The sequence below is a fragment of the Pseudomonas sp. FBCC-B35 genome, assembly GCF_059133755.1.
In genome coordinates, this window is the sequence record NZ_CP101439.1 from 4,302,501 (window position 1) to 4,360,171 (window position 57,671).

The window sequence follows — 57,671 nt, forward strand, 5'->3', positions numbered from 1 at the left end:
TGTCAGTATCAGTCCAGGTGGTCGCCTTCGCCACTGGTGTTCCTTCCTATATCTACGCATTTCACCGCTACACAGGAAATTCCACCACCCTCTACCGTACTCTAGCTTGCCAGTTTTGGATGCAGTTCCCAGGTTGAGCCCGGGGCTTTCACATCCAACTTAACAAACCACCTACGCGCGCTTTACGCCCAGTAATTCCGATTAACGCTTGCACCCTCTGTATTACCGCGGCTGCTGGCACAGAGTTAGCCGGTGCTTATTCTGTCGGTAACGTCAAAATTGCAGAGTATTAATCTACAACCCTTCCTCCCAACTTAAAGTGCTTTACAATCCGAAGACCTTCTTCACACACGCGGCATGGCTGGATCAGGCTTTCGCCCATTGTCCAATATTCCCCACTGCTGCCTCCCGTAGGAGTCTGGACCGTGTCTCAGTTCCAGTGTGACTGATCATCCTCTCAGACCAGTTACGGATCGTTGCCTTGGTGAGCCATTACCTCACCAACAAGCTAATCCGACCTAGGCTCATCTGATAGCGCAAGGCCCGAAGGTCCCCTGCTTTCTCCCGTAGGACGTATGCGGTATTAGCGTTCCTTTCGAAACGTTGTCCCCCACTACCAGGCAGATTCCTAGGCATTACTCACCCGTCCGCCGCTGAATCCAGGAGCAAGCTCCCGTCATCCGCTCGACTTGCATGTGTTAGGCCTGCCGCCAGCGTTCAATCTGAGCCATGATCAAACTCTTCAGTTCAATACTGCTTGGGTTTTTAAGAAACCCTAAACTTGGCTCAGCAATCTCAAATGACTATGTGATTTCTCGCATGGTCACTTGTGATGCTGATAATCTTTCTGACTATCAGTCCGTACTCACAAGCACCCACACGAATTGCTTGATTCGATTTGTTAAAGAGCGTTTGGCTGAGAGTGTTTCGTCTCAACCGAGGCGCGCATTCTACGCTTTCCTCATTGCCTGTCAAGCGTTTATTTTGAAGGTTGTTTCGAGAAACTCGTTCAACTTCAACCACTTGACTCGCTTCGATCTCTCGTAGCGGGAGGCGAATTCTACAGCGTTTCAACACGCTGTCAACCTTCTTCTCAACCGCCGCCGATCTATTCGATCGTAGCCCTTTCAGCACCACCCGAACTGGCTAACTCATTGAATCTCAAGGAGTTTCGCGTTCCGATGTCGCTGGAAGTGGGGCGCATTATAAGGGGATTCGAAACCGCGTCAACCTTTAATTTCATATAAATCAAAAGCAAAGCGGGGGAGGCCCTTCGGCCTCCCCCGCTTATATAGAGACGCACAACGAACGTCTTACTCTGCTTTGAGCGTTACGCGCGCAAACGACTTCTTACCCGCCTGGCAGACATGGGTCGCACCCAGTGCCACTACAAACTCACGGTCAACCACGACGCCATCGACCTTCACAGCCCCACTGCCCAGCAGGTCCCGCGCCTGCGCCGAGTTCTTGACCAGCCCGGCACGGTTGAGCACTGCAGCAATCGGCAGCGCCTCGGTTGCAGTCACTTCGATTTCGGGCAGGTCTTCCGGCAACTCGCCTTCCTTCATACGATTACCGGCGCCACGATGAGCGTTGGCTGCGGCTTCTTCCCCATGGAACCGCGCCACGATCTCCTCCGCCAGCTGGATCTTGATGTCCCGAGGGTTCGCCCCATTGGCCACATCCATACGCAGCTGGTCGATCTCCTCCATGGAGCGGAAGCTCAGCAGCTCGAAGTAACGCCACATCAAGGTGTCCGGAATCGACACGAGCTTGCTGTACATCACACCCGGCGCTTCCTGGATGCCGACATAATTACCCAGGGACTTGGACATCTTCTTGACGCCATCAAGCCCTTCAAGCAGGGGCATGGTCACGACGCTCTGAGCTTCCTGACCGTAGGCACGCTGCAATTCGCGCCCCATGAGCAGGTTGAACTTCTGGTCGGTACCGCCCAGCTCGACATCCGCCTTGAGCGCGACCGAGTCATAGCCCTGCACCAACGGATAGAGGAACTCATGAATGGCGATGGGTTGATTGGTGGTATAGCGCTTGTCGAAATCGTCACGCTCCAGCATACGGGCGACCGTGTACTGCGACGCCAGACGGATGAAGTCGGCGGGCGTCAGTGCATCCATCCAGGTGGAATTGAACGCGACCTCGGTCTTGGCCGGATCGAGAATCTTGAAGACCTGCTGTTTATAGGTCTCGGCATTGTCCAGCACCTGCTCACGGGTCAGTGGCGGACGCGTGGCACTCTTGCCACTGGGGTCGCCGATCATGCCGGTGAAGTCACCAATCAGGAACACCACGGTATGCCCCAATTCCTGGAACTGGCGCAGCTTGTTAATCAGTACCGTGTGACCGAGATGAAGGTCAGGTGCGGTAGGGTCGAAACCGGCCTTGATGCGCAAGGGCTGACCACGCTTGAGTTTTTCAACCAGCTCGGACTCCACCAGTACTTCTTCCGCACCGCGCTTGATAAGCGCCAGCTGCTCTTCAACCGACTTCATAGACAAACCCGTAAGGCTCAGATTCAGGGGGAGCCAACCATACAAGATCGGCCGTCAAATACAAGTTTTGCAAAGGAATGTGACCTGGGGACGTGCTCGCAGCGTCTACGCGCCCTTGCGTGAAAATGGTTTTGGTTATATTTTATACAGTTATTTCATCTTCATCATGTCATTCATCTATTCCATTTCACCTTTTTCAAAGTCTCCTTACCCATGACCAACGAACCGCCTAAAGCGCCTCCGCTTTATCCGAAAACACACCTGTTGGCCGCCAGCGGCATTGCCGCCCTGCTTAGCCTGGCATTGCTGGTATTCCCATCCAGCGACGTGGAAGCCAAAAAAACCACCCTCAACCTCGAGCTGGAAACCCCAGCCGAGCAACTGAAAGACGAATCCCGCGCCGCGCCGCTGGTGCAGGCATCCGGCGAGCAGGGCTCGCCGTTTGCGCAGATCGATGAGGCGGCCGCATCCACCCAGAAAGCCGAACAGCAAACCCCTCCGGCAGAAGCTGCCGCACAGCCCGCCAAGGACCCTGCCCACCGGGAAGTCACCGTCGCCAGCGGGGATACCTTGTCAACGCTGTTCGCCAAGGTCGGACTGCCGGCCAATGCCGTCCACGACATTCTTGCCAGCAGCAAGCAGGCCAAGCAGTTCAGCCAGCTCAAGCACGGCCAGGTCCTGCAGTTCGAATTGGACAAGCAAGGCCAGCTGGCCAGCTTGCACAGCAAGGTCGGCAACCTGGAAACCATCCGCCTGACCAAGACGGCCAAGGGCTACACCTTCAATCGTGAAATCAGCAAACCCGTGGTGCGCACTGCCTACGCCCATGGCGTCATCAAGAGCTCGCTCTCCGCATCGGCACAGCGCGCCGGGTTGTCCCACAGCCTGACCATGGACATGGCCAAGGTGCTGGGATACGACATCGATTTCGCCCAGGATATTCGCCAAGGTGACGAGTTCGACGTGGTCTATGAGCAGAAGGTGATGGACGGCAAAGTGGTCGGCACCGGCAATATCCTCTCGGCGCGCTTCACCAACCGCGGCAAAACCTACACGGCCGTGCGTTATACCAACAAGCAAGGCAACACCAGCTACTACACGGCCGATGGCAACAGCCTGCGCAAGGCCTTCATTCGCACACCCGTGGATTTTGCGCGCATCAGCTCTCGCTTCTCTGCCGGGCGCAAGCACCCGATTCTGAACAAGATCCGCGCCCACAAGGGGGTGGATTATGCAGCCCCGCGAGGCACGCCCATCAAGGCTGCGGGTGATGGCCGCATCGAGCTGGCCGGCCGGCGCGGCGGCTACGGCAATACGGTGATCATCCAGCACGGCAATCGGTACAAGACCTTGTACGGTCATATGCAGGGCTTTGCCAAGGGCATCAAGACCGGGGGTTCGGTCAAGCAGGGCCAGATCATCGGTTATATCGGGACCACGGGGCTTTCTACCGGGCCTCACCTGCACTACGAGTTCCAGGTCAACGGCGTGCACGTCGACCCGCTGAGCCAGAAAGTGCCGATGTCCGACCCGATCGCCAAGAACGAGCGCCAGCGCTTCCTGCAGCAAAGCCAGCCGCTGATCGCACGCATGGATCAGGAAAAAGCCACGCTACTTGCCATGAACAAACGGTGAGCCCATGGGCCTCTACCTAGGCGTCATGTCAGGGACCAGCCTGGATGGACTGGACATCGCCCTGATCGAGCAAGGCGAGCACGTCGAACTGCTCGCCACCCATTACCTGCCCATGCCAACGGAATTGCGGCAAGCGCTGCTTGACCTGTGCACGTCTGGGCCGGATGAAGTGGCGCGGGTCGCCCTCGCTGAAAACGCGTGGGCGGCGGTGGCAGCGCAAGGCATACTCGATTTGCTCGACCACCACGCCTTGCAGCCCACCGACATTCGCGCCATCGGCAGCCATGGCCAGACCATTCGCCATGAGCCTGCCCGAGGTTTCACCGTGCAGATCGGCAATCCGGCGCTCCTGGCGGAGCTGTCAGGCATCACGGTCGTGGCTGACTTTCGTCGCCGTGACGTAGCAGCCGGCGGTCAGGGCGCGCCGCTCGTCCCAGCGTTCCACGAAACGTTGTTCGGCCATCTCGAACAGCCGTTGGCCATCCTGAACGTAGGCGGTTTCAGCAACCTCAGCCTGATTGCCAAGGACAAACCGGTCCGAGGTTTCGATTGCGGCCCGGGCAATGTCCTGATGGACGCCTGGATCGAGCGCAAGCGCGGCCAGGCATACGATGCCGACGGCGCCTGGGCGGCCTGTGGGGCTGTGCAACCTGCCCTGCTGGCCTCTCTCATGGCCGACCCATTCTTCGCCGGCAGTGGGCCCAAGAGTACAGGCCGTGAAGTCTTCAACCTGCGCTGGCTGGACAGCCACCTCGCTGCCCTGCCTGCTTATCGCGACGAAGACGTCCAGGCAACGCTGCTGGAGGTCAGTGCACAAAGCATCATCGATTCGCTGAGCACCGCACAGCAGGGCACCAGGACGCTTTTGGTGTGTGGGGGCGGCGCGCACAATGGCGCCTTGATGGCTCGCCTTGCAACAGGCCTGCCTGGCGTGAAGGTGTCCAGCACCGTTGAACAGGGAGTAGACCCTGACTGGGTCGAGGCCATGGCGTTCGCCTGGCTGGCGCATTGCTGCCTCGAAGGCATACCTGCCAACCGTCCCAGCGTTACAGCGGCCAAAGGCCTGCGTGTTCTGGGCGCCATCTATCCGGCTTGAGCCATTGATCTGCCCAACGAAAAACGCCGCGCTTGAGCGCGGCGTCTTGACGAGGGCATGTCGTCAGATCGAGAACGAAGAGCCACAGCCACAGGTAGTGGCGGCGTTAGGGTTCTTGATGATGAAGCGTGAGCCTTCCAGGCCTTCCTGGTAATCCACTTCGGCACCGGCCAGGTACTGGAAGCTCATCGGGTCCACGACCAGCGAAACACCCTCGCGCTCAACGATGGTGTCGTCATCGGCCACTTCTTCATCGAACGTGAAGCCATACTGGAAACCCGAGCAACCGCCACCGGTGACGAATACACGCAGTTTCAGCCGGTCATTGCCCTCTTCGGACACCAGGTTCTTCACCTTCAGCGCAGCACCGTGGGTAAATTCCAAAACCGTAGGGGTGAAGGTTTCGACGCTCATGTTGATTCTCCCGGCGCGGTGGCCGTCATAAAACTCGATGACGGCCATTATCCGCTTTCCCGAGAAAATCGGTCAACAATAGGCGACGGGCAGGTCGCGAATCAGTGCAGCCTGCCGCAAGCCTTCTTCAGCTCACGGCAACAGGCCGGCATGGCTCAGCCCCATCCGCTCATCGAGCCCGAACACGATGTTCAGGTTCTGCACGGCCTGCCCTGAAGCGCCTTTGACCAGGTTGTCGATGACCGACAGCACCACGACCAGGTCACCGCCTTGCGGACGATGAACAGCGATGCGGCAGACGTTGGCGCCGCGCACGCTGCGGGTCTCGGGGTGGCTACCCGCGGGCATCACATCCACGAAGGGCTCGTTGGCGTAGCGCTTCTCGTACAGCGCCTGAAGATCGACCGATGTGTCGGCGACGGTCGCATACAAGGTGGCATGGATGCCGCGGATCATCGGCGTCAGGTGAGGGACGAAGGTCAGCCCAATGTCCTTGCCCGCAGCCAGACGCAGGCCCTGGCTGATTTCCGGAAGGTGACGATGCCCTTTGACCGCGTAGGCCTTCATGCTCTCACCGGCTTCACAGAACAGCGACCCCACGGCCGCACCACGTCCGGCACCGCTGACACCGGACTTGCAGTCGGCGATCAAGCGCGACGCATCGGCCAAGCCAGCTTCCAGCAACGGCAGGAAACCCAGTTGAGTGGCGGTTGGGTAGCAACCCGGAACCGCGATCAGTCGTGCCTGGCGGATCTTGTCGCGGTTGACCTCGGGCAAACCATACACGGCACCGTCGAGCAGATCAGGCGCGCCGTGAGGCTGGCCGTACCACTTGGCCCATTCAACTGCGTCCTGCAGGCGGAAGTCGGCCGACAGGTCGATGACCTTGGTGCCCGCGGCCAGAAGCTCGCCCGCCAAGGCATGAGCGACACCATGCGGGGTGGCGAAAAACACCACGTCACACGCGCCCAGCGCCTTGCTGTCGGGCACGCTGAATGCAAGGCCGTCGTAATGGCCGCGCAGGTTCGGGTACATGTCGGCCACTGCTACACCCGCTTCCGAGCGCGACGTGATGACCGCCACCTCGGCCTGTGGGTGCTGAGCCAGCAGACGCAACAGTTCGACGCCGGTGTAACCCGTGCCGCCGACGATACCGACCTTGATCATAACGCTTGCCCCTTATCAACGAGCCGTCTGGAAAACGCACGATGATAGGGGCGTGATGCGTCTGTCACAACACTTCAGGTGTCCCTGAGGGCGCCTGGGCACTACTATCTGACGACCGTGAATACCTGAAGGAATGCCCCGATGCTCTACCTATGGATCAAAGCGCTGCACATTGTCAGCGTCGTATGCTGGTTTGCCGGCCTGTTCTACTTGCCACGGCTGTTCGTCTACCATGCCCAGAGCCAGGACAGCATCAGCCAGGACCGGTTCGTGACCATGGAGCGCAAGTTGTACCGAGGCATCATGAACCCGGCGATGATCGCCACCTACGTATTCGGTGCCTGGATGCTCTACCTCACGCCTGGGTGGCTGAGCCAGGGTTGGCTGCACGCCAAACTCACCCTGGTGCTTCTGCTGACCGGCTACCACCACGTGTGTGGCGCCCAGCGCAAACGCTTCGCTGCCGGCACCAACACCCGCAGCCATGTCTACTATCGCTGGTTCAACGAGGTACCTGTGCTGATCCTGCTGGCGGTCGTCATCCTGGTGGTGGTCAAACCGTTCTGAGGGTGTTGCCCAGCACTGGGCGGTGCAGCGCTAACGGCCGATCGGCATAAGCGCCACTGACAGGCCCTGCAGCGGCTCATTCCCAGGCTTGGGCGGCCCAGCAAAACGCAGCATCCACCACTGCCAAGCTGTACACTAGATGCCCTCTTCGGCCCCAGGAGCCCTGCATGACCCGTTACGCCATGATCACCGGCGCTTCCACCGGCCTGGGCCTGGCCCTGGCGGAGGCCCTGGCACGGCGCGGGCGCAACCTGATCCTGGTCGCACGCCACCGTGAAACGCTGGAGCCGGTCGCCATCGAGCTTGCCCAGCGTTTCGGCGTCGAGGTGCTGTTGCGTGCGTGCGATCTGAGCCAACCGCTGAGGCTGTCGGGGTTCGTTCTCGAGCTCGAAGAAGGCGAGCGACGCATCGATTTGCTGGTCAACTGCGCCGGTCACCGCACCTACGGGCCATTCCTGGCCCATGAGTGGGCCGACGAACAGGACCTGCTCGAAGTCAATGTGCTGGCGCTGAGCCGCTTGTGTCATGCCATCGGCAATCTGATGGCGGTACAGGGCGGCGGCCAGATCCTCAACGTTGCCGGGCTGGCCGGTGTGGCCCCTGGGCCCTGGATGGCCACCTATGCCGCCAGCAAGGCCTACGTGATGAATTTCTCCCAGGCCCTGCGCGAAGAACTCAAACCCACAGGCATCAAGGTCTCCGTGCTGTGCCCGGGACCGGTACGTTCCTCACGGCGCCGCATAGCCCGGCTCGAAGGCAAAAGCCGCTGCCTCAGCCCCGAGGAAGTGGCGCTGTACACCGTTCGCGCGCTCGCCCGCAACCGCGCCCTGATCCTGCCGGGGCGACGCAATCGCTGGCTGGCGATCGCCCCGCGGCTGCTGCCGAACTGGCTGGTGCGCAAGCTGGCAGGTGTGATTCACCGGCGTTATTGCCCAGCCGGTATGGAATAGTCGCTGGGCGAGCGGCTCCGGCCTGAGTACACTCGGCCCGGACCCTCACCATGGAGCAAGTGCTGTGGACGATTTATTCCTCAAGATCATCAACCGAGAGATCCCGGCGAAGATCATCTACGAAGATGACCAGGTTCTGGCATTTCACGACATCGCCCCCCAGGCCCCGGTGCATTTTCTGGTCATTCCGAAAAAGCACATCCGCACCCTCAACGACCTGACCGAAGAAGACAAGGGCCTGGCTGGGCACATTCTGTTCACGGCCCAGCGCCTGGCCAAGGAGCTGGGCTGCGAGGAAGGCTTTCGCGTGGTCATGAACTGCAATGAACAAGGTGGCCAGACGGTCTACCACATTCACATGCACGTGCTCGGCCAGCGCCAGATGAACTGGCCACCGGGCTGATCCACCGCAAGCGACTCGAGCGCGATTGGGTTAAACTGTCGGGCACATTCTTGCGGAGGTGCCCGATGGCTACCGAACGTCACTATTCCCCGCTCGACCGCTTGTTGCTGCAGGCCGACACCGCCATGCGCACCTTGCTGCCGTTCAGCGGCCAACCCTCTCGCCCGTCCCCGGCTATCGTCAAACCCGCCGTCGAACTCGAAGATCGGCAGGCACGCCACGTGGCAGGGCTGATGCGCATCAACCACACCGGCGAAGTCTGCGCCCAGGCGCTTTATCAAGGCCAGGCCTTGACGGCCAAGCTGCCGTCAGTGCGCAAGGCCATGGAGCGCGCTGCGGATGAGGAAATCGATCATCTGGCCTGGTGCGAACAACGGATCCGTCAACTCAACAGCCACCCCAGCGTCCTGAACCCGCTGTTCTACGGCATGTCATTCGGCATTGGCGCTTTTGCCGGGCTGGTGAGTGACAAGGTGAGCCTGGGCTTCGTGGCAGCCACCGAGCACCAGGTCTGCAAGCACCTGGATGAGCACCTGGTGCAGATCCCTGCCGAAGATGAAAAATCCCGGGCCATCCTTGAGCAGATGCGCGTCGACGAAGAACAGCACGCCGATGCGGCACTGCAAGCCGGTGGCTACCGCTTCCCTGCGCCTGTGCGTTTTGGCATGAGCCTGCTGGCCAAGGTCATGACAAAGAGCACCTATCGCATCTGAAGGCTCGCCATGACAACACGTTTCGACGCCAAGGACCTGGCGCGAGCGGTCGAGGCGGGGATTCTCCAGCCAGACCAGGAACAGGCCCTGCAAGCCTTTCTCAGCCAGCGGCATAGTGCGACGGGCAGCCTGCAGCTGGCCCATGGCGCGTTCTACTTCGGCGCACTGCTGGTCATGGGGGCCATGGGCTGGCTGCTCAATGAAGCATGGCTACGCATCGGCGACACCGCGTTGCTGGCCGTGGCCAGTGCCTACATCGGGTTGCTGACCCTGGTCGCACTCAGCCTTCAGAAGCGTAAACAACCCGTTGCGGCCGGCGTACTGGCCGCAGCCGCGGTCAGTATCGTGCCACTGGCCGTTTTCGCACTGGAGCGATTGCTCGGTTGGTGGCCGCTCGATGACGTGCAAGCCGATTACCACCAGTACTACACCCAGGTACAAGGCGGTTGGCTGGCCATGGAGGCCGCTACCGTTCTTGCAGGTGTGATGATGCTCCGCCTAGTTCCCTACCCGTTTATCGTCATGCCCATTGCCGTTGCCCTGTGGTTCATGTCGATGGACCTTACCGAGTGGGTAGTCGGCGCGCCATTCAGTTGGGAACAACGCCGGGAGGTATCCCTGTGGTTCGGATTGGCGACCTTGCTGGTGTTTCTGCTGGTCGATGGCAGAACACGGCATGATTATGCCCACTGGGGCTATCTTGCCGGTCTGGCGGCCTTCTGGGGTGGGCTGACCATGCTCGACAGCGGCAGTGAATGGGGAAAAGCCACCTACTGCCTGATAAACCTTGTGCTCATGGGGGTGGCAGTGCTGCTGCGAAGGCCCGTTTTCATGGTGTTCGGCGCACTTGGCGTTGCCGCCTACCTGGGGTACCTGGCGTATGACGTATTTGCCGAATCATTGCTGTTCCCGGTGTTGGTCAGCTTGATCGGCCTGGGCGTCATAGGGCTGGGCCTGCTTTACCAGAAACACCGGGAGCCGTTGAGCCAGTCGGTCAGAAGCGCACTGCCAGGCTGGCTATACGCAACGCTGCCAGCACTGCGCCATTGACGGTCGCCGGTACGCCACGCAGCTCGCGCCCTTTGCTCAACCCAGTTCCACGATCTCGTAGCCATGGGTGATCTCGACCCCGGCACGCTCGAGCATGATCGACGCTGAACAGTATTTTTCGGCCGAAAGCTCGACGGCACGCTTGACCTGCGCCTCTTTCAATCCCCGGCCCTTTACCACGAAATTCATGTGGATCTTGGTGAATACCTTCGGGTCTTCACCTGCGCGCTCGGCCTCAAGAAACGCTTCGCAGCTCTCCACCGCTTGGCGCGATTTCTTCAGGATGCTGACCACATCGAAACTGCTGCATCCACCCAGGCCCAGCAACAGCATCTCCATCGGCCTGACGCCCAGGTTTCGGCCGCCGGCTTCGGGTGGGCCATCCATCACCACGACGTGACCGCTGCCGGATTCGCCAAGGAACATTGCCTCACCGGCCCACTGGATACGTGCCTTCATCACCCGAACTCCTGATTTCGCAAAAAGGGTGTCAGCTTAGTCGTTGTGCCGCTGTGGGAAAAGCATGTAAGGACTCGCTTTAATGCCGAAACATTTTGTAGTGTCTGATAAGCTGGCGCCAATCGAATGGCGTTTTTCCAGCCAGCTGCCATGGATGCCCATGGACTGCACAGAACAGGATTTCGCGATGGTAGCCTCTGCCCTACCCCCAAAGATCAAGAACATCGACAAATTGCTGGTGCACTGTCAACGCCGGCGCTACAGCGCCAAGAGCAACATCATCAGTGCAGGTGAACGCGCGCAGACGTTGTCGTTCATCATCAAGGGGTCGGTCACCATCCTCATCGAAGACGAAAACGGCCATGAGATGATCATCGCCTACCTCAACAGCGGTGACTTCTTCGGTGAGCTGGGGCTGTTCGAACCGGTTGAGTCGCAGCAGCATCGCAGCGCGTGGGTTCGGGCCAAGACCGAATGCGAAGTAGCCGAAATCAGCTACGACAAGTTCCGCGAACTGGTACGACATGAACCAGACATGCTCTATGCCGTCAGCAGCCAGATGGCCCAGCGCCTGCGCGACACTACCCGCAAAGTCGGTGACCTGGCTTTCTTCGATGTAACCGGCCGAGTTGCCCGGTGCTTGCTCGACTTGTGCAAGCAGCCCGACGCCATGACCCATCCAGACGGCATGCAGATCAAGATCACCCGCCAGGAAATCGGGCGAATCGTCGGTTGTTCACGGGAGATGGTCGGCCGCGTCCTGAAGGACCTGGAAGAACGCAGCCTGGTCCAGGTCAATGGCAAGACCATGGTGGTACACGGCACCCGCTAGCTGATGGGCACCTCAGCCAGCACCTGCGCGTACGCTTGCGACAGCTGTGCAAACCACGGCGCCGCCGGTACTACCTCATGCAGGGCGATGTGGGCATCGGGGCGGCATCGCTGTTCGAGGTTGCAGCACGTATTGAAGTGGTTGACGGCGGCTACCATCGCCTCGCGATCGTTGTCCAACAGCAATGCCCCATGTACCAGCACCACCGGGCCTTTGCCTGCGGCGCTCTGGCGCCAGCGCTGGGCGGTCCCCACCAACTTGCGGCCATTGAGGTTGACGTTGTAGCGGCCATCGCAGAAGGCGCCCTCGATCTCGCCAACCGAGGCGACACCCCCCCACGCCTGCAGCACCTCGCACAGCGGCAGGCACAAGCGCTGGTAGGCTTTTTCGATACGCCCCTGATCGCCCTCACTGCGCGGGGCCGCATAGACCAGGGCAATATTTACCGTCGAATGGGACTGCGGTACAGGCTCGCCGCCGGTCTCGCGCAGCAGCACTGGCCATCCAGTGCCAGCCAGTTGCGAACTCGCCGCTTCAAAGTGCTCCAGCCGGCTCATCCTGCGAGGCATCACCAGCGCCTGATCAATGGGGCGCCAGAACAACACACCGTTATCGCGCTCGCCCCGGCAAACGGCGGCCAGCAGGTCCTGTTCAGTAGACAGCCCTTGCTCGACGGTAAGGGCCAGAGGCTGGTCAGTCATTGCTTCACCTTCAATTGAGTTACGCAGGCTGCGGCCATCATCGTAAGCGTCACAGCCTCTGCACGACTGGCATTGGGGCGCCCATGAGCCAAATGGCAGCCATGAAAAAGCCGGCAACATGGCCGGCTTGGTTCATTCAGTCCAGTTGCTGGATGGTCTTTTTCACTTGATCAGGGAAGAACAAGCGCTGGAGCTCAATCCCCGGGTTCTCAGCCCGCATGAACGCTTCACCCACCAGGAATGAATAGACGCGGTTGATTTTCATCAGCTGCACATCGGCCTGATTGAGGATGCCGCTTTCGGTAATGGCGAGCCGATCCGCGGGGATACGTGGCAGCAGGTCCAGCGTGGCCTCCAGGCTCACTTCGAAAGTGTGAAGGTTACGGTTGTTGACCCCCACCAACGGCGTGTCCAGCGTCTTGAGCGCGCGCTCCAGTTCATCACCATCATGCACTTCCACCAGCACATCGAGCCCGACCGACTTGGCCGTGGCCGCCAGCTCGGCCATTTTCACATCGTCGAGCGCCGACACGATCAGCAGCACGCAATCTGCACCCAAGGCACGGGCCTCGACGATCTGATAAGGGTCGACCATGAAGTCCTTGCGGATCACCGGCAGTGATACGGCTGCTCGCGCCTGCTGGAGGTAGTCGTCCGCCCCTTGAAAATAATCGACGTCCGTTAACACCGACAGGCAGGTTGCGCCGCCTTTCTCGTAGCTGACGGCAATGTCTGCAGGGACGAAATGCTCCCGGATCACACCTTTGCTAGGAGAGGCCTTCTTGATTTCAGCGATCACCGCTGGTTGCTTGCGCTCAGCCTGACGCAGCATGGCGTTGGCAAAACCACGGGGCGCGTCGGCCGCCTTGGCCAACTGCTCAAGTTCGCCAAGGCTTACGCGGGCACTGCGTTCAGCCACTTCTTCGAACTTGCGGGCGATGATCTTTTCCAGCACCGTTGGCACGCTCATGCTTCGTTCTCCACCTTGAATACGGCTGTAAACGCACCCAGCTCTTGCAGTTTTTCCCAGGCCAACCCGGTGTGCAGCACGTCGTGGGCAAGTTCAACGCCGGCCTTCAGGCTCATGGCGTGATCTGCGGCGTAAAGGGCTGTACCGGCATTGAGCACGATCATCTCGGCGGCCTTCTGGCCGTTCTCGGTCTTGCGTCGACCCAGCGCATCACGAATCAGCGCCAGAGACGCCTGCGAGTCCTCGACCGCCAGGCCATGAAGGCTCTGGCTCTTCATGCCCAAGTTTTCCGGTTCAACCCAGTACTCGGAAATCTCGCCATTTTTCAATTCAGCCACGAAGGTGGGCGCAGCCAGGCTGAACTCGTCCAGCCCATCCTTGGAATGCACCACCAGCACATGCTTGCTGCCCATGCGGTGCAGCACCTCGGCCAGAGGACGGCAGAGCGCCTGGGTGAAGACGCCAACCACCTGATGCTTCACACCTGCCGGATTCGTAAGCGGGCCAAGCATGTTGAACAAGGTCCTGAGCCCCAGATCGCGACGTGGCCCAGCGGCATGTTTCATGGCGCTGTGGTGACTCTGGGCGAACATGAAGCCGATACCCAGGCTGTCGATGCAGCGAGCCACTTGAACGGGTGTCAGGTTCAGGTAGATGCCAGCAGCTTCCAGCAGGTCTGCGCTGCCACTTTTGCCGGACACCGCCCGGTTGCCATGCTTGGCGACGGTGCAGCCGGCAGCGGCCAGGACGAAAGCCGATGCCGTAGACACGTTGAAGATATTGGCGCCATCGCCGCCGGTACCCACAATGTCGACCACCCCATCCAGGGTTTTGAGTTCGACCTTGTCAGCCAACTCCCGCATGACCGACACCGCGCCAACGATTTCGTCGATGCTTTCACTTTTCATGCGCATGCCCATTAGAAATGCGCCAATCTGCGCATCACTGCATTGGCCGGTCATGATCTGGCGCATCACACCGCGCATTTCCTCGGTGGAAAGGTCCAGATGGCCGACGATGCGACCCAGCGCGCTCTTGATATCCATATTCGTTCCTTAGCGGTGGCCGCCGGTCTGCTGGAGGAAATTGGCGAACAGTTCATGGCCCTGCTCGGTGAGTATCGACTCGGGGTGAAATTGCACGCCCTCGATATTCAACGTCTTGTGCCGTACCCCCATGATCTCGTCGACCGAGCCATCTTCGTGTGCGGTCCAGGCCGTCACTTCCAGGCACTCAGGCAGCGTCTCACGCTTGATCACAAGCGAATGGTAGCGGGTCACGGTCACGGGGTTGTTCAGGCCGCTGAATACGCCAAGGTCGCGATGGTGGACCGGGCTCGTCTTACCGTGCATCACCTGGCGTGCCCGCACGACATCGCCACCGAACGCCTGGCCAATGGACTGATGCCCAAGGCACACGCCCAGAATCGGCAATTTACCGGCGAAATGAAGAATGGCTTCGATGGACACACCGGCTTCGCTCGGCGTACAGGGCCCAGGCGAGACGACGATGCGCTCCGGCGCCAGGGCTTCGATCTGGGCGATGGTCATTTCGTCATTGCGAATGACCCGTACATCAGCCCCTAACTCGCCCAGGTACTGGACGACGTTGTAAGTGAATGAGTCGTAATTGTCGATCATCAGTAACATCGAATGAAACCTCTTGAACCTACTGACTTCATGATTCGAACCTTCCTGCACCTGTCGCAGGCGCAACTTAGCCGCTAATGACGTTGAGACAGGAAGGCAAACAAGGGCGGGCCGGACGAACCGGCAGAGGATAAAGTCAGGCGCGCCAACGCCAACGGGCGTGGGCCTTGATAACGCGCATCAAGAGTTTGCTGACGATCAACACAGGGTAGGTCTCGCTCATACGTCTCGGCACAGTAGCCTACCGGGGCGACGGGCGCAATATGCCCGTAAACACTGGGAAACGAATGGCATCAGGTGCGATGCACGCCGTTTTGCTAAGGTCGATGAGGTTGTCCTGATAAAAACAAAGAAAAGGATGTTTATCGATGCTCAACGTACCGTTATTGCGCGTCACCGCCGCCTCCCTGGCATTGGCCTGCGGCCAGGCATTCGCATCCCCTGACCCATACGCTTCATTGATCGTGTTCGGTGACAGCCTGAGCGACGCCGGCCAGTTCGCAGGCCTTCGCTTCACCAACCGCAACGCCGATGGCAGCTATGCACCGGTGTCGCCGATGATCCTGGGCGCTCGCCTGGGCCTGGACGCCAATGCGCTTGGGCCTTCCACATCGCCAGTCAATGCGGCGCTGGGCCTGCCCGATGGTAACAACTGGGCGGTTGGGGGCTATACCACTCGGCAGATCCTGGACTCCATCACCACCACCTCCAGCACGGTCATCCCACCCGGGCGCCCGGGCGCAGGCCTGGTGCTTCGGGAAAAGCCTGGCTATCTGGCCACCGGCCTTCGCGCCGATCCCAATGCACTGTATTACGTGACAGGCGGCGGCAACGACTTCCTGCAGGGCCTGGTCAACAGCCCAGCCGACGCCGTGGCTGCCGGCGCACGCCTGGCCGCCAGTGCTCAGGCCCTGCAACAGGGTGGTGCCCGCTACATCATGGTCTGGCTGTTGCCCGATCTTGGCCAGACGCCCAACTTCAGCGGTACGCCACAGCAAAATCCTCTGTCATTGCTGTCCGGTGCCTTCAACCAGGCACTGGTCAGCCAGCTCAGGCAAATCGACGCTCAGGTCATCCCCTTGAATGTCCCACTGTTGCTGAGCGAGGCCCTCACCAATCCCGCTCAGTTCGGGCTGGGCAGCGACCAGAACCTGATCGGTACGTGCTACAGCGGCGAAAGCTGCGTCGGCAACCCGGTGTACGGCGCCAATGGCAGCACGCCAGACCCTACGAAGTTATTGTTCAACGACGCCGTGCACCCGACCATTGCTGGCCAGCAACTGATCGCCGATTACGCCTACTCCGTTCTGGCCGCCCCTTGGGAGCTCACCCTGCTGCCCGAAATGGCCCACGCCAGCGTCAGAGCTCATCAGGATGAGCTGCGCAACCAATGGCAAGCCCCGTGGCAAGCTGTTGGTCAATGGCAGCCTTTCATCGCCGCTGGTGCCCAAGACCTGGACTTCGGCGGGCAACGCAGCGCCGCCAGTGGTGACGGCCACGGTTACAACTTGACCGTCGGCGGTAGCTACCGGGTTGACGATGCCTGGCGGCTGGGGCTGGCTGGCGGCGTGTACCGGCAGAAGCTGGAAGTGGGCAGCCATGATTCGGACTACACACTCGACAGCTACCTGGCCAGTGCCTTCGCGCAGTACCGTCAGAACCGCTGGTGGGCAGATGCGGCATTGACCGTCGGGCACCTGGATTATGACGATCTGAAACGCACCTTCGCGCTGGGGGTGAGCGAGCGTAGTGAAAAAGGCGATACCCAGGGCGAGACATGGGCCGTGTCTGGCCGACTGGGCTATAACCTGGCGCCGGACAGTGCCCGCTGGCAGCTGGCGCCATTCCTGAGCGCCGACTATGCCAGGGTCAAGGTCGATGGCTATGACGAAAGAAGTGATCGTGCGACCGCGCTGGGGTTCGATGACCAGGAGCGCACGTCACGGCGGCTGGGCCTGGGCCTGCTGGGTAGCGTGCAGGTATTGCCTGCTACCCGTGTATTTGGCGAGGTGGCCCGTGAGCACGAGTTCGAGCATGACCAGCAGGACGTACGCCTGAACTTCACCGCTCTGCCGGACAATGATTTCACGCTCGACGGGTATACCCCCCACAGCAACCTGACCCGAGCCAGCGTTGGGGTCAGTCATGAAGTGGTGGCAGGCGTGAATGTGCGTGCCGGGTACAACTGGCGCAAGAGCGATGAGCTCAAGCAACAAGGCGTGAGCCTCGGCATTAGCGTGGACTTCTAGCAGAGGACCAGCCCTGATCAACACTTGACGCTTATCGAAATCCTGAGGCTGCTGTGGCGCCTGTCGAGGCCACTCATGGACCGTTCTGTAGAAGCGGTCTTGTCGGGGCGACTGACCGGCCGCGACGGGCTGCGCAGCAGACCCAGCATGTCAGCTTCGCAGCACAACTTGTCGGGGCCGGTCCGGCGCCCCGACAAGGCCGCGCCTACAAGGGCATGGGCTGCGATATCTCAAGCGACTGCCACCTACCGCGAAGTGGTCTGTTCGGCCAATGCCACCGCGCGGAACATGGCCCGACGCTTGTTGATGGTTTCTTCCCACTCCAGCGCTGGCACCGAGTCGGCGACAATGCCACCGCCGGCCTGTACGTGCAGCTCTCCATCCTTGATCACAGCGGTACGGATGGCGATTGCCGTGTCCATGTTGCCGTTCCAGGCGAAATACCCCACTGCACCGCCATAAACCCCGCGTTTGACCGGCTCCAGCTCATCGATGATCTCCATCGCACGGATCTTGGGCGCGCCGGACAGCGTACCGGCAGGCAAAATGGCACGCAGTGCATCCATCGCCGTCAACCCTTCGCGCAACTGGCCGGTGACGTTGGAAACGATGTGCATGACGTTGGAATAACGCTCGATCACCATCTTCTCGGTCAGGCGCACGCTGCCTGTCGACGATACGCGGCCGACATCGTTGCGCCCCAGGTCGATGAGCATCAGGTGCTCTGCAATTTCCTTGTCATCCGACAGCAAGTCGTCTTCCAGCGCGCGGTCGGCCTCCTCCGTTGCTCCGCGTGGGCGAGTACCGGCAATGGGGCGCACCGTGACCAGGTTGTCCTCGACCCGCACCAGCACTTCAGGGGAGCTGCCGACGACATGAAAGTCCCCAAAGTTGAAGAAATACATGTACGGCGTCGGGTTGAAGCAACGCAAGGCGCGATAAAGGTCGATGGGTGCTGCCTTGAAGTCGATGGACATGCGCTGCGACGGCACCACCTGCATGCAATCCCCGGCCAGGATGTATTCCTTGATACGGCCGACGGCATGCTCATAGTCATCGCGCGTATAGCTTGACCGGAATGCAGGCTCGGCGGCCTGAGGCCCGCTCAGGTCCAGCCCGCGGCGTGGCGTAATGGGCTGGCGAAGCGTTTCGAGCAGGCTTTGCAGGCGCGCCTGGCCCTGCTCGTAAGCGTGTTCCTGAGCAGGGTCCACCAGCACGATGGCGTGCATCTTGCCAGCCAGGTTGTCGAACACCACCACGGCGTCCGAGACCATCAGGAGGATGTCCGGCACCCCTAGCGGGTCCGGATTGGGGCTCGCGCCCAGACGCTTCTCCACGTAGCGCACGCAGTCATAACCGAAATAGCCGACCAGTCCACCGTTGAAGCGCGGCAGCCCGGGAACGTCGGCCACGTTGTAGCGCTGCTTGAAGGTTTCGACGAACGCCAGGGGGTCCTCGACGTCATGGCTTTCGACCTCGACACCATCCTGCAGGATGGTCACGTGGTAGCCATGGACGCGCAGCACGGTCCGCGACGGCAAACCAATCATCGAATACCGCCCCCATTTCTCGCCGCCCTGCACCGACTCGAGCAGGTAGGAGTTGGGCTGGTCAGCCAGTTTCAGGTAAATCGACAGGGGCGTATCGAAGTCGGCCAGGGTCTCGCAGGCCAGGGGGATGCGGTTATAGCCGGCAGCGGCCAGGCGCAGGAATTCTTCGCGGATCATGAGTAGCCTCGTGGCAAACAGCGTTGGTTCGGGCAAACGGATGGGCCGGCATGCGCCGGCAGGCAGGCGTCAGGCGCGCCAACGCCATCGGGCCAGGGCCTTGATGACTTTCATCCAGAATTTGCCGGTAACCGCCACGTTGGACCCTTTTTGGTCTGAGGCTTGAAGGTCCGCCAACGTTATCCCAGTGGCAGGGTCTACGCAACCGGGCAACAAAGCCCGCAGGTCATCGATCACGAGGCTGGGCGACTCTTCTTCGATAGGCCGCCCATGATTGTAGCCATAGGTCAGCCCAACGCATTGCACGCCAGCTGCCTTGGCTGCCAGCACATCGCTACGCGAATCGCCGACGAACAACGCTTGCTGCGGCGTCACGCCGGCCATCTGCATCACGAACAGCAACGCTGCTGGGTCCGGTTTCTTCTGCGCCAGGGTGTCTCCGCCGATGATCCAGCGGAAATAGCTGCCCAGCTTCATCTGGTCCAGCAAAGGCCCCACGAAGCGCTCCGGCTTGTTGGTGATCAAGGCCATTTCCACGCCCCGCTTGCGCAGCCAGCGCAAGGTGTCCTGCACACCTGGGTACACGACCGTCAGGTCGTGGCTTTCGGCGTAGGCGTCCATGAACAGCGCCAAGGCCTGCTCGGCCAGGGCATCGTCCACTCCAGCGTGGTCGATGTCACCCGCCAGCGCACGACGTACCAGCACCTGCGCGCCATTGCCTACCCACTGGCGCACGGCATCGAGGCCCGCGGCGGGTCGGCCGAGTTCGAGCAGCATGCGGTCCACCGCTGCGGCCAGGTCCGGGACGGAGTCGACCAAGGTGCCATCCAGGTCGAACATCACCAGCCTGGGCAGCGCTCCTGGGAACAGCTGCTCGAAGCCGCTCATGGGCGGGCCTGTGCCAGTTCGCTGCGCATCTGGGCAATGACCTGCTGGTAGTCAGGGGCGTTGAAGATCGCCGACCCGGCCACGAACGTATCGGCACCGGCGGCGGCGATCTCGCGGATGTTGTTCACGTTGACGCCACCGTCGATTTCCAGACGAATGTCGCGGCCGCTGGCGTCGATCAGCGCGCGCGCTTCACGTAGCTTGTCGAGCGTGCCCGGAATGAACTTCTGACCACCGAAGCCTGGGTTGACGCTCATCAGCAGCACCATGTCGACCTTGTCCATCACGTATTTCAGGACGTCCAGACTGGTGGCCGGGTTGAACACCAGGCCGGCCTTGCAGCCGCCGTCCTTGATCAGTTGCAACGAACGGTCGATGTGCTGGGTCGCTTCGGGATGGAAGGTGATGTAGGTGGCGCCGGCCTCGATGAAGTCGCCGATGATACGGTCAACAGGGCTGACCATCAGGTGCACGTCGATCGGTGCGGTCACGCCGTACTTGCGCAGTGCGGAGCAGACCATGGGACCAATGGTCAGATTGGGTACGTAGTGGTTGTCCATCACGTCGAAGTGGACGATATCGGCGCCTGCGGCCAGGACATTATCGACTTCCTCGCCCAGACGGGCGAAGTCGGCGGAAAGAATGGAGGGAGCAATAGCGTAGGGCTGCATGGCGCACCTGTTGGGCAGAATCACAGTGGCGCGCATTGTAACTCAGGCAACGGGGTGAAGGCTGATTGGTATCAACGCGTGGCGAGCAGCGGTTGCAACAGGCGCTGGCTTGTCTGCCGCCACAAGGGCTGACAAGCCAGCGCAGACAGCGCTGTCAGGCCGGTTGCTGGGTCCGCAGCTTCTCGCTGCGCCCCCGCAGCCATTCCAAGGTCAGCAGCAGCACCACCGAAAAACCGATCAGCAGGGTTGCCGCAGCCGCGATGGTCGGGCTCAGGTTCTCGCGAATGCCACTGAACATCTGCCGTGGCAGGGTCGCCTGCTCTGGCCCGGCCAGGAACAAGGTCACCACCACCTCGTCGAAGGATGTGGCGAACGCAAACAAGGCCCCGGAAATCACCCCTGGTGCGATCAGCGGCAAGGTCACCCTGCGAAACGCCAGCAGCGGCGAAGCACCCAGGCTGGCAGCCGCGCGCACCAGGTTGTAGTTGAAGCCTTGCAGCGTCGCCGACACGGTGATGATGACAAACGGGACACCCAACACCGCGTGCACCAGAATCAACGAGGTGAAACTGTTGCCAAGGCCCAGAGGCGCGAAGAACAGGTAGCTGGCCACGCCAATGATCACCACCGGCACCACCATCGGTGATATCACCAGGGCCATTACCAGGGACTTACCGGGGAAGTCACCGCGGGTCAGCCCGATGGCCGCCAGCGTTCCGAAGACCATGGCCAGCACGGTCGCCGCCGGAGCTACGATGATGCTGTTCTTCAAGGCCCGCATCCACTCGGCCGAGCCGAAGAAGTCCTGGTACCACTGCAGCGAGAAGCCTTGCAGGGGGTAGACCAGGAAGCTGCCGCTGTTGAACGACAGGGGCACGATCACCAGCACCGGCAAGATCAGAAACAGCAATATCAGGCCGCAGAGAATGCGCAGGCTGTAGAACCAGACCCGCTCGATGGGCGACATGTAAGGGCTCAGCATGACAAGGCTCCTCAGCTCAGACGCAGGCGGCTGGCGCCGACCAGCCAGCTATAGATCAGGTACAGCAGCACGGTGGCCAGCAGCAGTAGACCGCCCAGCGCGGTGGCCATGCCCCAGTTGATGCTGGTATTGGTGTAGAACGCCACGAAATAACTGACCATCTGGTCGTTCGGGCTGCCAAGCAGCGCCGGGGTGATGTAGTAGCCGATGGCCAGAATGAACACCAGCAAGCACCCTGCCCCTACCCCGGCATAGGTCTGCGGGAAGTACACCCGCCAGAAGCTCGCGAAGGGATGGCAGCCCAGCGAGATGGCCGCGCGCATGTAGCTCGGGGAGATGCCTTTCATCACGCTGTACAACGGCAGGATCATGAACGGCAGCAGGATGTGCACCATCGAGATGTACACGCCGGTACGGTTGAAGACCAGCTCCAGCGGCTGATCGATGATGCCCATGGCCATCAGCGCGCTGTTGATCAGCCCGCCTGACTGCAGCAGCACGATCCAGGCTGCCACCCGTACCAGAATCGAGGTCCAGAACGGCAGCAAAACCAGGATCATCAACAGGTTGCTCTGGCGTGTCGGCAGGTTGGCCAGCAGGTAAGCCAGCGGATAGGCCAGCACCAGGCAGATGGCGGTGATCACCACGCCCATCCACAGGGTGCGGGTGAAAATGTCCAGGTAGATAGCCTGGTCCGGCGTGGCCTTGGCCAACTCGCCCAGGTCGTCGATGCGGTGGTCCAGCGACGCCAGCAGGTAGAAGGGTGTCAGGGTACTGGTATTGCGGCGAATCGCCTGCCAATAGGCGGGGTCGCCCCAGCGCTCGTCCAGCGCCTGCAAGCCGTCCTTGTAGGAGGCAGGCTCGGTCTTGAAGGGCAGCGCCCGCGCGGTCTTGGCCAACAGGCTGCGGTAGCCGGCCAGCTCCATGTTCAAGCGCTTGGACAGGTCACCCAGGGTCTGGTTCTTGCGCGATTCGGCCAAGTCCTGGCTCAACGCCCTGTAGACGTCCTCGCCAGGCAAGCCCTTGCCATCCCACTGAGTGATGATATCGACCGTGCGCGGCAAGCCGGCGACCACTTCCGGGTTACCGACGCTCTTGTACAACAAGGCTGCGATCGGCACCAGAAACACCAGCAGCAAAAACAGCGCCAGGGGCGCGATCAGCGCCTGGGCCTTCCAGCGGTTGACCCGCTCGGCGTGTTTAAGGCGCTGTTTGAGATTGGGACCGGCGCCTTCGTTGAGGGGCACTGCAATGGCCATGGCGAACTCCACGATACACACTGAAAGAGGGGCCGCAGCGCAGCCCCTTGCACTGGACGTTTACTTCTTCGCCGCCCAGGCGTTGAAACGTTGCTCCAGCTGCTCGCTGTTGTCCGCCCAGAACGCCACGTCGATCTGCACCTGGTTGGCGATGTTCTCAGGCGTGGTCGGCATGTCTTTCTTGACCTCTTCGGACAGCAGGTCGACCGCCTTGCTGTTGGCCGGGCCATAGGCGATGTTTTCGGAATAGATCTTCTGCTGTTCAGGCTGCACGCTGAAGGCGATGAATTTTTTCGCCTCGTCGCTGTTCTTGGCGCCCTTGGGAATGGCCCAGGCATCGAAGTCATAGATGCCGCCGTTCCACACCACCTTCAGGTTGCTCTCCTTCTGCACCGCAGCGATGCGCCCGTTGTAGGCCGAACTCATGACCACGTCGCCCGAGGCAAGGTACTGCGGCGGCTGGGCGCCGGCTTCCCACCACTGGATGCTCGGCTTGAGCTGGTCGAGCTTCTTGAAGGCGCGGTCCACGCCCTCTTTGGTGCCCAGCACCTTGTACACGTCCTTGGGCGCCACACCATCGGCCATCAAAGCGAATTCCAGGGTGTACTTGGCACCTTTGCGCAGGCCGCGTTTGCCTGGGAATTTCTCGGTGTCCCAGAAATCAGCCCAGCTGCTCGGGGCGGTCTTGAGCTTGTCGGCGTTGTAGGCCAGCACCGTCGACCAGACGAAGAAGCCAACACCACAAGGCTGGATCGCGCCTGGCACGTAGTCGGCCTCATTGCCAAACAGCGCAGGGTCGAGCTCTTCGAACATGCCCTCGTCGCAGCCTCGGGCCAGTTCGGGTGATTCCACCTCGACCAGGTTCCAGGAGACGCTCTTGGTGTCGACCATGGCCTTGACCTTGGCCATTTCACCGTTGTACTCACCGGCGACGATCTTGCCCTTGCCGCCCTTTTCCCACGGCTCGTAGAACGCCTTGACCTGGGCGGCCTTGTTGGCGCCGCCGAACGAGACCACGGTCAGGTCCGCAGCCATGCTCTGGCCAGCGGCGAACAGCCCCAGGGCCAGGGCGGTCAGTTTCAACTGCTTGCGCATTATTATTCTCTCCACAGTTCAGGGTTGGTGCTGCAAACCATCAATGGGCTTCGGTGATCGGATCCAGTGCACGGGCGTGCTCCACTTCCCAACCCAGTGGCACCACATCGCCTACGGCCAAGGCCGGGTCGAGTTCGGCGATGGGCTGCTTCACGAAGAAGTCGGCCTTGCCACACACCTCCAGGCGGACGCGCACGTGGTCGCCCAGGTAGATGAATTCGGCCACACGGCCGGAAAAGCGGTTGGCGCAGTGCTCACTGTGGCCGTTGAGCCGTACCCGCTCCGGGCGGATCGACAGAGTCACCGCTTCGCCTGGCTGGCCCACGTTGACCGCCAAGGCTTCGACCCGCTCGCCACGCGCCAGCTGCACCTGGCAGCGGTTACCGTCATGGCTCAGCAAGGTGCCGTTGAGGCGGTTGTTCTCACCGATGAAGTTGGCGACGAACGTGTTGCTGGGCGCCTCATACAAGGTGCGAGGATCGGCAATCTGCTGAATTTCCCCTTGGTGGAACACCGCCACCCGATCGGACATGGTCAGCGCTTCGCCCTGATCGTGGGTCACGTACACCACGGTCACGCCCAGGCGCTGGTGGATGTGCTTGATCTCCATCTGCATGTGTTCGCGCAGTTGCTTGTCCAGCGCGCCCAGTGGCTCGTCCATCAACACCAACTGCGGCTCGAACACCAGCGCCCGCGCCAGGGCCACGCGCTGTTGCTGCCCACCGGACAATTGGCCCGGATATCGCTTGGCGAAGCTGTCGAGCTGAACCATGTTCAATACCCGTTTGACTCGCTCGGTGATATCGGTCTTGCTCAGGTTGCGCACGGTCAGCGGAAAGGCGAGGTTCTCGGCCACGGTCATGTGCGGGAACAAGGCGTAGTTCTGGAACACCATGCCGATATCGCGCTTGTGCGGGGGCACATTGTTGATGGAGCGACCGGCCAGCTGAATCTCCCCGGCTGTGGGGGTTTCGAAGCCGGCCAGCATCATCAGGCTGGTGGTCTTGCCGGACCCGGAAGGCCCTAGCAGGGTGAGGAACTCGCCCTTGCGGATGTCGAGGTTGAGGTTCTTGACGATCAGCGACTCGCCGTCGTAGCTCTTCTGCACACCACGGAAGCTGACCAGCGTTTCGCCGGTGGCAGCGTTCGACTTCGCCTCGCTCATGCCTGCACCTTATTGTTGGATGACTGCGTGAGGCAAAGCGTAGAAGAGCCGCATCCCACCGGAAATCGGGCGCCCAGAGAGAATGCCATCGTCCGGATGGAAGATTTGTTGTAGGGAACGCCCTACAAGCATGGCGCTTTCAGAACACAAGCCCACACAGTTTGAGGCGTTCGACCGTCAGTCCTTGAGCGCACGACCGCGCCCATGCAAGCGCCGGCGCTGCGTGCGTGCCGGCAGCCTTGGTCTACGCACCGGCTCACGACAGCGATGGCACGGCCCTGAATGTCGCAATCAGATCAGCTTGTGCTCCATCGCATACTTGACCAGCTCGGCCAGCGAATTCACTTTCAGCTTCTGCATCAAGCGCGCCTTGTGGGTGCTGATGGTCTTGCTCGATAACGCCAGTTGCTGGGCGATGTCATTGACGTTGGCGCCTTGGGCCAGGCGTTCGAACACCGAAAATTCTCGTTCCGACAGCAAGGTGTGCAACGGCCTGGATTCGGTCAGGCCCACTTCGAAGACCATGCGGTCGGCCAGCGCCGGATCGATGTAACGCCCGCCCCCAGCTACCCGACGTATCGCCGCCAGCAACAAGGCCGGGTCGCTGTCCTTGGTCGCGTACCCAGCCGCGCCGGCCTTCAGGGCGCGGGCCGCCATCTGCGCCTCATCGTGCATCGACAGCATCAGGATCGCAGGCGCATCGTGCAGGGCACGGATGCGCGGGATCGCTTCCAGGCCACTCACGCCCGGCATCGAAATATCCAGCAGCACCACGTCACACCGGGTGTGCCGCAGGCTATCGAGCAACTGCTCGCCGTTTGCGGCTTCCCCTACCACCTGCATGTCCTTCGCCAGCCCGATCAACTGCTTGATCCCCTCCCGGACAATGGTGTGGTCCTCGGCCACCAGCACTCGAATCACGTTCGCTCCTCCTGCTCCAGGGCAATGGCTACGCTCAAGCGCGTGCCGTCGCCGGGCTCACTGTGCAGCACCATGCTGCCGCCCATCATCAATACCCGCTCGCGCATCCCGACCAGGCCAAAGGAGCTGGGGCGCGGCTGGTCGGGGCAGAAACCCTGCCCGTCATCACTGACCGTCATGCGCAAATGCCCGGCCTCGCGCACCAGCTCGATTTCCACGCTGTGCGCCTGGGCGTGGCGCATCACATTGGTGAGCGCTTCCTGAAGGATACGGAAAAGGCCCGTTGCCCGGGCGTCGCTCAATGCCGGCAGCTGGTCAGGAACCTGCACCAGGCAAGGAATCTGGGTGCGCGCCTCGAAGCGTCGGGCTTGCCACTCGATGGCCGAGGCAATCCCCGCATCCAGAATGGGCGGGCGCAGCGCGGTGGCGACATCGCGTACCAGCTGAAACAGCTGGCTGATCAGACGCTTCATGGTCGTCAGCCGCTCATTGAGGCCGGGGTCCAGTTCGGCAAAGGCCAGTTCGCACATGGACACTTCGAGTTTGAGCACGGTCAGCATCTGGCCCAACTCATCGTGCACCTCGCGGGCGATTCGGGCTTTTTCCTCCTCGCGCACGCTTTCCAGGTGCGCCGAAAGTTCGCGCAGTTGCTCCTGGGAACGGGCCAGGGCCTGCTCGGCGCGCTTGCCCTGGGTGATGTCCCAGACCACCCCATCCCAGACCAGTTGGCCATTACCCAGGCGCCGGGTGCTGGCCTTGATGTCGGCCCAGCGTTGCTCGCCCTGACGCGTCAGGATGCGCCCCTGCCAGGCCCAGTCCTGCTCATTGGCCAGCGCCAGGTCCTGCACCCGGTGATAATCGGCGCGGTCGTCGGGGTGCACCAGGTTGCGCAGCCCCATCTGTGGGTGCTGGATCTCGCCAGGCGTATAACCCACCAATGCCTCACTCCCCTCGCTGACATAGGGAAATTCAAGCCCCTTTTCAGCCGGGTCCCGCTCCAGGCGAAACACCAACCCTGGCACGTTGCCAGCGATCCCCTTGAGGCGTGCCTCGCTTTCGCGCAAGGCAGCCGTGGCGCGATGGCGCTCGGTGACATCAGCCATGTACACCACCAGGTATTCGGCATCGCGAAATCGCAGGAAACTCAATGACAGCTCCACCGGCAGCAGGCAACCGTCAGCACGCAGGCATCGGGTTTCGAACTGCCCGGCACCGCTGTCGCCTGAACGCGCGCCTTTCCACAGGTCCAGCCAGCGTTCCATGCTCAGCGAGGGTTCGAAGTCTCCCAAAGGCCTTTCCAGCAAGGCGCCTTCGCCATAGCCCAGCATGCGCTCAGCGGCCGGGTTGGCATAGCGCACATGGCTGTCCCAATTGACCCACAGAATACCCACGGTGCTCTGATCGATGGCGAACTGACTCAGGCGCGAGGCTTCATCGCGCGCATGCCGCTCTACCAGTCGCTCACGGGTGGCCAACAGGCTGCGCTCCAGCTGACTCTGCTGGCGGCGCTGCCATACCAAGGTGATCAATGCGCAGATCAGCAACAGCCCCAGCAACAAGGCCAGGTTTTGCCAGAACCCTGGCGACTCGCTGATCCTGGAGTACCTGGGCTGCAACCAGCGCTGATGCAGCTGTTCCAGTTCCTTGGCCGGCAATGCCTGCAAGCCACGCTCCAACACCTCGGCCAACCGTGGCCAGTCTGGCCGAGAACCCATGCGCAGCAGTTGCGGCAGGCCGATATCCCCCACGACCGCCAGTTCGCTGAACTCGCTTTCACGGGACAGGCGACTCAGTTGGGCCTCGTCCAGGACGGCATAGCTGGCCTGCCCTCCGACCACCAGTTGCAAGGCTTCACGGTCGTTCGGCACTCCCTGCAGGTTCAGGTTGCCGTAGTTGGCACGCAGGTAGTTGGCCAGTGCCCCTGGCATGCGCACGGCCACGCGCTGGGCTGCGTCCAGTTTCTCCAGCTCAACGCCCAGCGCCGCGTTGCGTGGCCCAACGATCAGCTGCGGCACGCGCATGTAGGGGTCGCTGAACAACCACAGGCGCAACGTGGCCGGTGTCTGAGTCAAGCCTGGTGCGAAGTCGATCTCCCCTGCCTGCAAGGCCCGTTCGAGACTGGCCTGGTCTGGATAGTGGCGCCACGTGAGGTCCAGATGCAGCACTTTGGCCAGGCTGCTTACCAGCTCCACGTTAGCGCCGTACAGTTGCTGCAGGCGGCGGTCGAACTGGGCATAGGGGGCTTGCAGTACCAACCCAACGCGCAGGCTGCGGTGGGTGTCGAGCCACTGTTGCTGCGTCGGCTCCAGCGCGACCTCTGGCACCGCCTCAGGCCTTGCCACGGCCATCAGCGGCAGCCACAGGCAGCCGATCATCAACAGGCGATGCAATCGCTTCATCTACACGTTCGTCCACACAGGGGCGGCCATCGACCGTGGCCGTAACGGGCAAATACCATTACGCTGCCGGTATCATTCTTGCCTTGGGTTGAGACATGTTCACACTCTATCGCACGACGCTGGCAATGTGCTGCCTGGTCTCGCTCCTTCCTGTGGCTGCGCTGGCTGACGACGCACCGGCGACCCCGCCTGAGAAAGCGCCGGCAGCCACCGAAGCTGCGCCCTCGCGCCCGCCCCTGATCGAGCGCAGCCAGGAGGACGCCCAGGCACTCGAACGCCGCGTGCCCAAGGCCGAGCAGCAAACCCTGCAAGCCGGTACTGACAGTTTCCTTGCGTTGTGGAAGGCCGCCAACGACAGCGACCCACAGGGCGCGGTGATCATCGTGCCGGGTGCTGGCGAAACGGCAGACTGGCCCAACGCCGTGGGCCCGCTGCGCCAGAAATTTCCGGATGTGGGCTGGCACAGCCTGAGCGTGAGCCTGCCTGACCTGCTGCTCGACAGCCCATTGGCACGTGTGGAAACCAAGCCTGCCACCGCGCCTGCTCAGGCCGATGGGCAAACGGCGCCTGCCAAGGACGAACCTGCCGACGCCAACGCCAACGTGGCGCAAGCCACCGCTGCCGAGCCCGAAGCGGCTCAAGGCACCGACGCCGAAGCTGCCAGCCAGCAGGCCGACCCTGCCGATGCCGAGCGCATTTTCGCCCGCCTGGACGCCGCCGTCGCGTTCGCCCAGCAACACAATGCTCGCAGTATCGTGTTGATCGGTCATGGCAGCGGCGCCTACTGGGCAGCCCGTTACCTGAGCGAAAAGCAGCCGCCAGAGGTGCAGAAGCTGGTCATGGTGGCCGCCCAGACCCCTGCCCGCGTCGAGCATGACCTGGAAAGCCTGACGCCTACCCTGAAAGTGCCCACGGCCGACATCTACTACGTGACCCGCAGCGCAGACCGTAACGCTGCGATGCAGCGCCTGCAGACCAGCAAGCGGCAGAAAGACAGTCAATACCGCCAGTTGTCCCTGATCGCCATGCCGGGCAATCAGGCCGCCGACCAGGAACAGTTGTTTCGTCGCGTGCGGGGCTGGATGCAGCCCTGATTTCGCAGGCAGGGCAGGATCACTGCCGGCGCTCGGTGCCGGCTAGAGATCCCGGCGCTTACGGATCAGCGCGTAGGCCTGGTGCAGCTCGCGAGTTCGCTCGGTGGCTTCGCGCAGCTGCGCCTCGCTGGCGCCAGTGCCGGCCAGCTTGTCCGGGTGATGACGACTGACCAGTCGGCGATAAGCCTGTTTGACAAGTGCGCCGTCGGTATCGGTGTCCACGCCAAGCAGGCGCATCGCTGCCGCATAGGTCATGCCGACCCCTGCCATGCCAGCCGTTCGACGAGGTTCGTACTCCTGGGACATGGCCTGCACCTGGCGCCGGCTCATGCCCAGTTTGTGTCCCCAGTCCAGCAGCAGCTCACGCTCCTTGTTGCCCATCTTGCCGTCGGCCCAGACCATGCGCCAGCTGGCGCGCAAGGTGCCTTCGGCCGCATGAGGCTGCTGGCGGATCCGGCGCAGATAGCTGCCCAACCGTTCCTTGCCACCCTTGCCCCGATTGAAAGCATCGATCGCCCGCAACCTGGCCGCTTCATCCAGGTTCAGCCGGGCCATTTCCTGCCGAGCCTGCTGGATATGCTGCTCGACCACACGCCCATCGCTTTTGGCCAGGCGCCCCAGCAGCACAAACAGCAATTCTTCGTCCCTTGGCGCCGGACGCCCGCCTAACCGCTCGCGCACATCGTCCCAGCCTTGCAGGCGCAGGTGACGGTCCATCATCTGCCCCAGCAGTGCACCGAGCAGGGCACCCGGAATGCTGGCGATGGCAAACCCTGCCCCAGCCCCGATCAACGTGCCTGGCCACCACATCTCAGCGCTGCTCGCCCAGCAGACGCTCGGCCTCGGCCAGGCGCTCGACGGTACCCACATCGACCCAGTGCCCGGCAAAATGCTCACCGCTCACCTGGCCGCTGGCCATGGCCTGGCGCAGCAAGGGCGCCAACTTGAAGGCGCCAGGTGTGCAGCCTTCGAACAACGCCGGATGCAACACCGAGATACCGCTGAAGGTCAACGTGCCGGGTGCACCGTCCCCATCGACCACCTGAGTGCCGGCCAGGCGAAAATCGCCTAGGCCGTGATGCCCGGGGTTGTCCACCAGCACCAGGTGAGCCAACCCTTGCAGCGGCGCCTGTAGATGGGAGAAATCGTACTCGGTCCAGATATCACCGTTGATCAGCAGGAACGGCGCATCTCCCAGCAAGGGCAAGGCCTTGAAAATACCGCCTCCGGTCTCCAGCGGCTCGCCTTCCGGGGAATAGGCGATACGCAGGCCGTAACGGCTGCCATCGCCCAGGTGGTCCTCGATCTGCTGACCCAGCCAGGCGTGGTTGATCACCACGTCGGTGACCCCTGTCGCCGCAAGCGCCATCAGGTGGTATTCGATCAGCGGGCGCCCCGCCAGCGGTATCAGCGGCTTGGGCGTGTGCAGGGTCAGCGGGCGCATGCGCTCGCCTTTGCCTGCTGCCAGAATCATCGCCTTCATGCACGCGCTCCTGCTTGCAGGCCAGCGATCAGCTCGCCCAGCTCGGCAAGCTCCGGCCGCCGGCCGATCACTTCTTCTATATAGGCGAAGAAGCGCGGTACGTCGGCCAGATAACGCGGTTTGCCATCACGGTGGCAGATACGGGCGAAGATACCGATCACCTTCAGGTGGCGCTGTACCCCCATCAAGTCGCTGGCACGCTGGAAGGCTTCGAACGTGGCCTGCACTGGAACACCGGCGGCCTTGGCCTTGTGCCAATAGTCGTGCAGCCAACCTTCGACCCTCGCTTGCGGCCAACTGAGGAACGCATCCTTGAACAGGCAGGTGATGTCGTAGGTGACCGGGCCGTAAACGGCATCCTGGAAATCCAGCACGCCGGGGTTAGGGTCGCTCTGCATCAGGTTGCGCGGCATGAAGTCGCGGTGTACCAGCACCTGCGGCTGGGCCAGGGCGCTGTCGATCAGCAACTGGCTGCATCGCTGCCACGCCGCTGCCTGCGCCTCGTCGAACGCCAGGCCAAGCGCATGCTTCACGTACCACTGGGGGAACAGTTCCACCTCCCGGCGCAGCAGTGCTTCGTCATAGCGGGGCAACGGTGCATCCATGGGCAGCGCCTGCAAGGCCAGCAGGGCATCGATGGCATCGGCGAACAGGGCATCGGCATTGTCGGCGTCGATGACATCCAGGTAGGTCTGGCGGCCCAGGTCGCCCAGCAACAGGAAACCGCGTTCAAGGTCCTGGCCATGGATCAGCGGCACATGCACACCACCACCGGCAAGCAGGTGATCGATGGCGACGAACGGTCGGCAATCTTCCTGTGGCGGCGGTGCATCCATGATCACGAAACTGTGCCCTGCGCCTTCCCAGCGAAAATAACGGCGAAAGCTCGCATCGCTGCTGGCAGGCGTCAGGCCGCCGGCCGGCACCGGGCCCCAAGCCTGGCGCAGGAAAAGGTCTTGGAGTTGCTGGTCGAGCCACGCGGACAGTTGCTGCAGGCGTACATCGTGTTCAGGCATTACAAGGGTCTCCGACGGCCCTAGCCGTCAAGCGGGTCATGCTTTATTATCCAGCATCTTTTTCAGACCATCGAGAGGCGTGCGGCCCCACACGCGGGCAGATGGCACGCAGGAAGCCCGGACTAATAAGATGGCATTGAAATCCCCCGCGTTTCGTAGAAAGTTTCCGTTGCTCGTCACCGGCAGTCTGCTGGCCCTGCAACCTCTGGCCATGTCGCACGTCATGGCAGCCGAACAATTCGACTGCCAAGTGTCCGCCTCCGGTGGTTGGGACTGCAAGCCCAAAACCGCCGTCACCAACCTGCCACCGCGCCCGGTGCACGAGGGTGCCGCCGCTGCTGGCGGTACCGGCACCGAAGCGACGGGTGAAGCCGAGGCCGACCGGCCGATGCTGGTCACCGAGGCCAAGGGCCGTGGGCTGAAGTCGCGCAGCGAGGACTACAGCCACCTGGACTGGGTCCCGCGTGACAAGCTGACCGCCGCGCAGCTGGCCGAAACCGGCCCGTACTGCGGCGGTGCCTATGTCGAGCCGCTGCGCCCCGGCATGGCGGACACCACGCCCAAGGACGAGTCGCCGACCTACATCAACGCCAAGGTATCCAAGTACCAACAGGAGCAGCAGATTGCGACCCTGGCCGGTGACGTGGTCATGCGCCAGGGCAGCATGCAGGCCCAGGCCGACGAGGCCAACCTGTATCAGGCCGAGAACCGTGGCGAGCTCAAGGGCAACGTCAAGATCCGTGACAACGGCTCGCTGGTCGTCGGTGACCAGGCGCAGATCCAGCTCGACACCGGCGAAGCCCAGGTCGACAACGCCGAATACGTGATGCACAAGTCGCACATTCGCGGCAGTGCCCTGTACGCCAAGCGCGGTGAGAACGCCATCATCCGCCTCAAGGACGGTACGTACACCACCTGCGAACCGGGCAGCAACGCCTGGCAGCTCAAGGGCAACAACATCACCCTCAACCCGGCCACCGGGTTCGGCACTGCCACCAACGTCACGCTGCGGGTCAAGGATTTCCCGGTGTTCTACACACCGTACATCTACTTCCCGATCGACGACCGCCGCCAGTCCGGCTTCCTGCCGCCGTCGTTCAGCACCAGCAGCGACACTGGCTTCATGCTGGTCACCCCGTACTACTTCAACCTGGCGCCCAACTACGACGCCACGTTGTACCCGCGCTACATGACCAAGCGTGGCCTGTTGATGGAAGGCGAGTTCCGCTACCTGACGCCTTCGAGCGAAGGCCAGTTCGGCGGCGCCTACCTCAACGACAAGAGCGACGAGCGCAAGGACCAGACCGACTACAAAGACCAGCGCTACATGGTCAACTGGCAGCACAAGGGTGGCCTGAACGAGCGCCTGATGACCGAGGTGAACTACACCGACATCAGCGACCCGTTCTACTTCCAGGACCTTGAGTCGGACCAGATCGGCGTCGAGAACAAGGACTTCCTCGATCAGCAGGGCGCCCTGACCTATCGCGGCGACAGCTACACCGCGCGGTTGAACGTGCATGCCTACGAGGCAGCGACCATCTCGCAGATCACGCCTTACGACCGCCTGCCGCAGATCACCCTCAACGGTGTGCTGCCGTACCAGCCGGGCGGCCTGACCATGGCCTACGAAACCGAAGCGGCGCGCTTCGATCGTGACCTGAAGAACGGCCCGGTGTTCGACAAGGACGGTAATCTGGATCTCACCGCTGGCGCCGACGGTCGTCGTCTGGACCAGAACATCCAGGGTATCGAACGGGCCAACGGCACGCGCCTCAACGTAGCGCCATCGATCAGCTACCCCATGCAGGCCAGCTATGGCTACCTGACGCCGAAGCTGAAGTATGCCTACACCCAGTACGATCTTGACCTCGATAGCCAAGGCAAGGCTGACGCTGTTCGCCTTGCCAACGCCAACCCTGGTGCCTATGGCAGCTACAGCAGCTCGGTCAACCGCAGCGTCCCGATCTTCAGCGTGGACAGCGGCCTGTACTTCGACCGCAACACCTCGCTGTTCGGCAACAACTACAAGCAGACCCTCGAGCCGCGCCTGTACTACCTGAACGTTCCCTACAAGGATCAGAAGGACATCCCGCTGTTCGACACCGGTGAGACGCTGTTCAGCTATGACTCGCTGTTCCGTGACAACCGCTTCAGCGGTAGCGACCGCATCGGCGACGAGAACAAGCTCTCGCTGGGCGTGACCACCCGCTGGATCGAAGACAATGGCTTCGAGCGCCAGAACTTCAGCATCGGCCAGGCCTACTACTTCAAGGACCGCAAGGTCCAGTTGCCGGGCCTCGACTACCGTGACCGCCAGGACTCGCAGTCGGACGTCTCGCCGTACGCGCTGGTGTACAACTACTACTTCAACCGCGACTGGCGCTTCAATTCGGACTTCAACTGGGACCCGGACAGTCACAGCACCCGCTCGGGCAGTGCAATGTTCCACTACCAGCCTGAAGACAACCCGAACAAGATCGTCAACCTCGGTTATCGCTACCGTAACGACACCATCGCCTACGACTCGGCCACCGGTACGTGGAAAGTGGGTGGTGGCGACTACGGCACCCCGGGTAGCCCGAACTACATCAAGGACTACTACAAGATCCAGCAGCACGACTTCTCGGTCATCTGGCCGATCGTCCCGCAGTGGAGCGTCATCGCTCGCTGGCAGCATGACTACAACCGTAACCGCACCCTGGAAGCCATGGGCGGTTTCGAGTACGACAACTGCTGCTGGAAGCTGCGCTTGATCAACCGTTACTGGCTCGACTTCGACGACTTCAGCCAGGCACTGCCGCAGAACGAAAAAGGCGACCATGGTGTATTCCTGCAGGTCGTTCTCAAGGGCCTCGGCGGCGTCGTTGGCAACAAGGTCGAATCCTTCCTCGGCCAAGGCATTCAAGGTTACCGTGAACGTGAAGAACAAGCTTATTGATCGACTGCGCCCAGTGCTGCTGGGCGTCGCTTTGCTGAGTGGCGCGGTGCATGCCGCGGTGCAACCGCTTGATCGGGTGGTGGCCATCGTCGACAACGACGTGGTCATGCAAAGCCAACTGGACCAGCGCGTGCGGGAAGTTCAGCAGACCATCGCCAAGCGCGGCGGCAGCGTGCCGCCCAGCGGCGCCCTGCAGCAGCAGGTGCTGGAACGCCTGATCGTCGAAAACCTGCAGCTGCAGATCGGCGAGCGCTCGGGCATCCGCATCACCGACGAGGAGCTGAACCAGGCGATCGGCACCATTGCCCAGCGCAACGGCATGTCCATCGACCAGTTCCGCGCGGCCCTGGCCCATGACGGCCTGTCGTTCGACGATGCTCGCGAGCAGGTCAAGCGCGAGATGATCATCAGCCGCGTGCGTCAACGCCGGGTGGCCGAGCGCATCCAGGTGTCGGAGCAGGAAGTGAAGAACTTCCTGAATTCGGACATGGGCAAGATGCAGATGTCCGAAGAATACCGCCTGGCCAACATCCTGATCCCAACCCCGGAAGCGGCCAACTCCAGCGACATCCAGAAGGCTGCGCGCAAAGTGGGCGATGTCTACCAGCAGCTCAAGCAAGGTGCGGACTTCGGTCAGATGGCAATCGCCAACTCGGCCAGTGAGAACGCGCTCGAAGGCGGCGAGATGGGCTGGCGCAAAGCTGGTCAACTGCCTCCGGACTTTGCCAAGATGCTGAGCAGCATGCCGGTGGGTGAAATTACCCAGCCCATTCGCATCCCCAACGGCTTCATCATCCTCAAGCTTGAGGAAAAGCGTGGTGGCAGCGAGAACGTGCTGCGCGATGAGGTGCACGTGCGCCACATCCTGATCAAGCCAAGTGAAGTGCGCAGCGAAGCCGCCACTCAGCAACTGGCTGAAAAGATCTACGAGCGCATCGAAAACGGTGAAGACTTTGCCACCCTGGCCAAGAGCTTCTCGGAAGATCCGGGCTCGGCGCTCAACGGCGGTGACCTCAACTGGGTAGACCCGAACACCCTGGTGCCGGAGTTCCGCGAGCAGATGGCCAACGCCCAGCAAGGCGTGGTGACCAAGCCGTTCAAGACCCAATATGGCTGGCACGTGATGGAAGTGCTGGGCCGCCGCGCTACCGACAGCACCGAACAGGCCCGTGAACAGCAAGCCCTGAGTGTGCTGCGCAACCGCAAGTACGACGAAGAGCTGCAGACCTGGCTGCGCCAGATCCGCGACGAAGCCTACGTTGAAATCAAGCTGCCTGGCGCTGACCAGGCTGCTCAGTGAAGCCCCTGCGCTTCGCCGTCACACCCGGCGAGCCGGCGGGGATAGGGCCTGACCTATGCCTGCTGCTCGCTGCCGACGCCCAGCCCCACCCTCTGATTGCCATCTCCAGCCGTGACCTGCTCGCCGAGCGGGCCACCCAGCTGGGGCTGGACGTTAGCTTGCTGTCTGTCATGCCAGGGCAATGGCCGAGCCAACCGGCACCCGCCGGCAGCCTGTATGTGTGGGACACGCCGCTGTCTGCCCCAGTGGTGGCTGGTCAGCTGGACCAGGCCAATGCGCCATTCGTGTTGCAGACCTTGACCCGTGCCGGACAAGGCTGCCTGGACGGCCATTTCGACGGCATGATCACAGCGCCCGTGCACAAGGGCGTCATCAACGAAAGCGGTATTCCTTTTTCGGGGCATACCGAATTTCTGGCTGAGCTGACCCATACCGCCCAAGTGGTAATGATGCTGGCCACCCACGGCCTGCGCGTCGCCCTGGTCACCACCCACCTGCCGCTGCGTGACATCGCCGAGGCCATTACTGCCGAGCGCATCGAGCGCGTGACACGCATTCTGCATGCCGACATGCGCGACAAATTCGGCATCGCCAACCCTCGCATCCTGGTATGCGGCCTGAACCCCCATGCGGGCGAAGGTGGCCACCTGGGCCGCGAGGAAATCGACATCATCGAGCCTACCCTGACCCGTCTACGTGCCGAAGGCATGGACCTGCGCGGGCCACTGCCGGCCGATACCCTGTTTACCCCCAAATATCTGGAGCACTGCGACGCGGTGCTGGCGATGTACCACGACCAAGGGCTCCCCGTCCTCAAGTACAAGGGCTTCGGCGCTGCGGTCAACGTCACGCTGGGCCTGCCGATCATCCGTACCTCGGTTGATCATGGCACGGCCCTGGACCTGGCCGGCACCGGCAAGGTCGATACCGGCAGCCTGCGCGTTGCCCTGGACACCGCCTACCAGATGGCCGAGAACCGACCATGAACGAGCAATACCAACACCGGGCGCGCAAGCGTTTCGGGCAGAACTTCCTGCACGATGCAGGCATCATCGACCGCATCCTGCGTGCCATCAATGCCAAGCCAGGCGAGCATTTGCTTGAAATCGGCCCCGGCCAGGGCGCATTGACCGAAGGCCTGCTGGGCAGCGGCGCGCAACTGGATGTAGTGGAGCTGGACAAGGACCTGGTGCCGATCCTGCAGCACAAGTTTGCAGGCAGCGGCAATTTCCGCCTGCACCAAGGCGACGCCCTGAAGTTCGACTTCAACCAGCTGGGGGTACCGGCACGTAGCCTCAAGGTGGTGGGCAACCTGCCCTACAACATCTCCACCCCGCTGATCTTCCACCTGCTCAGCCACGCCGGCCTGATCCGCGACATGCACTTCATGCTGCAGAAGGAAGTGGTCGAGCGCATGGCCGCAGGGCCTGGGGGCGGTGATTGGGGTCGGCTGTCGATCATGGTCCAGTACCACTGCCGCGTCGAACACTTGTTCAACGTAGGCCCCGGCGCGTTCAACCCGCCGCCGAAAGTGGACTCGGCCATCGTCCGGCTGGTGCCGCACGACGTGCTGCCTCATCCGGCCAAGGACCCGCAGTTGCTTGAGCGGGTGGTGCGCGATGCGTTCAACCAACGTCGCAAGACCCTGCGCAATACCCTTAAAGGCTTGCTCGACAGCGCCGCCATCGAGGCCGCTGGGGTGGATGGTAGCCTGCGCCCCGAGCAACTGGACCTGGCGGCTTTCGTGCGCCTGGCCGACCAGTTGGCTGATCAGACGGCCTGACCGTCCCCCTGCCCCGCTGAACGCAGTCAGCACCTGCAAGCAGATCGCCGCCCCGATGCCCGGCGCCTGCTTGCGGGTCAGTCCGCCAGCGCACGTGCCCATCGCGCCGCTGGCCCTCTCCCCTCCCTATGGCCTAGACTGCATCATTGCGTCAGTTCCCAAGGCCCTTGCATGACCGACCCTCGCTATCAGATCGACGTCAGCGTCGTGACCCGTTACCTCAAAGAACAATCCGACCCCGAGAGCAGCCGTTTCGCTTTCGCCTATACCATCACCATCCATAACCATGGCTCGCTCAAAGCCAGGCTGCTGTCCCGGCACTGGCTGATCACCAACGGTGATGGTGAGGTCGAAGAGGTGCAAGGCTCTGGCGTGGTTGGTCAACAACCTACGATCGAGCCGGGCCAGAGCCACACCTACAGCAGTGGCGCCGTCATCACCACCCGCGTGGGAACCATGCAGGGGAGCTACGAGATGTTCGCCGAAGACGGCAAGCGCTTCGACGCACAGATCGCGCCGTTCCGCCTGGCAGTACCTGGGGCGCTGCACTGATGGCCACGTACGCCGTCGGTGACTTGCAAGGTTGCCTGCAGCCGCTCAAATGCCTGCTTGAACGTGTGCGCTTCGACCCGGCGGTGGATCAGCTGTGGCTGGTTGGCGACCTGGTGAACCGTGGGCCTGAGTCGCTCGAGACGCTGCGCTACCTGTATTCGATTCGCCAGTCGCTGACCTGCGTGCTGGGCAACCATGATCTGCACTTGCTTGCGGCCTGGCGCAACGTCGAACGCCTCAAGAAGAGCGACACGCTGCGTGAAATCATCGAGGCACCTGACGCCGACCAACTGCTCGACTGGCTGCGCCAGCAAAAGCTGCTGCATTACGATGAACCGCGCGGCATCGCCTTGGTACACGCGGGCATTCCGCCGCAATGGACACTGGGCAAAGCCCTGGAGCTGGCTGGCGAAGTCGAACAAGTACTGCGCGATGACAGCCGTCTGCCGCTGTACCTGGACGGCATGTATGGCAACGAGCCCGCCAAGTGGAGCAAGAACTTGGCGGGTGTCGCACGCCTGCGGGTCATTACCAATTACCTGACGCGCATGCGCTTCTGCACCGCAGAAGGCAAACTCGAATTCAAGAGCAAGGAAGGGCTGGACAGCGCACCCAAAGGGTACAAGCCCTGGTTCGCCCACAAAGGCCGGCGTTCTCGCCACGTGACGATCATATTCGGGCATTGGGCCGCCTTGCAGGGCCAGGTCAAGGAACCCGGCGTCATCGCGCTGGACACTGGCTGCGTATGGGGCGGGTCCATGACCTTGTACAACGTCGATAACGGCCAGTACCACCATTGCGATTGTGCCGATGACGGCACACTGCGCCCTGCGGCGCCAACTTCAACCCTCAACGATCAACCCGGAACAGAGCCAACCCCATGAGCGAATTCAAGCGCATCCCCCCCGAACAGGCCCTGGCCCTGCGTGCGCAAGGTGCCGTCGTGGTCGACATTCGTGACCCGCAGGCTTACGCAGCAGGTCACATCACCGGTGCCCGCCACCTGGACAACCATTCGGTCGCCGACTTCATTCGCAATGCCGACCTGGACGCACCGACGCTGGTCGTCTGCTACCACGGCAATTCGAGCCAAAGCGCGGCTGCCTACCTGGTAGGGCAAGGCTTTTCCGACGTCTACAGCGTCGATGGTGGCTTTGAGCTGTGGCGCTCCACCTACCCTGCCGAAACCGCCCAAGGCACTGAAGAATAAATTTTTCATCGTCACTGCAGCCCGCGCCATGTGCGGGCTTGAGACCGTTCTGACGAACGGTCGCTGGCAACTTCCGTCACCCACGCCCTTGACCTTGCCGATTACCAACTATCCTTAAGCGCAGGCCATCCGGAAAAAGGGGAGAGCCGGTACACCGGCGTGCGGGTCATCGGTAGCGCTATAGGGTGTTTGGGGGGTATATGGCAATCGGCAGTGCCGCTTGCATGCCAGCATCAGCTGACTGATCCGGCGTCGTCTCAACGTATCGAGCGAGGTGACGTCATGAGTATTTTTAGCCACTTCCAACAACGCTTCGAGTCCACGCGCCAGGAAGAACTCTCGCTGCAGGAGTACCTGGAACTGTGCAAGGAGGATCGTAGCGCCTACGCATCGGCATCCGAGCGCCTGTTGCTGGCCATCGGTGAGCCAGAGCTGATCGACACCTCTACCAACTCCAGGCTGTCGCGCATCTTTTCCAACAAGGTCATCCGGCGCTACCCGGCCTTTGCCGACTTCCATGGCATGGAAGAGTGCATCGACCAGATCGTGTCGTACTTCCGCCATGCCGCCCAAGGCCTGGAAGAGAAGAAACAGATTCTGTACCTGCTCGGCCCCGTGGGTGGCGGCAAATCCTCCCTGGCCGAAAAGCTCAAGCAACTCATGGAACGGGTGCCTTTCTACGCCATCAAGGGGTCGCCGGTCTTCGAATCACCGCTAGGGTTGTTCAACGCCACTGAAGACGGGGCCATCCTCGAGGAAGAATACGGCATCTCGCGGCGCTACCTGAACACCATCATGTCGCCGTGGGCCACCAAGCGCTTGCAGGAATTCGGCGGCGATATCAGCAAGTTCAAGGTGGTCAAGCTCTATCCGTCCATCCTCAACCAGATTGCCATCGCCAAGACCGAGCCTGGCGACGAGAACAACCAGGACATCTCTGCGCTCGTGGGCAAGGTGGATATCCGCAAGCTCGAAGAATTCCCGCAGAACGACGCCGACGCCTACAGCTATTCAGGCGCGCTTTGCCGCGCCAACCAGGGCCTGATGGAATTCGTCGAGATGTTCAAGGCGCCCATCAAGGTGCTCCACCCACTGCTGACCGCCACCCAGGAAGGCAACTACAACAGTACGGAAGGTTTGGGCGCCATCCCCTATTCCGGGATCCTGCTGGCGCACTCCAACGAATCCGAATGGCACACCTTCCGTAACAACAAGAACAACGAAGCCTTCATCGACCGTATCTACATCGTGAAGGTACCGTACTGCCTGCGGGTCAGCGACGAGATCCGTATCTACGACAAGTTGTTGGTCAACAGTTCGCTGTCCAAGGCCCACTGTGCCCCGGACACGTTGAAAATGCTGGCTCAGTTCACCGTCCTTTCGCGCCTCAAGGAGCCTGACAACTCCAACATCTATTCGAAGATGCGGGTGTATGACGGTGAAAACCTCAAGGACACCGATCCCAAAGCCAAGTCCATCCAGGAATACCGCGACTCGGCCGGCGTCGATGAAGGCATGAACGGCCTGTCGACCCGCTTCGCCTTCAAGATCCTGTCTAAGGTGTTCAACTTCGACCCCCATGAGGTGGCGGCCAACCCGGTGCACCTGCTGTACGTGCTTGAACAGCAGATCGAGCAGGAACAATTCCCGGCCGAGGTACGCGAACGCTACCTGCGCTACCTGAAAGAATACCTCGCCCCCCGGTACATCGAGTTCATCGGCAAGGAAATCCAGACGGCTTATCTGGAGTCCTACAGCGAGTACGGCCAGAACATCTTCGACCGTTATGTGCTGTATGCCGACTTCTGGATCCAGGACCAGGAATACCGCGACCCGGAAACCGGCGAGATTCTCAACCGCATCGCCCTGAACGAAGAGCTGGAGAAGATCGAGAAACCGGCGGGTATCAGCAACCCCAAAGATTTCCGCAACGAGATCGTCAACTTCGTACTGCGCGCCCGTGCCAACAACAATGGCAAGAACCCAAGCTGGCTCAGCTACGAGAAGCTGCGGGTGGTGATCGAGAAGAAAATGTTCTCCAACACCGAAGACTTGCTGCCCGTCATCAGCTTCAACGCCAAGGCCAGCAAAGAGGATCAACAGAAACACAACGACTTCGTCACGCGCATGGTGGAGCGTGGCTACACCGACAAGCAGGTGCGTCTGCTGTCGGAATGGTACCTGCGGGTCAGGAAATCGCAATAAAGCGGCAAGCGACAAGCCGCAGGCTTCACGCTGGCCGGCGCCGGGCACCCGTTCGGCGCCAGTGCCCGCAGCTGCGGCGGCTGCTCTTTCTTGCAGCTTGAAGCTTATGGCTTGCAGCTGCTCCCCGCAGGAGGAACCATGAGCTACGTTATCGACCGACGCCTGAATGGCAAGAACAAGAGCACGGTCAACCGCCAGCGCTTTTTGCGCAGGTACCGTGATCACATCAAGAAGGCCGTGGAAGAAGCGGTCAGTCGCCGTTCCATCACGGATATGGAGCACGGCGAACAGATCAGCATCCCTGGCCGTGATATCGACGAGCCGGTGCTGCACCATGGCCGTGGCGGCAAGCAGACCGTCGTACACCCGGGTAACAAGGAATTCACTGCAGGTGAGCATATTCCCCGTCCGCAGGGTGGCGGCGGCGGCAGTGGCCGTGGCAAGGCCGGCAACGCCGGTGACGGCATGGACGACTTCGTCTTCCAGATCACCCAGGAGGAGTTCCTCGAGTTCATGTTCGAGGACCTGGAGTTGCCAAACCTGGTCAAGCGTCACCTGACCGGTGCAGACACCTTCAAGAATGTGCGCGCAGGTATTGCAAGCGAGGGTAACCCGTCACGCATCAATATCGTACGTACGCTGCGCTCGGCCCATGCCCGGCGGATCGCATTGACCGGCAGCAGCCGTGCCCTGCTTCGCGAAGCCCAGAAAGAACTTGCCCGCCTGCGCGTCGAGGAGCCTGACAACTTCACCGACATCCAGGAAATCGAGCAGGAGATCGAGCGGCTGAAGGCGCGTATCAACCGTCTGCCCTTCCTCGACACCTTCGACCTCAAGTACAACTTGCTGGTGAAACAACCGAACCCCAGTTCAAAGGCGGTCATGTTCTGCCTGATGGACGTCTCGGGTTCGATGACCCAGGCCACCAAGGACATTGCCAAGCGCTTCTTCATCCTGCTGTATCTGTTCCTCAAGCGTAACTACGACCGGATCGAAGTCGTGTTCATACGGCACCACACCAGCGCGCGCGAAGTGGATGAGGAGGAGTTCTTCTACAGTCGCGAAACCGGCGGCACCATCGTTTCCAGTGCCTTGAAGCTGATGCAGGAAATCATGGCCGAACGCTACCCGGCCAGTGACTGGAACATCTACGCGGCCCAGGCCTCGGACGGCGACAACTGGAACGACGACTCACCCATCTGCCGCGACATCCTCACCCGGCAGATCATGCCGCACGTTCAGTACTACACTTACGTGGAAATCACCCCACGTGAACATCAGGCGCTCTGGTACGAGTACGAACGTATCGGCAATGCCTTCCCCGACACGTTCGCGCAGCAGCAATTGGTATCGGCCGGCGATATCTACCCGGTCTTCCGTGAACTCTTCCAGCGCAGGTTAGCCACATGACCGCCAGAGCACAGAGACGCCAGCCCATCTCCACCGGCTCAGAGTGGACGTTCGACCTGATCCGGACCTACGACCGGGAAATCGGCCGCCTGGCCGAACGTTACGCCCTGGACACCTACCCCAACCAGATCGAGGTGATCACCGCCGAGCAGATGATGGATGCCTACGCCTCGGTCGGAATGCCGCTGGGTTATCACCACTGGTCTTACGGCAAGCAGTTCCTCAGTACCGAGAAATCCTACAGCCGCGGGCAAATGGGGCTTGCCTACGAAATCGTCATCAACTCTGACCCCTGCATCGCCTACCTCATGGAAGAGAACACCATGTGCATGCAGGCCCTGGTGATCGCTCATGCCTGCTACGGGCACAACAGTTTCTTCAAGGGCAATTACCTGTTCCGCACCTGGACCGATGCCAGCTCCATCATCGATTACCTGGTGTTTGCCAAGCAGTACATCGCCCAGTGCGAGGAACGTCACGGGATCGATGCGGTGGAAGACCTCATCGACTCTTGCCACGCTCTGATGAACTACGGGGTGGACCGCTACAAGCGCCCCTACCCCATTTCCGCCGAGGAAGAACGTCGCCGCCAGAAGGACCGGGAGGAGCACCTCCAACGGCAGATCAACGACCTATGGCGCACCATTCCCAAAAGTGCCGACAAGGCCAGTGAGCGGGACGACATGCGTTTCCCCGCCGAACCCCAGGAAAACATCCTCTACTTCATCGAGAAGAACGCGCCACTGCTCGAACCCTGGCAGCGCGAGGTGGTGCGTATCGTGCGCAAGATCGCCCAGTATTTCTATCCGCAGCGCCAGACACAGGTGATGAACGAGGGCTGGGCGACCTTCTGGCACTACACGCTGATGAACGATCTGTATGACGAGGGGCTGATCACCGAAGGCTTCATGATGGAGTTCCTTCAGTCCCATACCAGCGTGGTCTTCCAGCCAGGTTTCGATAGCCCCTATTACAACGGTATCAATCCATACGCACTGGGCTTTGCCATGTACACCGACATTCGGCGCATATGCGAGGCACCCACGGAGGAAGATCGCCATTGGTTCCCCGACATTGCCGGCAGCGACTGGCTTTCGACCCTCAAGTTCGCCATGAGCAGCTTCAAGGACGAGAGTTTCATCCTTCAGTACCTGTCGCCCAAGGTGATGCGTGATCTGAAACTGTTCAGCATCCTGGACGATGACCAGCGGGACGAGCTTTACGTGCCTGCCATACACGATGATGCGGGTTATCGCACCATCCGTGAACAACTGGCTGCCCAATACAACCTCGGCAATCGCGAGCCGAACGTGCAGATATGGAGTGTTGATCGTCGCGGAGATCGCTCACTGACGCTTCGTCACCAGCAACACAACCGCAAGCCCTTGGGGAGTTCGACCGAAGAGGTGCTCAAACACCTGCATCGGTTGTGGGGGTTCGATATTCACCTGGAGACCGTGCAAGGCGACCAGGTGATGAAAACCCATCATATGCCGCCCCGTGGCGAGCACGGCGAAGGCTCCGACTACGGACGCCTGGACATGGCGGTCATTCACCACCTGTGATGCGCCCCCTGGCGGCCGGCAGGTTATGCTGTCGGCAATCAGGGGGAGTTACCTATGCACATTTACAAAGTGGGGGGCGCTGTACGCGACCGTCTACTCGGGCGCCCGGTCAGTGATATCGACTGGCTTGTGGTAGGCGCCACGGTTGAAGACATGCTTGCCGAAGGATTTCGCCCGGTAGGCGCCGACTTTCCGGTGTTCCTGCACCCCAAGACCGGTGAGGAATATGCGCTGGCCCGCACCGAGCGCAAGAGCGGCAGGGGCTACGGTGGGTTTACCTTTCACGCAAGCCCGGACGTCACACTGGAGCAAGACCTGATACGCCGCGACTTGACCATCAACGCGATGGCCGAGGACGCGTGCGGTACGCTCTACGATCCTTACCAGGGCAAGGCCGATCTCGATCGACGCCTGCTTCGCCACGTTTCTCCGGCGTTCGCCGAAGATCCTCTGCGCGTATTGCGCGTGGCCCGTTTTGCTGCGCGCTATGCGCCCTTGGGTTTCAAGGTGGCCAATGACACGCTGGGCTTGATGCAGCACATCAGCGCGTCGGGTGAGTTGCTGGCGTTGACGGCAGAACGCACCTGGAAGGAAATCGAGCGGGCATTGATGGAAACGCACCCCCAGGTATTCTTCGAAGTCCTGCGAGCGTGCAATGCCCTGCAAGTGCTGCTGCCGGAACTGGAGCCTCACCCCCAGACCCTGGCCTCACTGGAACAGGCAGCCAAGCTTCAGCTTGCTTTGCCCATACGCTGGGCCTGTCTGCTGCATCCTTTGCCCACCGCGTCGATCAAAGCGCTCAATCAGCGCCTGAAAACCCCGCGAGAATGCCAGGAGCTGTCGATGCTGACCAGCCAGTGCCTGGAGCAGGCCAATCATGCCTTTGAGCTGCCTGCCCAGGCGCTGCTGGATCTGTTGCAAACGTTCGACGTTTACCGCAGACCGCAGCGTTTCGAGGACTTTCTAGCAGCGTGCAGGGCGATCGCGCAGGGCAACGGGCGGACAGACTACCGGCAGGCAGACTACTTGCAAGGGGCTATGGCCGCTGCCCGGGCCGTGGATGTGAAGCCGCTGGTTCAGGGTGGTCTCACCGGCCAGGCATTGGGTGAGGCCTTGAAAAATGAGCGCCTGCAGGCGCTCGATGCCTACAAGGGCAGCTAGCGACGATGCCGCGCAGCTCGCTCGACCTGCGCGGCAACCCCAGCAGCAGATGGCTGACATACCGGGACTTGCATCCGACAGTACGAGCCTCCATCAGCCAGGCGTCAGTTGCAACCCACGCCACTCGAAGGCGACTGGCGCCAGCACCTGATCGATCTGCGCCTCTTGCCATACCTGCGCCATGGTCTTGCCTACACCCGGGTGCACCAGTTCAGGCGCCAGCAGCGACAACGGCCACAGCACGAAGGCATTTTTCAGAATCTCGGCCCGGGGCAGCACCAACCCGTCGAAAGTGCCATGCAGGTCGTCATACATCAGCACGTCGATATCCAGGGGTAGGCCGAGTCGATCAGGGGCATACCGGCCATTGTCGGCCTCGATGAATTTCAGCCGCCGGTCCAGTTCGATCAACGGCAACGTCGTCTGCCCGGTCACCACGAAATTGATGAACGGCCCGCTCTTGATGCCCACCGCCTGGCTTTCGAAGGCTGGCGAGCAGCGCATGCCGGTCAGGATGGCGGCCAGCGCATCGAGGCCGGCACACAGGTGGGTGTGCCGATCGACGTTGCTGCCAAGGCCTAGGTATACCGTGCTCAGAGACATCCGCGCTCGATCTCCACGCCAACACCACCACGCGCTGCCGGCACTGCGCCCGGCTTGGTGAGCTTCAGGCGTACCCAAGGAATGCCGAACTCGTCCATCAACACGGCAACGAGGCGCTCGGCGAAGGTTTCGACCAACTCGAAGCGTGCCTGCTCGGCGAACCCCTGGATACGCGTCGAAACGCTCGCGTAATCGAGCGCAAGGGCGAGGTCGTCGCCCGCGGCCGCAGGCCTGTTGTCCCAGGCAAAGCTCAGGTCAAGCCGCAGGCACTGGCGAATATCCCGCTCCCAGTCATAGGCACCAATCACGGTATCGACTTCCAGGCCTTCGATGAACACTCTGTCCAAGCACTTCTCTCCACAGCACGACAAGGGCGACTGGCGCCGTTAGAATCAGGGCGTCCTCGCCCGGAATAGTTAGCATGTTTTGGTTACTGGCGCTGCTCGCCTACCTGCTCGGCTCGCTGTCCTTCGCCATTGTCCTGAGCCGCCTTGCAGGCAGCCCGGACCCGCGTTGCAGTGGTTCGGGCAATGCCGGCGCGACCAACATGCTGCGCCTGGCAGGGCGCAAGATGGCGATCCTGACCCTGCTTGGCGACCTGTGCAAGGGGCTGTTGCCGGTAATGCTCGCCCGCCTTGCCGGGCTGGACCTGCACGCGCAGGCCTGGATCGGTATCTGCGCAGTGCTGGGCCACCTGTTCCCCGTGTACTTTCGCTTTCGCGGTGGCAAGGGCGTCGCGACCGCGGCCGGCATGCTGGTCGGCCTGTACCTGCCTGCCGCATTGCTGGCCATCGTTGCCTGGCTACTGACCCTGTACCTCACCCGGACCAGTTCCCTGGCTGCGCTGATCGCAACACCGCTGACCCTGCCATTGCTGGCCTGGCGCCAGCCCGAGGCCCTGCTGCCGATGACGGTACTGACCGTCCTGATCGTATGGCGCCATCGCAGTAACCTGCGTGACCTGTTTGCAGGCCGCGAGCGGCACTTCTGAGCCCTACAGGGGCGGCAGCTGCTCCATCGGCCAGCGTGCCTGCACACTGATCGCCAGGTCCTGCTGCTGCCCCGCCAGCAGTCGCTGGCAGCCGGCATAGGCGATCATGGCTCCGTTGTCGGTGCAGAACTGCGGTCGGGCGTAATAGACATTGCCCTTGAGGTTGCCGAGCATGTCTTCCAACGAAGCGCGCAGGGCCTTGTTGGCGCTGACCCCCCCGGCGATGACCAACCGCTTGAGGCCCGTCTGCTTGAGCGCCCGCTTGCACTTGATGGTCAGAGTCTCTACCACCGCCTGCTGGAACGCCAGGGACACGTCGCAACGGGTTTGTTCGTTGTCGTCGCCAGCCTCCCGGCACTGCTGCCAGGTATTGAGGGCAAAGGTTTTCAAGCCACTGAAACTCATTGCCAGGCCTGGCCGATCGGTCATCGGTCGTGGGAACACGAACCGGCCCGGCGTGCCGCGCTCGGCAAGCCGGGCAATTTCCGGCCCACCGGGGTAGTTCAGCCCAATGAGCTTGGCGGTCTTGTCGAACGCCTCGCCGGCCGCATCGTCCAGGCTCTCGCCGAGCAACTCGTATTGACCGATGCCATCGACGCGCACCAGCTGGGTATGACCGCCGGAAACCAACAAGGCGACGAACGGAAACGCCGGCGGGTTTTCTTCCAGCATGGGCGCCAGCAGGTGGCCCTCCATGTGGTGTACACCGATGGCCGGGATATCCCAGGCAAAGGCCAGGGCCTGGGCGCAGGAGGCACCGACCAGGAGTGCGCCGACCAGCCCGGGGCCTGCGGTATAGGCGATGGCGTCGATTTCGGTGGCCACGCAGCCCGCTTCGTCCAGCACCTGGCGGATCAGCGGCAGCATGCGCTTGACGTGATCGCGCGATGCGAGCTCGGGCACCACGCCGCCGAATACGCGGTGCAGGTCGATCTGACTGAACAGCGCATCGGCCAGCAGGCCCCGCTCACTGTCGTATAATGCGACGCCGGTTTCGTCGCAGGATGTTTCCAATCCCAGTACTAGCATGGGCTCGTCCCTTGTGGGGGCTGAATTCGAAGGCGCGCATGATAGTCCCCGTGCAAGGTGCCGACCAGCGGTTTTCGATCAGAGGCTTTGCATTCCGGCTTGCTAAGGGTTAACATCCGCAACCCTTGAAAACCGACGTTCTCCAGCACACCTTTGTTTTGCCAGGAGCGCGTCTACCCCGGTAATGAATTAAGGTAGCCCTGGATGCCAGCCGTCAAAGTTAAAGAGAACGAACCCTTCGACGTAGCTCTGCGTCGTTTCAAGCGCTCCTGCGAAAAAGCCGGTGTACTGGCTGAAGTTCGTAGCCGCGAGTTTTACGAGAAGCCGACCGCAGAGCGTAAGCGTAAGGCAGCTGCCGCTGTCAAACGTCACGCCAAGAAAGTTCAGCGCGAACAGCGCCGCGCCGTTCGTCTGTACTAATACAGACGTTCATCGCAAAGCTTCTGCCCTGCCCGGTTAACCGCCGGGCGATGGCAGTGGTCGTTTCAAACTTGAGCAACTTGCTCAAGGCTCCATGCACCTGTTCAAGCACCGTGCATGCGGGCAACCTGCCTGAAACGTCAGAACTGGTCATTGTGCTGTAGGCCAGGCGTGCACGTCCGACTGACGGGCCTTATGGGCCGGCGACGAGCACTTATTCCCCGCATAGCTTCAAGCATCACCCGCTGCATTCGGCGCGTGAGCGATTAGACTTGCCAGTTGCCAGATTGACGAGACTGCCATGGCCGGGCTGATTCCCCAGAGTTTCATTGACGACCTCATCAACCGCCTCGACATCGTCGACGTGGTCAGCTCCCGTGTCCAACTGAAAAAAACCGGCAAGAATTATTCTGCCTGCTGCCCGTTCCACAAGGAAAAGACCCCGTCCTTCACCGTGAGCCCCGACAAGCAGTTCTATTACTGCTTTGGTTGCGGCGCCGGTGGCAATGCCCTTGGCTTCGTCATGGACCACGACAACCTGGATTTTCCCCAGGCCGTCGAGGAACTGGCACGCGCGGCAGGCATGGAAGTCCCGCGCGAGCAAGGCCGGCGCGACCAGAAACCGCGCCAGCCGACCGATTCCCCGTTGTATCCGCTGCTGGACGCCGCCTCGGAGTTCTACCGCCAGGCCCTGCGCAGTCACCCGACCCGCAAGGCGGCGGTGGAATACCTCAAGGGCCGCGGCTTATCCGGCGAAGTGGCGCGGGATTTTGGCCTGGGTTTCGCGCCGCCGGGCTGGGACAACCTGCTCAAGCACCTGGGTGCCGACACGCTGCAGCAGAAGGTCATGATCGATGCCGGCCTGCTGATCGAGAATGCCGAAACCGGTAAACGCTATGACCGCTTCCGCGATCGGGTGATGTTCCCGATTCGTGACAGCCGTGGCCGTATCATCGCCTTCGGCGGCAGGGTGCTAGGCGACGACAAGCCCAAGTACCTGAACTCCCCTGAAACGCCCGTGTTCCACAAGGGCCAGGAGCTGTACGGGCTGTACGAGGCCCGCAAGCACAACCGCAACCTCGACGAAATCATCGTGGTCGAGGGCTACATGGACGTGATTGCCCTGGCCCAGCAGGGCTTGCGCAACGCCGTGGCCACCCTGGGCACTGCCACCAGCGAAGAGCACCTCAAGCGCCTGTTTCGCGTGGTCCCGAGCGTACTGTTCTGCTTCGACGGCGACCAGGCCGGGCGCAAGGCGGCCTGGCGGGCGCTGGAGTCCGCCCTGTCGAACTTGCAGGACGGCCGTCGCGCGCGCTTTCTGTTCCTGCCCGAAGGCGAAGACCCGGACAGCCTGGTCCGCGCCGAAGGCACCGACGCCTTCATGGCCCGCATCAATCAGCACGCCCAACCGCTGGCCGATTACTTCTTCGAGCAGTTGAGCATCGAGGCAGACCCTCGCTCGCTCGAGGGCAAGGCGCACATGGCGACCCTGGCTGCACCGTTGATCGAAAAAATTCCGGGCGCCAACCTGCGTCAGCTGATGCGCAACCGCCTGCGGGACATCACCGGGCTCGATCCGCAGCAGGTCGAGCAACTGGCCCAGCAGGCCCCCGCGGCGCCCAGCGCAGACTACGATCCAGGCTATGACTACGACGCCATGGTCAGCTACACGCCTGATTACGGCGACATGCCGCAGCCCGATTATGCTGGCGCCCATCAGGAACAAGCCTGGACGCCAAAAAAGGCCGGCGGCAAGAAAGCCTGGAGCGACAAACCCTGGGACAAGCATCGCAAGGGCGGCAAGCCGTGGCAGCGTGACGAGCCCCCGCCCCGCGTGCCGGCACCGGTCGAACCGCCTACGCTGGCGGCGCTGCGTACGCTGCTGCACCATCCGCTGTTGGCCGGCAAGGTGGAGGACGCCAGCCATTTTGCCGACGAAGAACAGCTCTACAGCCAACTGCTGGTGGCATTGATCGAAGCTGCACAGAAAAATCCTGGGCTAAGCTCAATGCAGCTGATCGCACGCTGGCATGGCACCGAACAAGGTCGCCTGCTGCGGGCCTTGGCGGAGAAGGAATGGTTGATCGTGGCCGACAACCTTGAACAACAGTTTTTCGACACCATTACTAGCTTGTCCGCTCGCCAACGTGAGCGAAGCCTGGAACAACTGCTCAGGAAATCCCGTCAAAGCGAATTGACCAGCGAGGAAAAAACCCAGCTTCTCGCCTTGTTGAGCCGGAATGTTCCCGCACAAAACCCGACCTCATCTGGCGCGTGAGGTCCATGCTCGGGTATAATCCTCGGCTTGTTTTTTGCCCGCCAAGACCTTCAGTGGATAGGGTGTTATGTCCGGAAAAGCGCAACAGCAGTCTCGTATCAAAGAGTTGATCACCCGCGGTCGTGAGCAGGGCTACCTGACTTACGCGGAGGTCAACGACCACCTGCCTGAGGATATTTCAGATCCTGAACAGGTGGAAGACATCATCCGCATGATCAACGACATGGGGATCAACGTATTCGAGAGTGCTCCGGATGCGGATGCCCTTCTGTTGGCGGAAGCCGACACCGACGAAGCCGCGGCCGAAGAAGCCGCTGCTGCGTTGGCGGCAGTTGAGACCGATATCGGCCGCACGACCGACCCGGTACGCATGTACATGCGTGAAATGGGCACGGTCGAGCTGCTGACCCGTGAAGGCGAGATCGAAATCGCCAAGCGGATCGAGGAAGGCATTCGTGAAGTCATGGGCGCCATCGCCCACTTCCCGGGCACTGTCGATTACATTCTCGGCGAGTACGACCGCGTCACCACCGAAGGTGGCCGTCTGTCGGACGTCCTCAGTGGTTACATCGATCCCGATGACAACATCGCAGCACCGACAGAGGAAGTGCCGATTCCAGGCGCCAAGACTGCCGCTGCGAAGGAAGAGTCCGAGGACGAGGAAGAAGAGTCCGACAGCGACGACGAAGAAGAGACCGAAAGCGGTCCGGACCCTGTCGTTGCGGCCCAACGCTTCGGCGCGGTATCCGATCAGCTTCAGGCCACCAACAAGGTCCTGAAGAAGAACGGCCGTGATCACAAGGAAAGCATTGCTGCCCTGCAGGCACTGGCCGATCTGTTCATGCCGATCAAGCTGGTACCCAAGCAGTTCGAAGTGCTGGTCGAGCGCGTTCGCGGCGCACTGAGCCGCCTGCGTCAGCAAGAGCGCGCCATCATGCAGCTGTGCGTGCGTGATGCCCGCATGCCGCGTGCCGACTTCCTGCGCATGTTCCCGAGCAACGAAACCGACCAGACCTGGAGCGGTGACCTTGCCAAGCGCAACACCAAATGGGCTGCGGCCTTGGGTGAAAAGGACGCAGCTATCGTTGCGTGCCAGCAGAAACTGATCGACCTTGAGACCGAAACCGGCCTGACCGTTTCCGAAATCAAGGAAATCAACCGTCGCATGTCGATTGGCGAAGCCAAGGCTCGCCGCGCCAAGAAAGAAATGGTCGAGGCGAACCTGCGTCTGGTGATCTCCATCGCCAAGAAGTACACCAACCGTGGCTTGCAGTTCCTGGACCTGATCCAGGAAGGCAACATCGGCTTGATGAAGGCTGTGGACAAGTTCGAATACCGTCGCGGTTACAAGTTCTCGACCTATGCCACCTGGTGGATTCGTCAGGCGATTACCCGCTCCATCGCCGACCAGGCACGCACCATTCGTATTCCGGTGCACATGATCGAAACGATCAACAAGCTCAACCGCATTTCCCGGCAGATGCTGCAGGAAATGGGTCGTGAGCCGACCCCGGAAGAGTTGGGCGAGCGCATGGAAATGCCTGAGGACAAGATCCGCAAGGTACTGAAGATCGCCAAAGAGCCGATCTCCATGGAAACCCCGATCGGTGACGATGAAGATTCGCACCTGGGTGACTTCATCGAGGACTCGACCATGCAGTCCCCGATCGACGTGGCCACGGTCGAGAGCCTCAAGGAAGCGACCCGCGATGTCCTGTCCGGCCTCACGGCACGTGAAGCCAAGGTCCTGCGCATGCGCTTCGGCATCGACATGAACACCGATCACACCCTTGAAGAAGTGGGTAAGCAGTTCGACGTGACCCGCGAGCGGATCCGTCAGATCGAGGCGAAGGCGCTGCGCAAGCTGCGTCACCCGACTCGAAGCGAGCACCTGCGCTCCTTCCTCGACGAGTGATGACTAACCCCGGCCCAGGCCGGGGTTTTTTCTAGGCTTCGCACGCCACTGGCCATCCGTCTCCAAGGCCCTGTTAAGCCTGAAAAAACCTCCCTGACACCCATCCCAGAGGTGATTGGCCGTCTACACTCGACTCAGACCATTTGAATGCGAGAGGCCGCTATGCCCCTGATGCCGGCAATCCTGCTGGTGACCCTGAGCCTGTGGACCACGACGGGCGTTGCGCAAGTGCAACAGCCAAGTTCGGTCGCCGAGTACGTCGCCGTGGCGATGCCCAGCCCAACCACGGCGCAACCCGACTCCCCGCAAGCCTCCGCACAGCACGGCACTGCCCGCATGTTCTGGTCCGATCTGGTGGTGTACGGCGTACCCACCGTATTGTTGCTGGTACTGGTGCTGGCCACGGTCATGCGTATCAACCGGCGCCTGAGCTCCGAAATCTCCCGGCGCATCGCACTGGAACAGGAGCTGCGCAGCAGCGAGTACCATTACCGTGGTCTGGTCGAGAGCCTTTCAGCCATCGCCTGGGAAGCGGACGTGAACGATTTCACGTACAGCTATGTATCGCCCCATGCCGAAGCTTTGCTCGGTTACCCCCTGAGCAATTGGCTAAAGCCCGGTTTCTGGCGCAGCATCGTGCACCCTGACGATGCGTTATGGGCCCAGGCCTACTGCGAAAGCGAAACTGCCGCCGGGCGCGACCACAGCCTGGATTACCGGGTGATTCGTGCCGATGGCCAAGCGTTGTGGGTGCGCAACATCGTCAGCATGATCAAGCATGGTCACCAGCCCGTCATGCGCGGCCTGATGATCGACATCAGTGAAACCAAGCGCACCGAAGATGCGCTGCGTCTGTCCGAGCAGAAGTTTGCCTCGGTGTTCCAGCAGTGCCCGGACATCTTGCTGATCGCCCGCCACAGCGACGGCTGCTTGCTGGAGGTCAACGAAGCGTTCGAGGAGCAGATAGGCCTGACGCCTGGCCAGGTCATCGGCCGGACGGCGACCGAGCTCAATCTATGGGCAGTCGAGGGTTCAGGCCCTCGCTTGCTGGAGCGCCTGCACCTGGGCGGCATCCGCAACCTGGAAATGAGCTTCAGGCGCAGCAACGGCCAGGTGTTTACAGGGCTTACGTCTGCTGAAACCTTCGAACTCGACGGCACACCTGCGCTGGTGGTCGCCGTACGGGACATCAGCCAGCTCAAGGAAACCCAGCAACAACTGCAGATTTCCGAAGAAAAGTTCGCCAAGGCGTTTCATGCCTCACCAGACGGCCTGTTGCTGTCGCGTCAGCACGATGGCTTGCTGCTGGAGGTCAACGACGGGTTTTGCCGCCTGACCGGCTACGCCCTGCACCCGACCCTGGACCAGACGTCGCTGGACCTTGGCATCTGGGTAGACCTCAATGAACGCAAGCGTCTGCTCGACCAGCTCAACCGAGAAGGCTTCGTACGCGACTTCACCTGCCATATCCGCCGTAGCGACGGGCAGATTCGCCTGTGCGAATTGTCTGCGCGCCCGCTGCCAATCGCCGGCACCGACTGTATGTTGACCATCGCCCGGGACATTACCGAGCGCCACCTGATGCAGGAAAAACTGCAACTGGCCGCCACAGTGTTCGAAAACACGGCCGAGGGCGTGCTGATCACCGACATCGACCAGCGCATCAGTGCGGTGAACCGTGCCTTCAGCGAGATCACCGGCTACAGCGAGATCGAAGCGCTGGGTCAGACCCCTCGCCTGCTCGCCTCGGGCCAGCATGACAGCGCCTTCTACGCTGCCCTGTGGCATCAACTGACCGATGAAGGGCACTGGCAGGGCGAGATCTACAACAAACGCAAGAACGGCGAGCTGTACCCTAGCTGGCTGACCATCAGTGCCGTGCGCAATGCCGAGCGCGAGATCACGCACTTCGTGGCGGTGTTCGCCGACATCTCCAGCATCAAGCACGCACAAGCCGAGCTGGACTACCAGGCACATCACGACCCCCTTACTGGCCTGCCCAACCGTACCCTGTTCGAAAATCGGCTCCAGGCCGTGCTGACCTGTGGACAACTGTCCAATCGCCAAGGCGCCGTGCTGTTCCTGGACCTGGACCGTTTCAAGCACATCAACGACAGCCTCGGCCATCCGGTAGGCGACCTGCTGCTCAAGGGCATCGCACAGCGCCTCAAAGAGCAGGTGCGCGACGTGGACACCGTGGCGCGCCTGGGGGGCGACGAATTCATCATCCTGCTGCCTGGCCTGCACAAGCCCAGTGACGCGAGCACCATCGCCAACAAGCTGCTGGCGTGTTTCAACGCCCCCTTCCAGGCCGGCGAGCATGAGTTCTTCACCAGCGCCAGCATCGGCATAAGCCTCTACCCACACGACGGCAGCGATGTCGCCACGCTCATCCGCAACGCCGATGCCGCCATGTACCGCTCCAAGGCCAAGGGGCGCAACCGGGTGGAAGTCTATACCCGCGACCTTACTGCCCAGGCCAGTGAGCGTGTTGCCCTGGAGCACGAACTGCGCCGGGCCATCGAACGCAACGAGATGAGCCTGTGCTTCCAGCCCAAGCTCAGCCTGCAAACCCAGACTCTGGTCGGTGCCGAAGCCTTGATCCGCTGGAGCCACCCGACATTTGGCGAAGTGCCACCGGAGCATTTCATCCACCTGGCAGAGGAAAACGGCACCATCCTGCAACTGGGCGATTGGGTACTGGAACAGGCCTGCCGCCAGATGCAAGTCTGGAAACAGCGTTACGAACCCTTTGGCCCGCTGTCGATCAACCTGGCCGGCGCGCAGCTTCGCCAACCCAACCTGGCACGGCGCATCGAGGCACTGCTCAAGCAACACCAACTCAAGGCCGGCGATCTACAGCTGGAGATCACCGAGAACTTCATCATGAGCCAGGCCGAAGAAGCCCTCGCGGTTCTGCACCAGTTGAAGAAATTGGGCGTGCAACTGGCGATCGACGATTTTGGCACCGGTTATTCGTCGTTGAGCTACCTCAAGCGGCTGCCGCTGGACATCCTCAAGATCGACAAATCCTTCATCCGCGGCCTGCCCGACGACCCCCACGATGCCGCTATCGCCCGCGCCATCATCGCGCTGGGCCGCAGCATGCAGCTGACCATCATTGCCGAAGGCGTCGAGAACCAGGCCCAGCAGCGATTTCTGGCTACCGAAGGCTGCGAGCAGATCCAGGGCTACATCGTCAGCCTGCCCTTGCTGCCGGGGGAATTCGCTGCGCAATTTCTTCGTATAGCACTAACGGATCTTTCGGATGGCACAGGTGCGAAACCCTCGTTATAATCGCGCCTCCTACTGAGGGCCTATAGCTCAGTTGGTTAGAGCAGAGGACTCATAATCCTTTGGTCCACGGTTCGAGTCCGTGTGGGCCCACCATATTCAAAGCCGCGCACTGCGCGGCTTTCGGCTTTCTGGGTCGGCGGCGCGGGCGGCAAGGTCACCGTGGCTCAGGCCAGCAACCGGTCGATCAACGCCTGCTCGTAATCGTTGAGTGGCTGATCCTCGTAGAGCTTGTCGGAGGCCGCGACCAGCGCCTGGCCCTCGACCTCACGCCCACTGTCACCATAGACATGCCCAAGGTTCTCCAGCGACTGCAGGTTGCCGTGCTCTGAGAAGGAAATCAGGTACCAGCGCTCGGCCGCCTCGAGCTCGCCCAGTCGGTGATAGGCCACAGCCAGGTTGTGCTGGGCGTAGACGTGGTCGGACTCCAAGGCCTGCAACAACGCCTGCTTGGCCTGTTGATAGTCTTCGAGCTGCAAGTAAAGAAGGCCAAGATTGTTGTAGCCGTCGACATTGCCCAACTCGGCCGCGCGCCGGTAGGCCTGCTCAGCCTGCGGATAACGCTCTGCATGCAGATGGACGTCACCCAGCAAGTTCAACGCCTCCGGATGATCGTGGCGCACAGCCTTGTTGAGGTGTTCGACGGCAGCATCGTGATCGCCATCCTGGTAGGCCATGCTGCCCAGGTAGAAGTGGCTACGGACACAGTCGTACTCGGTGGCTTTCTGGAAGTATTGGCGGGCGGTGTCGTGGTCACCCTCCTGGAAGGCCATGCTGCCAAGGTTGTAGTGGCTGCCCGGATAGTCGTGCTCGGCAGCCCTCTGGAAGTGTCGGCGGGCAACGTCGTGATTACCGTCTTGGTAGGCCATGATGCCCAGGTTGTAGTGGCTGCCGGGATAATCACGGTCGGCGGCCCTCTGGAAGTGTCGATGAGCATTGGCGCGAT

General features: G+C 61.5%; 49 protein-coding genes, 1 tRNA gene, 1 rRNA gene and 1 pseudogene (2 of these 52 cut by a window edge). 27 read left to right on the top strand and 25 right to left on the bottom strand.

Annotated features, from left to right (window positions below; genetic code table 11):
• Both NMB38_RS19640 and tyrS read right to left on the bottom strand, forming a co-directional pair.
• Positions 1 to 749: ribosomal RNA gene (locus NMB38_RS19640) — 16S ribosomal RNA — on the bottom strand (it extends 788 nt beyond the left edge of the window).
• Between the two features lie 564 nt (positions 750 to 1,313).
• On the bottom strand, positions 1,314 to 2,513 hold the full coding sequence (gene tyrS / locus NMB38_RS19645; protein ID WP_027913656.1) for a tyrosine--tRNA ligase: 1,200 nt from the start codon (positions 2,511 to 2,513) through the stop codon (positions 1,314 to 1,316).
• Positions 2,514 to 2,726: 213 nt separating this feature from the next.
• On the opposite strand from tyrS, the gene NMB38_RS19650 reads away from it, so the two are divergent.
• Positions 2,727 to 4,148: a peptidoglycan DD-metalloendopeptidase family protein gene (locus NMB38_RS19650; protein ID WP_027913655.1), complete on the top strand. Its 1,422-nt coding sequence runs from the start codon at positions 2,727 to 2,729 to the stop codon at positions 4,146 to 4,148.
• Between the two features lie 4 nt (positions 4,149 to 4,152).
• Positions 4,153 to 5,244, top strand: a complete 1,092-nt coding sequence (locus NMB38_RS19655) for an anhydro-N-acetylmuramic acid kinase (RefSeq protein ID WP_049695353.1) — start codon at positions 4,153 to 4,155, stop codon at positions 5,242 to 5,244.
• Between the two features lie 63 nt (positions 5,245 to 5,307).
• Here NMB38_RS19655 and erpA read toward each other — a convergent pair whose 3' ends face one another.
• Entirely contained in the window at positions 5,308 to 5,658 is a 351-nt protein-coding gene (gene erpA, locus NMB38_RS19660; RefSeq protein WP_023532751.1) for an iron-sulfur cluster insertion protein ErpA, read from the bottom strand.
• 132 nt (positions 5,659 to 5,790) lie between these two features.
• On the bottom strand, positions 5,791 to 6,825 hold the full coding sequence (gene argC, locus NMB38_RS19665) for an N-acetyl-gamma-glutamyl-phosphate reductase (RefSeq protein ID WP_027913653.1): 1,035 nt from the start codon (positions 6,823 to 6,825) through the stop codon (positions 5,791 to 5,793).
• A 141-nt stretch (positions 6,826 to 6,966) separates the two neighbouring features.
• Between argC and hemJ the strand changes: the two genes are divergently transcribed.
• The 5 genes from hemJ to NMB38_RS19690 all read left to right on the top strand — a co-directional run bounded on the left by hemJ (position 6,967) and on the right by NMB38_RS19690 (position 10,508).
• The gene (gene hemJ / locus NMB38_RS19670) at positions 6,967 to 7,392 is read left to right on the top strand and encodes a protoporphyrinogen oxidase HemJ (RefSeq protein ID WP_023532455.1); all 426 of its coding nucleotides are present in this window, start codon (positions 6,967 to 6,969) and stop codon (positions 7,390 to 7,392) included.
• A 167-nt stretch (positions 7,393 to 7,559) separates the two neighbouring features.
• Positions 7,560 to 8,342: an SDR family NAD(P)-dependent oxidoreductase gene (locus NMB38_RS19675; RefSeq protein ID WP_027913652.1), complete on the top strand. Its 783-nt coding sequence runs from the start codon at positions 7,560 to 7,562 to the stop codon at positions 8,340 to 8,342.
• A gap of 64 nt (positions 8,343 to 8,406) precedes the next feature.
• Complete coding sequence (locus tag NMB38_RS19680) at positions 8,407 to 8,745, top strand: histidine triad nucleotide-binding protein (RefSeq protein ID WP_027913651.1); 339 nt, start codon at positions 8,407 to 8,409, stop codon at positions 8,743 to 8,745.
• A 65-nt stretch (positions 8,746 to 8,810) separates the two neighbouring features.
• Positions 8,811 to 9,458 carry a 2-polyprenyl-3-methyl-6-methoxy-1,4-benzoquinone monooxygenase gene (gene coq7 / locus NMB38_RS19685; protein WP_027913650.1) on the top strand — a complete coding sequence of 216 codons (648 nt, stop codon included), beginning with the start codon at positions 8,811 to 8,813 and terminating at the stop codon, positions 9,456 to 9,458.
• Between the two features lie 9 nt (positions 9,459 to 9,467).
• Complete coding sequence (locus NMB38_RS19690; RefSeq protein WP_027913649.1) at positions 9,468 to 10,508, top strand: hypothetical protein; 1,041 nt, start codon at positions 9,468 to 9,470, stop codon at positions 10,506 to 10,508.
• Positions 10,509 to 10,544: 36 nt separating this feature from the next.
• Here the strand turns inward: NMB38_RS19690 and NMB38_RS19695 are convergent, their stop codons facing one another.
• Entirely contained in the window at positions 10,545 to 10,967 is a 423-nt protein-coding gene (locus NMB38_RS19695) for an OsmC family protein (RefSeq protein ID WP_023532673.1), read from the bottom strand.
• Positions 10,968 to 11,154: 187 nt separating this feature from the next.
• Here NMB38_RS19695 and crp point away from each other — a divergent pair, with 187 nt between their 5' ends.
• Positions 11,155 to 11,799 carry a cAMP-activated global transcriptional regulator CRP gene (crp, locus tag NMB38_RS19700; RefSeq protein ID WP_027913648.1) on the top strand — a complete coding sequence of 215 codons (645 nt, stop codon included), beginning with the start codon at positions 11,155 to 11,157 and terminating at the stop codon, positions 11,797 to 11,799.
• On the opposite strand, the gene NMB38_RS19705 is transcribed toward crp, so the two are convergent.
• From NMB38_RS19705 to NMB38_RS19720, 4 genes are all read right to left on the bottom strand, one after another.
• On the bottom strand, positions 11,796 to 12,500 hold the full coding sequence (locus tag NMB38_RS19705) for a lipoate--protein ligase family protein (RefSeq protein WP_027913647.1): 705 nt from the start codon (positions 12,498 to 12,500) through the stop codon (positions 11,796 to 11,798). The two genes, crp and NMB38_RS19705, sit on opposite strands and share 4 nt — an antisense overlap.
• A gap of 136 nt (positions 12,501 to 12,636) precedes the next feature.
• A complete protein-coding gene (gene trpC / locus NMB38_RS19710; RefSeq protein WP_027913646.1) occupies positions 12,637 to 13,470 on the bottom strand; it encodes an indole-3-glycerol phosphate synthase TrpC in 834 nt (277 codons plus the stop codon).
• A complete protein-coding gene (gene trpD / locus NMB38_RS19715; RefSeq protein WP_027913645.1) occupies positions 13,467 to 14,516 on the bottom strand; it encodes an anthranilate phosphoribosyltransferase in 1,050 nt (349 codons plus the stop codon). Before trpD ends, trpC begins: the two co-directional genes overlap by 4 nt.
• A 9-nt stretch (positions 14,517 to 14,525) precedes the next feature.
• On the bottom strand, positions 14,526 to 15,119 hold the full coding sequence (locus NMB38_RS19720) for an aminodeoxychorismate/anthranilate synthase component II (RefSeq protein ID WP_027913644.1): 594 nt from the start codon (positions 15,117 to 15,119) through the stop codon (positions 14,526 to 14,528).
• Between the two features lie 368 nt (positions 15,120 to 15,487).
• Between NMB38_RS19720 and estP the strand changes: the two genes are divergently transcribed.
• Positions 15,488 to 17,368 carry an esterase EstP gene (estP, locus tag NMB38_RS19725; protein WP_027913643.1) on the top strand — a complete coding sequence of 627 codons (1,881 nt, stop codon included), beginning with the start codon at positions 15,488 to 15,490 and terminating at the stop codon, positions 17,366 to 17,368.
• A 245-nt stretch (positions 17,369 to 17,613) separates the two neighbouring features.
• Here estP and trpE read toward each other — a convergent pair whose 3' ends face one another.
• The 9 genes from trpE to NMB38_RS19770 form a co-directional block, all read right to left on the bottom strand.
• Positions 17,614 to 19,095, bottom strand: coding sequence for an anthranilate synthase component I (trpE, locus tag NMB38_RS19730; protein ID WP_027913642.1), 1,482 nt, complete (start codon positions 19,093 to 19,095; stop codon positions 17,614 to 17,616).
• Between the two features lie 69 nt (positions 19,096 to 19,164).
• Entirely contained in the window at positions 19,165 to 19,983 is an 819-nt protein-coding gene (locus NMB38_RS19735) for a phosphoglycolate phosphatase (RefSeq protein WP_027913641.1), read from the bottom strand.
• Positions 19,980 to 20,654, bottom strand: a complete 675-nt coding sequence (gene rpe / locus NMB38_RS19740) for a ribulose-phosphate 3-epimerase (RefSeq protein ID WP_027913640.1) — start codon at positions 20,652 to 20,654, stop codon at positions 19,980 to 19,982. The genes NMB38_RS19735 and rpe overlap by 4 nt, the downstream gene beginning before the upstream one ends.
• A 154-nt stretch (positions 20,655 to 20,808) precedes the next feature.
• Entirely contained in the window at positions 20,809 to 21,636 is an 828-nt protein-coding gene (locus NMB38_RS19745) for an ABC transporter permease (RefSeq protein WP_023532438.1), read from the bottom strand.
• 11 nt (positions 21,637 to 21,647) lie between these two features.
• Positions 21,648 to 22,895, bottom strand: a complete 1,248-nt coding sequence (locus NMB38_RS19750; RefSeq protein ID WP_028686614.1) for an ABC transporter permease — start codon at positions 22,893 to 22,895, stop codon at positions 21,648 to 21,650.
• Between the two features lie 60 nt (positions 22,896 to 22,955).
• Entirely contained in the window at positions 22,956 to 23,990 is a 1,035-nt protein-coding gene (locus NMB38_RS19755; protein ID WP_028686615.1) for an ABC transporter substrate-binding protein, read from the bottom strand.
• Positions 23,991 to 24,030: 40 nt separating this feature from the next.
• Positions 24,031 to 25,155, bottom strand: a complete 1,125-nt coding sequence (locus tag NMB38_RS19760) for an ABC transporter ATP-binding protein (protein ID WP_027913638.1) — start codon at positions 25,153 to 25,155, stop codon at positions 24,031 to 24,033.
• 291 nt (positions 25,156 to 25,446) lie between these two features.
• Complete coding sequence (locus NMB38_RS19765) at positions 25,447 to 26,076, bottom strand: response regulator (protein ID WP_058603047.1); 630 nt, start codon at positions 26,074 to 26,076, stop codon at positions 25,447 to 25,449.
• Positions 26,073 to 28,475, bottom strand: coding sequence for a PAS domain-containing sensor histidine kinase (locus tag NMB38_RS19770; protein ID WP_104926573.1), 2,403 nt, complete (start codon positions 28,473 to 28,475; stop codon positions 26,073 to 26,075). The genes NMB38_RS19765 and NMB38_RS19770 overlap by 4 nt, the downstream gene beginning before the upstream one ends.
• Positions 28,476 to 28,570: 95 nt before the next feature.
• Here NMB38_RS19770 and NMB38_RS19775 point away from each other — a divergent pair, with 95 nt between their 5' ends.
• Complete coding sequence (locus NMB38_RS19775; protein WP_132578179.1) at positions 28,571 to 29,569, top strand: alpha/beta hydrolase family protein; 999 nt, start codon at positions 28,571 to 28,573, stop codon at positions 29,567 to 29,569.
• A 42-nt stretch (positions 29,570 to 29,611) separates the two neighbouring features.
• On the opposite strand, the gene djlA is transcribed toward NMB38_RS19775, so the two are convergent.
• From djlA to NMB38_RS19790, 3 genes are read right to left on the bottom strand one after another with little or no spacing between them, the layout of a single operon-like run.
• The gene (djlA, locus tag NMB38_RS19780) at positions 29,612 to 30,379 is read right to left on the bottom strand and encodes a co-chaperone DjlA (protein WP_027913634.1); all 768 of its coding nucleotides are present in this window, start codon (positions 30,377 to 30,379) and stop codon (positions 29,612 to 29,614) included.
• 1 nt (position 30,380) lies between these two features.
• Positions 30,381 to 31,052, bottom strand: a complete 672-nt coding sequence (murU, locus tag NMB38_RS19785) for an N-acetylmuramate alpha-1-phosphate uridylyltransferase MurU (RefSeq protein WP_027913633.1) — start codon at positions 31,050 to 31,052, stop codon at positions 30,381 to 30,383.
• Positions 31,049 to 32,068 (bottom strand): aminoglycoside phosphotransferase family protein, encoded by a 1,020-nt coding sequence (locus NMB38_RS19790; RefSeq protein ID WP_028686618.1) that lies wholly within the window; start codon positions 32,066 to 32,068, stop codon positions 31,049 to 31,051. Before NMB38_RS19790 ends, murU begins: the two co-directional genes overlap by 4 nt.
• Before the next feature lie 130 nt (positions 32,069 to 32,198).
• Between NMB38_RS19790 and NMB38_RS19795 the strand changes: the two genes are divergently transcribed.
• The 11 genes from NMB38_RS19795 (at position 32,199) to NMB38_RS19845 (ending at position 46,195) form a co-directional block, all read left to right on the top strand.
• The gene (locus NMB38_RS19795; protein ID WP_027913631.1) at positions 32,199 to 35,009 is read left to right on the top strand and encodes an LPS-assembly protein LptD; all 2,811 of its coding nucleotides are present in this window, start codon (positions 32,199 to 32,201) and stop codon (positions 35,007 to 35,009) included.
• The gene (gene surA / locus NMB38_RS19800) at positions 34,990 to 36,309 is read left to right on the top strand and encodes a peptidylprolyl isomerase SurA (RefSeq protein ID WP_027913630.1); all 1,320 of its coding nucleotides are present in this window, start codon (positions 34,990 to 34,992) and stop codon (positions 36,307 to 36,309) included. The genes NMB38_RS19795 and surA overlap by 20 nt, the downstream gene beginning before the upstream one ends.
• On the top strand, positions 36,306 to 37,295 hold the full coding sequence (pdxA, locus tag NMB38_RS19805) for a 4-hydroxythreonine-4-phosphate dehydrogenase PdxA (RefSeq protein ID WP_027913629.1): 990 nt from the start codon (positions 36,306 to 36,308) through the stop codon (positions 37,293 to 37,295). The genes surA and pdxA overlap by 4 nt, the downstream gene beginning before the upstream one ends.
• Complete coding sequence (rsmA, locus tag NMB38_RS19810) at positions 37,292 to 38,092, top strand: 16S rRNA (adenine(1518)-N(6)/adenine(1519)-N(6))-dimethyltransferase RsmA (protein WP_028686619.1); 801 nt, start codon at positions 37,292 to 37,294, stop codon at positions 38,090 to 38,092. The genes pdxA and rsmA overlap by 4 nt, the downstream gene beginning before the upstream one ends.
• A gap of 171 nt (positions 38,093 to 38,263) precedes the next feature.
• A complete protein-coding gene (gene apaG, locus NMB38_RS19815; RefSeq protein ID WP_023532682.1) occupies positions 38,264 to 38,644 on the top strand; it encodes a Co2+/Mg2+ efflux facilitator ApaG/CorD in 381 nt (126 codons plus the stop codon).
• Positions 38,644 to 39,528: a symmetrical bis(5'-nucleosyl)-tetraphosphatase gene (locus NMB38_RS19820; protein ID WP_027913627.1), complete on the top strand. Its 885-nt coding sequence runs from the start codon at positions 38,644 to 38,646 to the stop codon at positions 39,526 to 39,528. Before apaG ends, NMB38_RS19820 begins: the two co-directional genes overlap by 1 nt.
• Complete coding sequence (gene glpE, locus NMB38_RS19825) at positions 39,525 to 39,854, top strand: thiosulfate sulfurtransferase GlpE (protein WP_023532468.1); 330 nt, start codon at positions 39,525 to 39,527, stop codon at positions 39,852 to 39,854. The genes NMB38_RS19820 and glpE overlap by 4 nt, the downstream gene beginning before the upstream one ends.
• A 282-nt stretch (positions 39,855 to 40,136) precedes the next feature.
• The gene (locus NMB38_RS19830; protein ID WP_027913626.1) at positions 40,137 to 42,059 is read left to right on the top strand and encodes a PrkA family serine protein kinase; all 1,923 of its coding nucleotides are present in this window, start codon (positions 40,137 to 40,139) and stop codon (positions 42,057 to 42,059) included.
• Positions 42,060 to 42,197: 138 nt separating this feature from the next.
• Positions 42,198 to 43,469: a YeaH/YhbH family protein gene (locus NMB38_RS19835; protein WP_027913625.1), complete on the top strand. Its 1,272-nt coding sequence runs from the start codon at positions 42,198 to 42,200 to the stop codon at positions 43,467 to 43,469.
• Complete coding sequence (locus NMB38_RS19840; RefSeq protein WP_027913624.1) at positions 43,466 to 45,034, top strand: SpoVR family protein; 1,569 nt, start codon at positions 43,466 to 43,468, stop codon at positions 45,032 to 45,034. Before NMB38_RS19835 ends, NMB38_RS19840 begins: the two co-directional genes overlap by 4 nt.
• A 54-nt stretch (positions 45,035 to 45,088) precedes the next feature.
• Positions 45,089 to 46,195, top strand: coding sequence for a multifunctional CCA addition/repair protein (locus tag NMB38_RS19845; protein ID WP_280077602.1), 1,107 nt, complete (start codon positions 45,089 to 45,091; stop codon positions 46,193 to 46,195).
• Between the two features lie 93 nt (positions 46,196 to 46,288).
• Here the strand turns inward: NMB38_RS19845 and folK are convergent, their stop codons facing one another.
• Both folK and folB read right to left on the bottom strand, forming a co-directional pair.
• Positions 46,289 to 46,798: a 2-amino-4-hydroxy-6-hydroxymethyldihydropteridine diphosphokinase gene (folK, locus tag NMB38_RS19850; RefSeq protein ID WP_482577151.1), complete on the bottom strand. Its 510-nt coding sequence runs from the start codon at positions 46,796 to 46,798 to the stop codon at positions 46,289 to 46,291.
• Positions 46,789 to 47,145 (bottom strand): dihydroneopterin aldolase, encoded by a 357-nt coding sequence (gene folB / locus NMB38_RS19855; RefSeq protein ID WP_027913621.1) that lies wholly within the window; start codon positions 47,143 to 47,145, stop codon positions 46,789 to 46,791. The genes folK and folB overlap by 10 nt, the downstream gene beginning before the upstream one ends.
• Positions 47,146 to 47,219: 74 nt before the next feature.
• Here folB and plsY point away from each other — a divergent pair, with 74 nt between their 5' ends.
• Positions 47,220 to 47,789: a glycerol-3-phosphate 1-O-acyltransferase PlsY gene (plsY, locus tag NMB38_RS19860; protein ID WP_027913620.1), complete on the top strand. Its 570-nt coding sequence runs from the start codon at positions 47,220 to 47,222 to the stop codon at positions 47,787 to 47,789.
• A 3-nt stretch (positions 47,790 to 47,792) separates the two neighbouring features.
• Here the strand turns inward: plsY and tsaD are convergent, their stop codons facing one another.
• Complete coding sequence (gene tsaD, locus NMB38_RS19865; protein ID WP_058603029.1) at positions 47,793 to 48,818, bottom strand: tRNA (adenosine(37)-N6)-threonylcarbamoyltransferase complex transferase subunit TsaD; 1,026 nt, start codon at positions 48,816 to 48,818, stop codon at positions 47,793 to 47,795.
• A 204-nt stretch (positions 48,819 to 49,022) separates the two neighbouring features.
• Here tsaD and rpsU point away from each other — a divergent pair, with 204 nt between their 5' ends.
• The 5 genes and pseudogenes from rpsU (at position 49,023) to NMB38_RS19890 (ending at position 56,821) form a co-directional block, all read left to right on the top strand.
• Entirely contained in the window at positions 49,023 to 49,238 is a 216-nt protein-coding gene (gene rpsU, locus NMB38_RS19870; RefSeq protein WP_003255575.1) for a 30S ribosomal protein S21, read from the top strand.
• Between the two features lie 301 nt (positions 49,239 to 49,539).
• On the top strand, positions 49,540 to 51,516 hold the full coding sequence (gene dnaG / locus NMB38_RS19875; RefSeq protein WP_023532591.1) for a DNA primase: 1,977 nt from the start codon (positions 49,540 to 49,542) through the stop codon (positions 51,514 to 51,516).
• 67 nt (positions 51,517 to 51,583) lie between these two features.
• Positions 51,584 to 53,431 carry an RNA polymerase sigma factor RpoD gene (gene rpoD / locus NMB38_RS19880; protein ID WP_027913617.1) on the top strand — a complete coding sequence of 616 codons (1,848 nt, stop codon included), beginning with the start codon at positions 51,584 to 51,586 and terminating at the stop codon, positions 53,429 to 53,431.
• 333 nt (positions 53,432 to 53,764) lie between these two features.
• Positions 53,765 to 56,728: pseudogene (locus NMB38_RS19885) on the top strand (EAL domain-containing protein); the annotation flags it as partial.
• A gap of 16 nt (positions 56,729 to 56,744) precedes the next feature.
• Positions 56,745 to 56,821 (top strand) — tRNA-Ile (locus NMB38_RS19890).
• Positions 56,822 to 56,892: 71 nt separating this feature from the next.
• On the opposite strand, the gene NMB38_RS19895 is transcribed toward NMB38_RS19890, so the two are convergent.
• Positions 56,893 to 57,671: the 3' portion of a tetratricopeptide repeat protein gene (locus NMB38_RS19895; protein WP_028686626.1), read on the bottom strand. Its footprint extends 187 nt past the window's final position; 779 of the gene's 966 nt are visible here — the last part of the coding sequence; its start codon lies off the right edge, out of view — the gene reads right to left on this strand; its stop codon occupies positions 56,893 to 56,895.

Coding starts and splice junctions, on each gene's coding strand:
- NMB38_RS19790 (WP_028686618.1), bottom strand. CDS start 32,068: ATGCCTGAACACGATGTACGCCTGCAGCAACTGTCCGCGTGGCTCGAC.
- apaG (WP_023532682.1), top strand. CDS start 38,264: ATGACCGACCCTCGCTATCAGATCGACGTCAGCGTCGTGACCCGTTAC.
- NMB38_RS19760 (WP_027913638.1), bottom strand. CDS start 25,155: ATGAGCGAGGCGAAGTCGAACGCTGCCACCGGCGAAACGCTGGTCAGC.
- rpe (WP_027913640.1), bottom strand. CDS start 20,654: ATGCAGCCCTACGCTATTGCTCCCTCCATTCTTTCCGCCGACTTCGCC.
- NMB38_RS19745 (WP_023532438.1), bottom strand. CDS start 21,636: ATGCTGAGCCCTTACATGTCGCCCATCGAGCGGGTCTGGTTCTACAGC.
- trpD (WP_027913645.1), bottom strand. CDS start 14,516: ATGGATATCAAGAGCGCGCTGGGTCGCATCGTCGGCCATCTGGACCTT.
- dnaG (WP_023532591.1), top strand. CDS start 49,540: ATGGCCGGGCTGATTCCCCAGAGTTTCATTGACGACCTCATCAACCGC.
- trpE (WP_027913642.1), bottom strand. CDS start 19,095: ATGATCCGCGAAGAATTCCTGCGCCTGGCCGCTGCCGGCTATAACCGC.
- NMB38_RS19655 (WP_049695353.1), top strand. CDS start 4,153: ATGGGCCTCTACCTAGGCGTCATGTCAGGGACCAGCCTGGATGGACTG.
- NMB38_RS19770 (WP_104926573.1), bottom strand. CDS start 28,475: ATGAAGCGATTGCATCGCCTGTTGATGATCGGCTGCCTGTGGCTGCCG.
- plsY (WP_027913620.1), top strand. CDS start 47,220: ATGTTTTGGTTACTGGCGCTGCTCGCCTACCTGCTCGGCTCGCTGTCC.
- NMB38_RS19720 (WP_027913644.1), bottom strand. CDS start 15,119: ATGTTACTGATGATCGACAATTACGACTCATTCACTTACAACGTCGTC.
- rpsU (WP_003255575.1), top strand. CDS start 49,023: ATGCCAGCCGTCAAAGTTAAAGAGAACGAACCCTTCGACGTAGCTCTG.
- NMB38_RS19755 (WP_028686615.1), bottom strand. CDS start 23,990: ATGCGCAAGCAGTTGAAACTGACCGCCCTGGCCCTGGGGCTGTTCGCC.
- NMB38_RS19675 (WP_027913652.1), top strand. CDS start 7,560: ATGACCCGTTACGCCATGATCACCGGCGCTTCCACCGGCCTGGGCCTG.
- NMB38_RS19820 (WP_027913627.1), top strand. CDS start 38,644: ATGGCCACGTACGCCGTCGGTGACTTGCAAGGTTGCCTGCAGCCGCTC.
- murU (WP_027913633.1), bottom strand. CDS start 31,052: ATGAAGGCGATGATTCTGGCAGCAGGCAAAGGCGAGCGCATGCGCCCG.
- erpA (WP_023532751.1), bottom strand. CDS start 5,658: ATGAGCGTCGAAACCTTCACCCCTACGGTTTTGGAATTTACCCACGGT.
- NMB38_RS19750 (WP_028686614.1), bottom strand. CDS start 22,895: ATGGCCATTGCAGTGCCCCTCAACGAAGGCGCCGGTCCCAATCTCAAA.
- rpoD (WP_027913617.1), top strand. CDS start 51,584: ATGTCCGGAAAAGCGCAACAGCAGTCTCGTATCAAAGAGTTGATCACC.
- NMB38_RS19840 (WP_027913624.1), top strand. CDS start 43,466: ATGACCGCCAGAGCACAGAGACGCCAGCCCATCTCCACCGGCTCAGAG.
- rsmA (WP_028686619.1), top strand. CDS start 37,292: ATGAACGAGCAATACCAACACCGGGCGCGCAAGCGTTTCGGGCAGAAC.
- hemJ (WP_023532455.1), top strand. CDS start 6,967: ATGCTCTACCTATGGATCAAAGCGCTGCACATTGTCAGCGTCGTATGC.
- NMB38_RS19690 (WP_027913649.1), top strand. CDS start 9,468: ATGACAACACGTTTCGACGCCAAGGACCTGGCGCGAGCGGTCGAGGCG.
- NMB38_RS19705 (WP_027913647.1), bottom strand. CDS start 12,500: ATGACTGACCAGCCTCTGGCCCTTACCGTCGAGCAAGGGCTGTCTACT.
- folK (WP_482577151.1), bottom strand. CDS start 46,798: ATGTCTCTGAGCACGGTATACCTAGGCCTTGGCAGCAACGTCGATCGG.
- NMB38_RS19695 (WP_023532673.1), bottom strand. CDS start 10,967: ATGAAGGCACGTATCCAGTGGGCCGGTGAGGCAATGTTCCTTGGCGAA.
- NMB38_RS19650 (WP_027913655.1), top strand. CDS start 2,727: ATGACCAACGAACCGCCTAAAGCGCCTCCGCTTTATCCGAAAACACAC.
- NMB38_RS19845 (WP_280077602.1), top strand. CDS start 45,089: ATGCACATTTACAAAGTGGGGGGCGCTGTACGCGACCGTCTACTCGGG.
- NMB38_RS19830 (WP_027913626.1), top strand. CDS start 40,137: ATGAGTATTTTTAGCCACTTCCAACAACGCTTCGAGTCCACGCGCCAG.
- NMB38_RS19835 (WP_027913625.1), top strand. CDS start 42,198: ATGAGCTACGTTATCGACCGACGCCTGAATGGCAAGAACAAGAGCACG.
- NMB38_RS19775 (WP_132578179.1), top strand. CDS start 28,571: ATGTTCACACTCTATCGCACGACGCTGGCAATGTGCTGCCTGGTCTCG.
- NMB38_RS19795 (WP_027913631.1), top strand. CDS start 32,199: ATGGCATTGAAATCCCCCGCGTTTCGTAGAAAGTTTCCGTTGCTCGTC.
- tsaD (WP_058603029.1), bottom strand. CDS start 48,818: ATGCTAGTACTGGGATTGGAAACATCCTGCGACGAAACCGGCGTCGCA.
- trpC (WP_027913646.1), bottom strand. CDS start 13,470: ATGAGCGTGCCAACGGTGCTGGAAAAGATCATCGCCCGCAAGTTCGAA.
- tyrS (WP_027913656.1), bottom strand. CDS start 2,513: ATGAAGTCGGTTGAAGAGCAGCTGGCGCTTATCAAGCGCGGTGCGGAA.
- djlA (WP_027913634.1), bottom strand. CDS start 30,379: ATGTGGTGGCCAGGCACGTTGATCGGGGCTGGGGCAGGGTTTGCCATC.
- glpE (WP_023532468.1), top strand. CDS start 39,525: ATGAGCGAATTCAAGCGCATCCCCCCCGAACAGGCCCTGGCCCTGCGT.
- argC (WP_027913653.1), bottom strand. CDS start 6,825: ATGATCAAGGTCGGTATCGTCGGCGGCACGGGTTACACCGGCGTCGAA.
- crp (WP_027913648.1), top strand. CDS start 11,155: ATGGTAGCCTCTGCCCTACCCCCAAAGATCAAGAACATCGACAAATTG.
- coq7 (WP_027913650.1), top strand. CDS start 8,811: ATGGCTACCGAACGTCACTATTCCCCGCTCGACCGCTTGTTGCTGCAG.
- NMB38_RS19735 (WP_027913641.1), bottom strand. CDS start 19,983: ATGAGCGGCTTCGAGCAGCTGTTCCCAGGAGCGCTGCCCAGGCTGGTG.
- estP (WP_027913643.1), top strand. CDS start 15,488: ATGCTCAACGTACCGTTATTGCGCGTCACCGCCGCCTCCCTGGCATTG.